The organism is Sinorhizobium sp. CB7 (genome assembly GCF_041357635.1).
Lineage (GTDB): Bacteria > Pseudomonadota > Alphaproteobacteria > Rhizobiales > Rhizobiaceae > Rhizobium.
In genome coordinates this window covers 227,537-271,809 of record NZ_JAULLL010000012.1, presented here as the reverse complement: position 1 = coordinate 271,809, position 44,273 = coordinate 227,537, and the positions used below count along the sequence as shown (strand labels likewise).

Below are 44,273 nucleotides of genomic sequence, written 5' to 3'. Positions count from 1 at the left end.
CCGCCGCCCTCGTCAGTGATGGCGCTTATAATCCTACCCCTCAGACCAAGTCAACTCCACCACAACAAACTTTTTTGACAATTTTGTAACAGGCTGATTTTATTGATGTATTTCGACTCTTTGGCTTAGTCGGCCAAATTTCGCCTACAAATGGCGGGCATGAACGAATTCTTTTCCGCCAATCTCGTCCCGGGCGCCGAATTCATTAGATAAACAATATATAGGAAGCGTTTCCATGCAATTCCAGAGTGGCTTGCGCGGTGGCTTCCTTTCGCTAGTTTGGCACATGACCGATCGATAACGGAGTGTGAGATGCTTGTCCTGAATGAGGAGCAAACGCAAACGGCGCTTGCCTGGCCGGAGCTTATCGACGCAATCGCGGCGATGTTCCGTGAGGGCTGCGTTATGCCGGTGCGGCACCATCACGATATCGCGGTTCCGGGCGAAGAAAATGCGACGCTACTATTGATGCCGGCGTGGATGCCTGGACGGTATTCGGGCGTAAAGATGGTCTCCGTTTTTCCGGGAAACGTCCGACGGTCTCTGCCCGCGATCTTTGGCACCTATCTTCTTTCGTCAGGGGCTACAGGCGAGATGCTTGCCGCCATCGACGGCGGCGAACTGACGGCGCGGCGCACGGCGGCGACGTCAGCGCTTGCCGCCCGATATCTGGCGCGACCGGATGCGGAGGAGTTGCTCGTCTGCGGCACGGGGCGCCTGGCGCTCAATCTGATGCAGGCGCATGCGGTGACGCGGCCGATCAAGCGCTTCAGGGTCTGGGGTCGCACGCTCACCAAGGCCGAGGACGTCGCGGACAGCGCACGCAGCCTGGGATTGGCGGCCGAGGCGGTTGCGGATATCGAAGCGGCGGCCCGCAGCGCGGACATCATTTCCTGCGCGACGCTTTCAAACCATCCTCTGATCTGCGGCGATTGGCTGAAGCCCGGCGCGCATCTCGACCTCATTGGCGGCTTCAAGCCGGACATGCGCGAGGCTGACGACACCGCTATTCGTCGCTCGGCGGTCTTCGTCGATACGCGCGCCGGGGCGATGAGCGAGGCCGGCGACATTGTCCAGCCGATGAAACGCGGTTTGCTCAAAGAAGGCGACATCCGGGCCGAGCTTGCCGAACTGGTCCGCGGCTTGCGGCCCGGACGGTCGAAAGACGGCGAGATCACGCTGTTCAAATCCGTCGGTGCCGCGCTTGAAGATCTGGCAGGCGCCGTCCTTGCCTACGAGACCTGGACCCGCAGGACGTGAAGGCAATGGGCACTATCCTGCCGGAGCTTCCGGTTTCCCATGTCCTGCAGGATATCGGCAAGGCGCTTGCCGCTGAAAAGCGTGCCATTCTTTCGGCGCCGCCCGGTGCTGGCAAGACGACGCTCGTTCCCCTTCATCTTCTGAACGAGCCTTGGCGCGGCGACGGCAGGATCATTCTCCTGGAGCCACGGCGACTGGCTGCGCGGGCGGCTGCGGCGCGCATGGCCTCCCTTCTCGGCGAGACGGTCGGTGAAACCGTCGGCTATCGGATGCGCCTCGACAACAGGATATCCGCGAAAACGCGGATAGAAGTGGTGACGGAAGGCGTGTTCACACGCATGATCCTCGACGATCCGGAGCTCTCCGGTATTTCGGCCGTTCTTTTCGACGAGTTTCACGAGCGATCGCTGGATGCCGATTTCGGACTGGCGCTGGCCCTGGATGTGCAGTCGGCCCTCAGAGAGGATCTGCGCATTCTCGTCATGTCGGCAACCCTCGACATCGAGCGCATCGCGACGCTGCTCGGTGAGCCTCCGGTGATCAAGAGCATGGGTCGCAGCTTTCCGATCGATATCCGCTATCGCGACCGGTCAGCCGGCGACCGCATTGAGGATGCAATGACACGGGCGATTCTCGATGCCCACGCAAATGAGGAAGGCTCGATCCTCGCCTTCCTGCCGGGCCAGGCGGAGATCATCCGCGTAGCGGAACGGCTGAACGCCAGGATGGGTGACGAAACGCTGGTCGTACCGCTCTATGGCAATCTCGGCCAGAAGGAACAGGATGCGGCCATCCGGCCGGCGCCGAAGGGAACGAGGAAGATCGTTCTTTCGACGTCGATCGCGGAAACCTCCATCACCATCGACGGTGTCCGCCTCGTCATCGACAGCGGGCTACAGCGGCTGCCGGTGTTCGAGGCCTCGACCGGGATCACGCGGCTGGAAACCGTGCGTGTCTCCCGCGCTTCGGCCGATCAGCGCGCCGGGCGCGCCGGACGTACCGAGCCGGGCATCGCCATCCGCCTCTGGCACCAGGGACAGACGGCAGCGCTTCCCGCCTTCACGCCGCCGCAGATTCTCGCAAGCGATCTTGCCGGCCTCGTTCTCGATCTCGCCCATTGGGGCGTTCAGGACGCACGTTCCCTCGCGTTCCTCGACCCGCCGCCCGAAACCACCTTCAACGAAGCGCGCAATCTTCTGCGACAGCTCGGCGCATTGGAAGAGGGCGGCGCGTTGACAGCGCGCGGCAAGCTGATGCGCAATCTGGCGCTGCCACCGCGGCTGGCATCGATGGTCGTTTCGGCGCATGAGGACGGTCATGCGCTGGAAGCGGCGATGCTTGCGGTTCTCCTGACGGAACAGGGCCTCGGTGGGACAAGTATCGATATCGAGGATCGGTTGCGCCGATTTGCCTCGGAACGGGGTGAGCGGGCGGATGCATCCCGCAAGCTCGCCGGGCGCCTGGCATCGGCTGTCGGCGGAAAGCCGGGCGCTTCCTCAGGTCCTGTGCTTGCCGGGCAGCTGCTGCTTCACGCCTTCCCTGACCGAATCGCGTTGCAGCGCGGCGGGCGCGGGCGCTATGTGATGGCCAATGGACGAGGCGCGGAGCTGCCGGAAGCCGAGCGACTTGCCGGTTCCCGCATGCTTGTAGTCGCCGATCTGACTGGCAGGGCCGCCCAGGGGCGTATACTCGCCGCCGCGGAAATCTCTCGCGTGGATGTCGAGGCGCATCTGCCGGGAGAGATCAAAAGCGAGGATCAATGCGTGTTCGACCCCGCCAGCGGCCAGGTTCGCGCCCGTCGGGTCACGAGGCTCGGTGCCATTATTTTCGAGGAAAGCCCTCTGCCTCGACCGAGCGGCGAACAGGCGGTAAAGGCATTGGCCGGCGGTGTCGCGCAATTGGGTCTCAAGAACCTGCCTTTTTCCAAGGAGGCGATGCAATTGCGCGAACGGATCGGCTTTCTGCATCGAACCATCGGCAGTCCCTGGGCTGATGTCAGCGACGAGGCCTTGCTCGCACGGCTGGATGAATGGTTCACCCCGTTCCAGACGAATGCGCGCGGGCTCGCGGATATCTCTGCAAGCGGCCTTTCCGAGGGGTTGCTATCGCTGGTGCCGCACGAGTTGCAGCGGGACCTCAACCGACTGGCGCCGACGCATTTCGAAGCGCCGACCGGCCAACGCCATCCGATCCGCTATGATGGCGAAGAACCGGCCCTTACGATCCGCGTCCAGGAACTCTTCGGGCTGAAACAACATCCGGCGATCGGCGGCGGAAGGCTGCCGCTTCTGCTCGAATTGACCTCGCCGGCCCACCGGCCGATCCAGACTACCCGCGATCTACCCGGCTTCTGGGCCGGCTCGTGGAGGGACGTCCGTGCCGATATGCGCGGCCGCTACCCGAAGCATCCATGGCCGGAGAATCCGCAGGACGCGGCGCCGACGACAAGAGCCAAGCCCCGTGGTACATGATCCTAGAGCGGATGCCGAAAAGTGCGCGCGGTTTTCGGCTGAAGTTCCGCTCTAGCTACTTGATGCAGATCAGGATTCAGACTTTCAGGCCGTTTCGGCCTGAAATCATCCCGATCTAGCGGGCATGGAGAATAACCAAATGGTCGATCACGTCGAAGCTTCGCAGGACGGCCACCACACCAGCCGCCGATTGCGGCTGCAGACCTTGGTGCGCCTGCGTTGGCTTGCCGTCGGCGGTCAAACCGTAACGGTGATGATCGTCGCTTTCTGGCTGAAATTTCCCCTCCCGCTGCTTGCCTCCTGCGTCCTCATCGCATGTCTCGCCTGGGTCAACTTCTTTCTCACGCTGCGCTATCCTCCGACGCATCGGCTGGAGCCGCCCGCGGCCTTTGCGCTTCTCGGCCTGGATCTCCTGCAGCTCTGCGGATTGCTTTTCATCACCGGGGGGCTTGCCAATCCGTTTTCGGTGCTCGTTTGCGTTCCGGTCATCATTTCCTTCGCATCGCAGCCGATCCGCTACAGCATGGCGTTGCTCGTCCTCGCCATGATCTGCATCACCATTCTCGCCTTTTCACCGTTTCGGCTGCCCTGGTACAGCGGGGTCGCTATCAACGTCCATAATGTCATGCAGCTCGGTGTCTGGTGCGCGATTGCCTCGACCATGGCTTTTGCGGCCTTCTACGCCTACCGGGTCTCCATGGAAGCAAGCCAGCTTGCCGATGCCCTCGCTGCTACCGAACTCGTCCTGCAACGGGAAAAACATCTCTCGCAGCTCGATGGTCTCGCTGCGGCGGCAGCCCACGAACTTGGCACGCCGCTTGCCACGATCAGCGTCGTCGCTAAGGAGATGGAGCGCGAGCTGATCCACGACGATCGCTTTCGCGAGGACGTGCAACTGCTTCGCAGCCAGAGCGAGCGTTGCCGGGACATCCTGCGCCGGTTGACGACGCTGTCCTCCGCGGACGAGGCGCATATGCGGCGGCTGCCGCTTTCCTCGATGATCGAAGAGGTGGTGGCTCCGCATCGCGAATTCGGCATTCAGCTGGAACTCGTCGAAAAGAGCCCGCGAAAGGGCGAGCCGGTCACCGATCGCAATGCGGGAATTATGTACGGGCTCGGCAACCTGGTCGAAAATGCTGTGGACTACGCCCGCAAGAAGGTCACGGTCACTGTCGAGCATGATGCCGAAAAGGTCGTGATCATCATAGAGGATGACGGGAGTGGTTATTCAGCGGATATTCTGACCCGTATCGGCGAGCCCTACGTCACTAAACGACAGCGGGACGATACCGCCGGCGGACTTGGGCTTGGCCTTTTCATCGCCAAAACACTGCTCGAACGCTCGGGCGCCACTCTCCTCTTCGAAAACCGCGATCCGGAAACGCCCGGCGCGCGGATCCAGATTGAATGGCCAAGAATGCTGCTCGACACAAATTCGACAAAGTGACTTTACGCGCATATGTAGACATGATCAGTATGCGTAACATGCAGGCGGTCAACCGCCGGGAATGACATCATGACGGATAAGAACGAAGCGACCAGCGCAATCGAAACGGGCAACAGCGCCTCCGACCATATTGGTCCAGATGCGTCTCTTCTAATCGTTGACGATGACGGGCCGTTTCTCCGACGCTTGGCGCGAGCGATGGAAACGCGCGGCTTTGCTGTCGATACCGCCGAGTCAGTCGCCGAGGGCGTCGCCAAATCGAAGGCCAATCCTCCGAAATATGCCGTGGTTGACCTTCGGCTGGGCGACGGCAACGGTCTCGACGTCATCGAGGCAATCCGCCAGCGGCGCGACGACACACGCATCGTTGTGCTGACCGGTTATGGCAACATCGCCACGGCAGTAACCGCCGTCAAGCTGGGTGCATTGGACTATCTGGCAAAGCCCGCTGATGCGGACGACGTATTTTCCGCGCTGACTCAACGACCGGGCGAGAAGGCGGAAGTCCCGGAAAATCCGATGTCGGCTGATCGCGTCCGCTGGGAACACATCCAGCGCGTCTATGAAATGTGCGAACGCAATGTCTCGGAGACGGCGCGCCGGCTCAACATGCATCGGCGCACACTGCAGCGCATCCTGGCAAAGCGCGCGCCTAAATAATTTTCCTCAAAGGTCGAGAGGTTTGCCGTTCGCCCATTCGGCCAGCATGAGCCGTTGAGCGGCAGCTCGGGAGAAATCCAGCGTGACGGATTTGCGTGTGGCCGGCGGCAGCCGGTGATGCGGAGCCTCCCTTAGCATGTGCGCACCATAGCCATCGGAAAGAAAGAGCCCGCAATCTTCCGGAAAGATGTCGAGGGGCACATCCTTGTGGGTCGCGAAGAAAAGCCGGTCGCAATGGAGGCGATAGTCCGGCCATTTTCGATCCACCTTGAAGTCCTCGATCGACGTCTTAATCTCGATGATCCAGATCTCGCCCTTTTCCGAAAGGGCGACCAGATCCGCACGCCGCCCGCTTGAGAGTACGAGTTCCGGCAGAACGGCGTGACGCATTTCATGCAGCAAGATCTGCATGCCTCTGCGTACCATCATCGCCCTGTCGGACTGTCGGCCGTCTATTAACGGATTGTTATTATAAAGGCTCAAAATCGTCATGGATTGCCACTGGATTACAGGGAGTGTTGTTGCAAAAAAGCCATCAGCTTTTAATTTGCGCTGCAGATGAATTTTGTCGCGCCGCAGCAGCTTGCAAAGACAAATTTAATCGAAAATAAAACATAATCAAAGATGGTCAAACCCACCTGTATTTTCCTGTCAGACTTCAAGAGACTTCCATGCGCACGCCCTCTGCAATGATTGTATTTGGCCTCGTGGCAACGCTTGCCTCGGTCGGCTATTCCACAGTTTCACAAAGTGCCCCGATCGACCGCACCACGACCGCGTCCACCACGGCATCGACCACTCAGGCCATCGAGCTTTTCGATGACGCCTACGGGGTTACGAATGATGCGGGTTACTCCCTTCCCGCCATCCCGATCCAGAAGGTGAAGCCGCAGTTTCACCGGCAGGTCGTCAGCTATCAAACGACGGAACGTCCGGGCACGATTGTCGTCAATACCCGCGAACGCTTTCTCTACTATATCCTTTCGGGCGACACGGCGATGCGCTACGGTATCGGCGTCGGCAAACAGGGTTTCGCCTGGGCCGGTACCGCCTATGTAGCCTGGAAGCAGGAATGGCCGACCTGGCATCCGCCGAAGGAAATGGCAGAGCGCAAGCCGGAAGTCGCCAAATATGTCGAAGGCGGCATGGGTCCGGGTATCAACAACCCGCTGGGGGCGCGCGCCATGTACCTCTACAACGAAAAGGGCCAGGACACGCTCTTCCGCCTGCACGGCACACCGGAATGGGCGTCGATCGGCACGGCTGCTTCCTCCGGATGCATCCGTTTGATGAACCAGGACGTGATCGACCTCTATAAGCGCGTCCGTCCGGGCCGCAGCACCAAAGTGATCGTGATCCAGTAACATCAAGAGAATCGTAATCAGAAAGGCCGCCGGAAAATCCTCCGGCGGCCTTTCTCATTTCTTGAAGTTCAGCCTGAACGCTTTGCCTTCAACTCGCGCCGGCGGCGATGCAGCACCGGCTCGGTGTAGCCGTTCGGCTGCTCCCTGCCCTTCAGCACGAGGTCGAGCGCCGCCTGGAAGGCGACTGATCCGTCGAAATCCGTCGCCATGGGATGGTAATTCGGATCCGACACATTCTGCCGGTCGACGACCGTGGCCATTCGCTTCATCGTCTCGATGATCTGCTCCTCGGTGACGACCTTGTGGTAAAGCCAGTTGGCCATATGCTGAGCGGAGATGCGCAGCGTCGCGCGGTCCTCCATCAGGCCGACATTGTTGATATCAGGTACTTTCGAGCAGCCGACGCCCTGATCCACCCAGCGCACGACATAGCCGAGAATGCCCTGGGCATTGTTGTCGAGCTCGCGCTGGATCTCCTCAGGCGTCCAATTGGGCCGGCTCGCGACCGGCACCGACAGGATATCGGAAAGCTTCGCCCGGGCGCGGTCCTTGAGCCCCTGCTGGACACGGGCGACGTTGACGTGGTGGTAATGGGTGGCATGCAGCGTCGCGGCGGTCGGCGAGGGGACCCAGGCGGTATTCGCCCCGGCTCTCGGATGCGCGATCTTCTGTTCCAGCATCGCCGCCATCATGTCAGGCATTGCCCACATGCCCTTTCCGATCTGGGCATGACCGGAGAGGCCACATTCGAGACCGATATCGACATTCCAATTTTCATAAGCCGAAATCCAGGCGGCCTGCTTCATATGGCCCTTGCGAATCATCGGTCCGGCTTCCATCGAGGTATGAATTTCATCGCCGGTGCGATCGAGGAAGCCGGTGTTGATGAATACGACACGCTCGCGGGCGGCGCGGATGCACTCCTTGAGATTGACCGTCGTGCGGCGCTCCTCGTCCATGATGCCCATCTTTAGGGTATTGCGCGGTAGTCCAACGGCATCCTCGACTTTTGAGAATATCTCCACGGCGAAGGCGACCTCGTCCGGTCCGTGCATCTTCGGCTTGACAATGTACATGGAGCCGGTGCGGGAATTCTGTCGCCTGCCGTTCGGGCCGATATCGTATCGCGCTATCAGCGCCGTGATCATCGCGTCCATGATCCCTTCCGGAATCTCGTTGCCGTCGCGGTCAAGGATTGCGGGATTCGTCATCAGGTGCCCGACATTGCGCACCAGCATCAGGGAGCGTCGATGCAGATCGAAGCTCGAACCATCGGGCGACTTATATTCGGTGTCCGGATTGAGCTTGCGGATAAAGGTCGCCCCACCTTTCGAGACATCTTCCTGCAGATCGCCCTTCATCAGGCCGAGCCAGTTGCGATAGACGACGACCTTATCTTCGGCGTCGACGGCAGCAATCGAATCCTCGCAATCCATGATCGTCGTGATGGCCGATTCGAGCCAAATGTCCGAGATATGGGCGGTGTCGGACTTACCGATGGCGGTTTCGGGATCGATCCGGATTTCGATATGGATGCCGTTGTTCTTCAATAGGATATGAGAGGGCTCAGCCGCATCTCCGAGATAGCCGACGAATTGTCCGGCATCCTTGAGCAAAACCTGCTCACCATCCAGCGCGGTTATCGACAATCCGCCGTTCACGACGGCGAATGACTCGACATCCTTCCAGCTCGAATCGGCAAGCGGCACCGAATCATCGAGGAACTGGCGAGCCCAGGCGATGACTTTTTCACCGCGTTTTGGATTGTAGGACTTGCCCTTTTCGGCGCCCTCCGTCTCAGGGATACCATCGGTGCCGTAGAGCGCATCATAAAGCGAACCCCAGCGCGCGTTTGCGGCATTCAGGGAATAGCGCGCGTTCATCACCGGGACAACAAGCTGCGGGCCGGCTATCGAGGCGATCTCAGGATCGACATTGGCTGTGGATACGGAGAAATCCGACCCCTCCGGCAAGAGGTAACCGATCTCGTGAAGAAAATTCTGATAGGCGTCCATGTCCGTTGGGGCGCCGTGCTGGCGATACCAGCCATCGAGGGCCGTCTGCAGCTCATCGCGCTTTGCGAGCAATGCGCGGTTGCGCGGCGCCAGATCGTGGACGATCGCGGAAAATTCCGCGAAGAATTTTTCGGAATCGATACCGGAACCCGGCAGCACCTCGTTCTGGAGGAAATCATACAATACGGCTTCGATGGCAAGCCCGTTCTTCTCGATGCGACTCATGCAAATCTCTCCTCACGCCGCCCGCAATCCATGCCGGCATGCTGCCAGTTTGCGCGGCTTTCATTCATAGTCAATTCAGCAATAGTTCTAAAGATTTATGCTGAAATGGAACAAGTCAGTCGACCGCAATCCTCGGCCGACCCGACGCGACCGCAATGAATCGCGCTTCGAGGAGCCGGCGGCTGCCCTCGATTTCCGGCGCATCGACCTGCTCGTCCATGGTCAAGACCGGGTCATCGGCGCCATTCAGCCGCGCCTGCGAGAGGGCGGAGGTGACCGCCCGTTCGCGCGCCAGCTCCAAAGCCTCTCTTTCATCCGTAAGACGCAGGGTCTCGCCGGCGCCGTTGAGGACGAAGATACCCTCCTCCGGCATGGTGACGAAGGTTGCGGCGCTGGCGCGCACCTGACCGACGACCGCGCCGATGGCGTTTGCCACATCGGAATCGTCAGGGATTGCGCTGTCGCTCGCAAGCATCTCAGCGATCGCGGGATAATAGACGGGTGCCGAAGCGCCAAGGCCGATTAAGGGTCGATCGAGCGACAGGCTGAACCGGACGATGCCCGACGAACGGTGCAATGCCCGCGTGACCGATGTTGCCTTCGCCGGGTCGATATCAGCGACACCATCCTCCGCCAAGCAGGCGGCCAGGATCACATCGGCGGATTGGCGCGTAAGCCGGTCGACAATCTTTTGCGCCAGATCTTCGACCGAGGAAGCGATCGGGCGGGCGGAGCCGTCCTTGATGCGTGTGGCGAGCGCCAGTCCCAGCCTGGCGCCCTCGCTGTTCCACTGGTTTTGCCGTCCGAGGGCATGCATGGCGTCAGAGGGCGTCAGGCCGCAGAGATGGACGAGACCACGAGCAACGAGCCGGTCGAGCACAGCCTTTTGCGACGTCGACATCAGAAGCTGGTCGAGGGCCACGGGAACATCGCCGATCCGTTCGAACAGCGCCTGTTCCTGTGGCTGGAGCCCGCTTGCCAGATGATCCGGAATGCCGGTCCTCACGGCAAAACGCCCGTCATGGCGTCCAAGATGCGGCGCACGCATCTGCCGCTCCAGTGCTCCGATGACTGCTTCGGCATGAAGGCTCGCAGCGAGGCTCAGCGGCAGAAGCCGCCGCGGCCCAAGTTCAAGCGTTGCGGACAAGCCTCGTTCATTGATGCGCACCTCCGAATCGCCGCCGAGACCATAGGTCCGCATGGCGACGGCCTCGACCATGGTGCGATGGCCGCCGACGACAGCGCCATCGGCATCGAGACGCGGACGCCCGCTCTCCATGACCGCAATGTCTGTCGTCGTGCCGCCGATGTCGGAGACAACGGCATTATCGAGTCCTGTCAGGTACCGGGCACCGACGAGGCTTGCTGCCGGACCGGAAAGAATCGTTTCGATCGGCCGGAGCCTCGCCCGCGATGCCGAGATGAGGGCTCCATCACCGCGCACCACCATCATTGGTGCGGAAATGCCCCGCGCATGCAAAAAGGTTTCGCAGGCTCCGACGAGCCGGTCGATCATCGAAACAAGGCGAGCATTGAGCAAGGTTGTCAGTGCCCGCCGCGGCCCGCCCAGACGTGAGGAGAGTTCGTGGCTGCAAGTGACCGGCAGATGGGAGATCTCCCGGATACGGTCGCGGACACAGATTTCATGGGCCGGATTGCGGACTGCGAAATAGCCGGCAACTGCAAAGGAGGAAACAACTTTCGAAAGCTGAGGCAAGGCGGCATCCAAGGGCGCCAGATCCAGCGGCGTCTCGTTTCCGTGGACGTTATGACCGCCGGGCAGAAAGATGACCGGATCCGATCCGAGCGCCTCGACAAGCCCATCCCTCTTCAGTTCGCCCGGCCCAAAGCCGATCATTACCAGACCGGCGCGACCGCCCTGCCCCTCGACGAGCGCATTGGTGGCGAGCGTCGTCGACAACGATACAAGACGGATGGCAGAAACGGGGATCCGTGTCTGATCGAGGACGGCTTCAACGGCGCCGGCGATACCGATCGCAAGATCATGGCGGGTGGTCAGCGATTTTGCCTTGGCAATGACACCATCGGTTTCATGGAAAAGGACGGCATCCGTATAGGTTCCACCCGTATCGATGCCGAGCAGGAAATGGGAAATCACGCTTTAATCCTTGGCTGCGGACGTGGCAAAGCAGAAAGCTTCGAAATGATATTGTGGAGCTTATCGCATTCTTGCATGTTGTACTGCTAGCCGCTGGGCGGCAAAATCCGCCGCTTCAAACCTTGTCCCGATCATTTGCGTGCGGTTACGCGCATGGGCAAGCCGTTCAGCGGCTGCGTCGTCAATTTCTGTACCGGCCAGGGATTGGTTTCGGCAGTCGTGTCGAAACGATAGCGGTGCATCAGCACGGCTAGCGCAATGACCGCTTCCTGGAGGGCGAATGTCGAGCCGATGCAGACACGCGGACCGGCCCCGAAGGGCAGGTACTGGAAGCGATTGATCTTTCCGCGATTTTCCGGAAGGAAGCGCTCGGGCATGAAGGCGCGGGGGTTTTCCCAGTAAAGCTCATGCCTGTGCAGCGTCCACGGCATCATCAGCACGGTAATGCCCGCCGGAATTTCGACCAGTTCGCCCTGCGGGCTGACCCATTCGTCATCCGCTATCGCAGCACGATTGATCGACGGCGCCGGCGGATAGAGCCGCATTCCCTCCTCGAAGGCGGCCCGCACATGCGGCATGAGATCGAGCCACTCGACGGGCTCGGCACCGGTTGCAAGCACGCGGTCGATCTCCTCCTCCATCCCGTTGCGGACATGAGGGCAGTTGGCCACGCAATAGAGCGTCCAGGCGAGTGCCCGGGCCGTCGTCTCGTGACCGGCGCCGATGAAGGTAAGGATATTGTCCTCGATCTCCTCCATGGTCAGGCCGCCGGGTCCCGCTTGTTCCAACAGCAATGTCAGGAAATCATCGGGCGCGGAACCGCGATCCGCCTTCATCTTGGCAAGCCGCATGTCCATCGTGTCGCGAACGATGCCCCGGAATGTGTCGAGCACCTTCTGTCCGCCTATACGCGTTACACGTGGAACCCAGGAGGGTGCACGCAAGAGATCCATAGGGTCGACACGACCCATACGATGAAGAAGTTGGTTGACGTCATCGGCAAAATGGCCGGTCGAGGAGACGATCTCACCCGAAAAGAGCGTGTCGGAAAGGACGGCGAAGGTCAGCTCCGTCATATCGACGGAAATATTGAAAACGTCGCCCCCGGCGCCCGCTTTCTCATATTTTTGTGCGTATTCCTCGCTCTGGCGCAGCATCTGTCCCGCAAAACCCCTGGCGTGGCGCGGCGTGAAGACAGGCGCCACGGCCCTGCGGGAACGCTTCCAGACATTGCCTTCCGCGGTGAGCAGACCATCGCGCAGAATCGGCCGCAGGACGAGCTGGCGGATATCCGACATGCGATAGTTCGAGGCATTGTCGACGAGCACGTGCTTAATGAGGCCGGGGTCGTTGACGATCAGCGTCTGTTCCCGGAAGAACTTCGTGAAAATCCACGGCAGCGTATAGGAAGGCTCGCCCCAGAGCTCGAGCGGATTGCGCAGGATAGTGCGAATGGTTTGCAGCCACGTCGGCGGCACGGTGCGCGGCATCGGCGCGGGCGGCATGAAGGGTTCCGGGCTCATATCCATCAGATCACGATCACCTTACTCGAAGATCTGGATCTTCCCGCCACAGAGAAATTTTAGAGCAGGGATTCGAGCTCGTCCAGTTTGTCGTTGATGAGCCAGCCGTAGTAATTCTCTTCCGGCCACACCATAGCGCCGCCCGATGTCCTGTTCCTCGCCGCCAACACTGCCGCCCGCTGCCGGGAATTGCCGACGTTGTAGAGTGTTGCGGTGATGCCCGGGTTGTGGGAGATGTCCATGCCCGCGATCGATCTGTAATCGTCGATCGACTTGCGGATGGAAGCGGCAACATAAGCCAGCGAAATGTCCGGATCCATAATGGCGCGATAGACGGCACCTGCGTTTTTCTCATCCAGCTTGTCATAGCCGGAAACTTTGCTGACAAGGTCGGACAGCATGAGGGCCGTCAGAGGGTTGATCTGTCCGAGACCGAAGGTCTGGCCCGCATAGAAAGGCTGGAAGAAGACCGCACTGAACCGATTGTTGGGAAATGACTTGCCCTCGACCGTCCGGCCACGGAACTCGTTGTCCCAGACGTCCTCGCGGCAGGACCAGAGGGTGTAGGAATCGATCTCGTTAGCGCATTTCGCAAATTGCGGCCGAGAAACGAAATCATCGACGCTTTCACCCTCATAGGCAAAGCGGAAGCTCTCGCCGGCATAGGATGCCGCCTTTACATAATAGGACTGCAGCCGATCATAGGCGTCGACATTATAGGTATGCTCGCCGACGATGGCGCCGACGATGTGGATCGGGTCGATGCCGTAAGCGCGGGCAACGGACTTGATCTTGGAGACAAGCTGCTTGTCCGTCGCCAGAAGGTCGCGGACCTTCTCGTATTTTCGATCAAAGGTCGTCTTCGTTCCCTTTGTACGCCGCACCGACGCCCCGGGGACGTCCGGCTGTTCAACATGGCGATTGCCCGGCGGCACCAGGAGAACATCTGCAAAGGCAGGCATCCAGGAAAGGCTGGCAATGACGATAATAAGAGACTTCAGAAGGCGTCGCACGATCAGCTGTTCCTGTCGGGGCTCGGTCGAATTCCTGCGGATGCGGCTGACTGTAGCAGAATCTTGGCCGAATGATGTATCAGTCAGAAAAACAGAACGGGCCTTCACTAAAAAGTTAAAGGCCCGTTGTCGAGAGGTCACGCGTGAGAAGATCGGCGCGAAACGCCGCATCTACAGCGCCGTGCGTCTTATCAGACGCACAAAGGTCGCTGTAGCACTTTGAAGCTGCATGTTTTTATCCTTAAATCGGCTCCGATTTAAGGAAACATGCAGTAGTCAATCCATTACAAGATATAGCGCGAGAGGTCCGTGTTGGCTGCAAGATCGCCAACATGCTCACGTACATAGGCCGAGTCGATCATGATGGCCGCCCCGGCCTTGTCTGGCGCGTTGAAGGATATCTCGTCCAGGACACGCTCCATCACCGTCTGCAGCCGGCGGGCACCGATATTCTCAACGGAGGAATTGAGGTGCACGGCGACATCGGCCAGGGCGTCGATCGCGTCATCGGTGAAATCGAGGTTGAGGTTTTCGGTTTCCATCAGTGCGCGATACTGGCGGATCAGGCTTGCCTCCGTTTCCGTCAGGATACGGCGGAAGTCTTCCTTGGTCAGCGGCTTCAGCTCGACTCGGATCGGCAGTCGGCCCTGCAGCTCCGGCAGAAGATCCGACGGCTTCGAAACATGGAAGGCGCCCGATGCAATGAAGAGAATGTGATCCGTCTTTACCGGACCATATTTCGTCGAAACCGTCGTGCCTTCAACCAACGGCAGCAGGTCACGCTGCACGCCTTCACGCGAGACGCCGGCACCGAGGCCGCCGTCGCGCGCGGCGATCTTGTCGATTTCGTCCAGGAAGACGATACCGTCATTTTCGGTGGCACGCACAGCCTCGCGCTGGATCAGTTCGTTATCGATCAGCTTGTCGGATTCGTCGCGGATCAGCTCGGAATAGGAATCCTTGACGGTCGTGCGAACCTTCTTCGTCCGGCCGCCCAGGGCCTTGCCGAACATCTCCGACAGATTCAGCACGCCGATATTGGCGCCGGGCATGCCCGGAATCTCAAAGCCCGGCATGCCAGTGCCGCTATCGGCGACCTCGATATCGATCTCCTTGTCATCGAGCTCGCCGTTGCGGAGCTTCTTGCGGAAGCTGTCACGCGTCGCCGGCGAGGCGGTGGATCCCACCAGCGCATCCAAGACGCGCTCTTCCGCGCTCATATGCGCCTTGGCCTGCACTTCGGCGCGCTTCTTCTCGCGCGCCAGACCAATGCCGACTTCGACCAGGTCGCGAATGATCTGTTCGACGTCACGGCCGACATAGCCGACCTCGGTGAATTTCGTTGCCTCCACCTTGATGAAGGGCGCACCGGCGAGCTTCGCCAGACGACGGGAAATTTCCGTCTTGCCCACGCCAGTCGGACCGATCATCAGAATGTTCTTCGGCATGACTTCATCGCGCAGGCTCGGATCGAGCTGCTGGCGGCGCCAACGGTTGCGCAAGGCGATTGCAACGGCGCGCTTGGCCTCATGCTGGCCGATAATGTAACGGTCGAGTTCGGAAACGATCTCGCGGGGGGAAAAGGTGGTCATTGTTTGTCACATCTCCTGATGGTCCAGAGCCATCAACAGCTCCCGACCATAACTCGTTATTGTTTCTTCAAGCCTTGTAAAAAGCTTTCCTGAATAGGTCCCCGCCGACCGAGCGGCCGAAAACCTAAAGGATCAGCCTTCGACATCCAATGTTTCCACCACCGTATTCTGGTTCGTGTAGACGCAGATATCGGCGGCGATTTCCATGGCGCGGCGGGCGACCTCTTCTGCAGACTTGTCGGTATCCATCAGCGCGCGGGCGGCCGCGAGCGCATAATTACCGCCGGAACCGATCGCCATCGTGCCGTGTTCAGGCTCGAGAACATCGCCATTGCCCGTGATCGCCAATGTGATCGACTTGTCCGCGACAAGCATCATGGCTTCAAGATTGCGCAGATATTTATCGGTCCGCCAATCCTTGGCGAGCTCGACGGCAGCGCGCATGAGCTGCCCCGGATACTGCTCAAGCTTCTTTTCGAGCCGCTCAAGCAGGGTAAAGGCATCGGCGGTCGCGCCGGCGAAGCCTGCGATAACGTCACCCTTGCCGATGCGGCGCACCTTGCGGGCGTTACCCTTCATGACGGTCTGGCCGAGGCTGACCTGGCCATCGCCCGCCATCACCACCTTGCCGCCCTTTCGAACTGTAATAATCGTTGTCATCAAACACCTGTCTGCCCGATTTGCCGGGTCGTTAGTCTGTAGCCGCATGAGGCCCTGTTGAGCCCTATGTAAGAGGGGTTTGGCCGATTGCAATCGCCGCTCGCCTCCGTTGCGCCCTATCTCGACGCATAGCCGAATTAAAGCGTCTGTAACTTCTGGATATTTGCATATGCGCCTGATATGGAACGGCCTTATTCCCTGATGGAGCAGGCATATGGCAGAGACCGCAGCAAGCCGCACGGCCAGCGTTTCCCGCAAGACCAGCGAGACATCGGTTTCCGTGTCCGTCAATCTCGACGGTACCGGCAAATCGAAGATTTCGACCAGTGTCGGCTTCTTCGACCATATGCTCGACCAGCTCTCGAGGCATTCGCTCATCGATATGGAGATCGAGACCAAGGGGGATCTGCATGTCGACGATCACCACACCGTCGAAGACACCGGCATTGCGATCGGACAGGCGATTTCCAAGGCGCTCGGCGACCGGCGCGGCATCACACGCTATGCCTCCATCGATCTTGCCATGGATGAAACCATGACGAAGGCCGCCGTCGACCTTTCCGGTCGTCCGTTCCTCGTCTGGAACGTCAGCTTCAGCGCGCCGAAGATCGGCACCTTCGATACGGAGCTTGTCCGCGAATTCTTCCAGGCTCTGGCGCAGAATGCCGGCATCACGCTGCATATCCTCAACCATTACGGCGCAAACAATCACCATATAGCGGAGACATGCTTCAAGGCCGTTGCCCGCGCATTGCGCACGGCGACGGAGATCGACCCTAGACAGGCAGGCCGCGTTCCCTCGACCAAGGGGACGCTTGCCTAAGTTCCTTTTCAAGGAGCAAAGCACGTGACCGCAAGCTATCTCATTCTGACGCCTCCCGATGGACCGGATAGGAACCACGACACGACGCGGTGCATCCGGGATGGGTTTTCGTGGCTGGCCTTCATTTTTCCCGTCCTCTGGCTTCTTGGCCATCGGCTCTGGCTGGCTGCCTTGACCGCATTCCTGCTGCAGGGGCTCGGCGGACGGCTTCTGGAAGCAAATGGCGGCTGGCCGGCCGGAATCGCGGTGCTGTTCGGAATCAGTATTCTAACGGCGCTGGAGGGCCGCAATCTCCATATCAGCAATCTCGTCTCCAAGGGATGGACGCTCGAAGCCGTGGTTTCGGCCGATTCCATCGACGCGGCGGAGGAGATCTATTTTTCAAGTATCGAGACCTCCGTGAAAGAAAACGAGATGCCGAGGCCGCAATGGGATCGCGATCCTGGGAAAGGCTCCTCAGGCGGCGGTTTCACGGCTATGGGTCTCTTTGGTTTTGACGGAGGACGCTGATGCGCGTCGCAATTATCGACTATGGTTCGGGCAACTTGCGCTCGGCAACGAAGGCCTTCGAGCGCGCCGCGCGCGAGGCGGGCATCGAGGCTCGTATCGACCTCACCGACAAGCCCGATAATGTCGCCAGCGCCGACCGCATCGTACTGCCCGGCGTCGGCGCTTATGCCGATTGCCGTCGTGGGCTCGATGCCGTTTCCGGAATGGGTGAAGCGCTCATTCAGGCCATCGAAAGGAAGGGCAGACCGTTCCTTGGTATCTGCGTCGGCATGCAGCTGATGTCGTCGCGCGGCCTTGAAAAGACGATTACTGAGGGCTTCGGCTGGATTCCGGGCGATGTCGTCGAGATGACGCCGAATGATCCCGCTCTGAAAATTCCACAGATCGGCTGGAACACGCTCGACCTGACGCGCGCCCATCCACTATTTGACGGCATTCCGACGGGACCGGATGGGCTGCATGCCTATTTCGTACATTCCTATCATCTGGCGGTAGAAAATCCGGACGACGTTGTCGCGACGACCAGCTATGGCGGACCGATGACGGCATTCGTAGGCCGTGACAACATGGCCGGAGCGCAATTCCATCCGGAGAAAAGTCAGAAGCTTGGCCTCGCCCTGCTCGCTAATTTCCTACGCTGGAGGCCTTGAGCCGCGGCTTTAATACGGCCGCATTAATTGGCCTGTATGAAATCTCTGATTGGAGAGCTCGATGAAGGTTTCTCAAAGATCGGGTAAGATCTTCTATGCGCTGAGACCTTCAAAAGAGGGCCGGCCGCCATTTTCCGATGTTAAGCTCCCCGGAGGATTGGTGATACGCCGCGTCGATGAGGCTGTTCACAAGCTGGCCCTTTCGAATGCCCGCAAAATGCTGAAAAAGGCTGAACCTCGATGAACGAATCTTTTCCGGCTCCCGAAGCGTCGATGGCGCGGCAGAACAAAACCAGCCTCGCGGACATAGCCGAGGCCGTGATCGAATTCTACGTCGAGGGCGAAGACGACCTGATCGGCCTTCTCGCCTATGCGCTCTACGAGCGGCAGAAGCGCGACTGGATCGTCAGCCATCGAAAGCGCAACTCTGGGCGGGATCCAAGTGAATCAGAACTGGCCGCGGTCACAAGCAATTATCTTTCGAATGATCTGCGCAATACGTTGCGAGACCGCGCCTCCCAAATTTTGAGTAGCTATGCGGAGACCTATGTCGAGGCGGTGGAGCCGCAGATCCAGCTCACGGCAGTCAATAGCGACGCGCTGCGGCAGGTCCGCAAGATAGAAAAATCGATGACGAAGCGGGTCGGCTTCTGGCGCCAGGTGCGGGTCGGTTTCACCGTCACGCTGCTTCTCATCATCCTTTTTGGCGCGCTTGCAGTTGCGGCTGTCTTTTTCCGTTCGAATATCGTAGAGGCTTGGAATGCGCTGACAGCGCCCAGTCTACGTACCTAGGAAGATATGATCCTCTTTCCTGCCATCGATCTCAAGGACGGTCAGTGCGTTCGCCTGAAACACGGCCACATGGACCAGGCCACCGTCTACAATACAGACCCGGCCGCCCAGGCGAAGGCTTTTGAAGACCAGGGCTTCGGATGGCTGCACGTCGTGGACCTGAACGGCGCCTTTGCGGGGACGAGTGTTAACGGCAGCGCCGTCGACGCCATCCTGAAGGCGACGAAGAACCCGGTCCAACTCGGCGGCGGTATCCGCACGCTGGACCACATCGAGAACTGGTTATCGCGGGGGCTCGCCCGCGTCATTCTCGGCACCGTTGCGGTGCGCGATCCCGCGCTCGTCATCGAAGCCTGCCGGAAATTTCCCGGCAAGGTCGCCGTCGGGATTGATGCCAAGGGCGGCAAGGTCGCCGTCGAGGGCTGGGCGGAAGCCTCCGAGCTTGGCGTCATCGAACTGGCGAAAAAATTCGAGGGCGCCGGCGTCGCCGCGATCATCTATACCGACATCGACCGCGACGGTGTTCTGACGGGCATCAACTGGGCCTCCACCCTCGAACTCGCCGATGCCGTCACCATTCCCGTCATCGCCTCCGGCGGGCTTGCCTCGCTCGACGACATCCGCCGCATGCTCGAACCCGATGCCCGCAAGCTGGAAGGTGCGATTTCCGGCCGCGCGCTCTATGATGGCCGTATAGACCCGCAGGAGGCGCTGATGCTGATCAAAGCGGCGCGCGCCAAGGAGAATTCATGACGCTCAAAGCCCGCATCATTCCGTGCCTCGACGTCAAGGACGGCCGAGTCGTCAAGGGCGTCAATTTCGTCAATCTCGTCGATGCCGGCGATCCGGTCGAGGCGGCCAAGGCCTATGATGCCGCCGGCGCCGACGAACTTTGCTTCCTCGATATCACGGCATCATCGGATAATCGTGAAACCATTTTCGACGTCGTTGCCCGCACGGCTGAGCAATGCTTCATGCCGGTGACCGTCGGAGGTGGTGTCAGGAGCGTCGCCGATATCCGCAAACTGCTGCTTTGCGGCGCCGACAAGGTTTCGATCAATTCGGCGGCGGTGAAGGATCCGGATTTCGTCGCCGAGGCAGCGGACAAGTTCGGCAATCAATGCATCGTGGTCTCCATCGACGCCAGGAAGGTTTCGGCGGAAGGCGAGAGAGATCGCTGGGAAATCTTCACACATGGCGGTCGACAGCCGACCGGTATCGATGCGGTCGAGTTTGCCGGAAAGATGGTCGAACGCGGCGCGGGAGAACTGCTCGTCACCTCGATGGATCGCGACGGGACAAAGAGTGGCTATGACCTCAAGCTCACCCGCGCGATCGCCGATCAGGTACGCGTGCCGGTCATTGCTTCCGGCGGCGTCGGAACGCTCGACGATCTCGTAGCCGGTGTTAAGGAGGGACATGCGACGGCGGTGCTCGCGGCCTCGATCTTCCACTTCGGTACCTATTCCGTCAGCGAAGCGAAGCACTATATGTCCGATCACGGTATTGCCATGCGGCTCGACTGAGCCTCGGAAGACATGAGATGAGCGAATTTTCCCTTTCCGATCTCGAAAAGATCATCGCAGAACGGGCCAAGGCATCTCCCGATGAATCCTGGACGGCGAAACTTGTTGCGGCCGGCCAGCCGAAAGCGGCAAAGAAGCTTGGCGAGGAAGCGGTTGAAGCCGTCATGGCCGCGGTCATGAACGACCGGGATAACCTGATTTACGAAGCTGCCGACCTCCTTTATCACCTGATTGTCGTATTGAAGATTGCGGGCGTGCCGTTGCACAATGTCATGGACGAGCTTGAACGCCGCACTGCGCAATCAGGCCTCAAAGAAAAGGCCAGCCGGCAGAGTTGATGACCATAGCGACGCAAACCCTTGGCGCTTCCGAAGCGCTTGATCACATCCAGGCGAATGCCTATTCGCCATATCACTTCTTTACTTCCGAGGAATGGGCGAAATTCCGCGCCGACACGCCGCTGACGCTGACGGCCGACGAGGTGACGAGATTGCGCTCCATGGGCGATCCGATCGATCTCAACGAGGTCCGGCGCATTTATCTTTCGCTGTCGCGCCTGCTTTCCTCGCATGTGGAATCCTCGCAGATCCTTTTCGAGCAACGCAATCGCTTCCTCAGCCTCTCCGATGTCGCCAAGACCCCTTTCGTGATAGGCATTGCGGGCTCGGTCGCCGTGGGCAAGTCCACCACAGCGCGTATTTTGAAGGAACTGCTGGGGCGCTGGCCGTCGAGCCCGAAAGTGGACCTGATCACCACCGACGGCTTCCTTTACCCGAATGCCGAGCTGCAGCGCCGCAATCTGATGCAGCGCAAGGGCTTTCCGGAGAGCTATGACACCGCAGCCCTTTTGCGCTTTCTATCTGCGATCAAGGCGGGCCAGCCAAACGTCAAGGCGCCATGCTATTCGCACCTCGTCTACGACGTGCTTCCGAACGAGTACCGAATCGTCGACCGGCCGGACATCCTGATCTTCGAGGGCATCAACGTTCTGCAGTCGCGCCACCTTCCGGCGGACGGGAAAATCGTGCCGATGGTATCCGATTTCTTCGATTTCTCGATCTATATCGATGCCGACGAGCATCTGATCCACAACTGGTATGTGGGACGCTTCATGAAGCTGCGGGAGACCGCCTTCCGTGATCCCAACTCCTATTTCCACCGTTACGCCTCGATCACCGAGGACGAAGCGCTGGCGACAGCCGAAGGCCTGTGGAAGAATATCAACCTCAAGAACCTGCGCCAAAACATCCTGCCGACCCGGCCGCGCGCCGATCTCATCCTGCAGAAGGGCAAGCAGCACCTCATCGAGCAGGTCGCTCTTAGAAAACTATAGCGCGCTATTGTTTTTTCATTTCGAAACGCGCCTAAGCGTCAGATTGATGCGGCCTCCCTTTCTGAGAAGAGTAGAGGTCGCCGGATAAATGCGGTCGACGCCGTGAAAGCAGAGCCTGCCTTCAGCACCGAGGATGACAAGATCGCCGCTCGAAAGCTTGAAGGATAGCGTGCGATCGTTTCGGCTCTCGCCGCCGACACGAAAGAGGCAGCTGTTGCCGAGCGAGATCGAAACCACCGGCGCATCGAAATCCTGTTCATCGCGATCCTGATGCAGGCTCATGCGGGCATCGTCGGCATAGAAGTTGACGAGGCAGGCTTCGGGAGGCTTGCCGTATCTCGACACCTCATCCCAGATATCCAGAAGCGCTTGCGGCATTCTCGGCCATGGCCTGCCGCTAACGGGATGAGTCGGCTGATATCGATAGCCGCGCTCCTTGTCGGTCACCCAGCCGAGCGGGCCGCAATTCGTCATGCGCACCGACATGGGTTTGCCGGTGCGCGGCATGGCCGGCGTGAAGAGCGGCGCTTCCGCCACGATAGCGCGTACCGATTCGATCAGGCTTTCCTGCTGCTGACGGTCAAGAAAGCCGGGAAGATGTTTTACCCCGTTCGGTAGTGTTGCCACTTAGGACATTCGCTCCTGTCGCCTAAAGCCTGTCGAGCGAAAAGAGATTCACGCGACAGGCTTTAGTTTGTTTCATGCATGTCGTTCCGCAAAACCGCCGCACACTTTTGCGCGACATGCAGTAGGCGCGAGACCGGAATGCCCGGATCGGATCAAGCCTGATCCAGCGGCGGAATCCTCAGAACCTGCCCCGGATAGATCTTGTCCGGATGGGTGAGCATCGGCTTGTTGGCCTCGAAAATCACCGTGTTTTTCGCGCCTTTGCCTTTACCATACTGCGCCTCGGCAATCTTCCAGAGATTATCGCCTTTCTTCACGGTATAGAAGACGGGGTCCTTTGCGGGGGCTGCGGCAACCTTCAATTCACCGGCTTCGACCTTGGCTATCCCAAGGGTGTTGCCGACAGCGACAACGGCCTTTTCGAAGGCTGCCTGGTCCTTGACCTCTCCCTTCAGCACTACCTTGTCACCCGCGACCTCGACATTCACCTTGTCGGTGCCGAGCGCATGCGAATCGAGTTCGTTCTTGACGGATTCGGCGTCGGGTTGATCATTACCACCGATGCCAAGCTTTTTTCCGGCTTCCTTGATGAAGCTGAACAGTCCCATGATCCTCTCCCTTGCGATGACTCTCCAAGGCTAAAGGAGTGCGCGAAGGCGAAAAAGCAAGATGTAGGCGGCGAAAATTACACGCTAGGGGCGGAGCCGGATGTCACCCGAAAACCCCACACTTTCCGGTATCCCGCTAGCCTTTTATTCTTACGCAATTCCGAACGGAAAACCGCTTCGCACTTTTCCTGGAATTGCTAGGCGTTTTGCGGGCGAGCGCGCATCTTCTTGACTTCCGACCGGCCGGATTTCTCCTTGAGACGGCGTTCGATCGATCCTTTTGTGGGTTTCGTCTTGCGGCGCGGCGGCGGAGGCGGCTCGGCGGCCTTGAGGATGAGTTCCTTCAGCCGCTCCCGGGCGTCCTCTCGATTTCGATCCTGGCTGCGAAAGCGATTGGCCTCGATCATCAGCACGCCGTCCTTGGAGACACGCCGGCCAGCGAGCCTCATAGCGTTACCCTTCACGCGCTCGTCCAATGACGGCGAGTTCAGAATATTGAAGAAGAGCTGGACCGCCGTCGAAACCTTGTTGACGTTCTGCCCGCCGGGACCTCCGGCCAAGACGAATTGCTCCGTCAGTTCCCATCCGGCAATAGTGATCCGATCATTGATGATAAGAGCGTCGCTTGGCATGTGGCGTTCTATCTCACATAGCCGGGTCCAAGAAAATATCGGCCGTTTAAAAAGTGAAACCGGGCGGATGGCTCCGCCCGGTTTCACGTGAATCGTCGGGGACGTTCGCTTATTCGGCGGCGACGCGTCCACCGGGCGCAGCATCAAGCACACCGCCGTCGACATGGTCTTCGAACTTGGCGAAATTGCCGATGAACATTGATACCAGCTTTTTCGCCTGCGCATCATAGGCAGGGCCGTCCGCCCAGGTCGAACGCGGATCGAGAATGCGCGTGTCGATACCTTCGACAGCCACCGGGACCGCAAAGCCGAAATTCGGATCTGTGCGGAATTCCGCCTTGGTCAATTCTCCCTTGAGAGCCGCCGTGAGCAGTGCCCGCGTCACCTTGATCGGCATGCGGTGGCCGGTGCCGTAAGCGCCTCCAGTCCAGCCGGTGTTGACCAGCCAGCACTCGACACCATGACGTGCAATCAGGTCCTTCAGCAGATTGCCATATTCGGTCGGGTGACGCGGCATGAAGGGAGCCCCGAAGCAGGTCGAGAAGGTTGCTTCCGGTTCGGTCACGCCTTTTTCCGTGCCGGCGACCTTTGCGGTGTAGCCCGAGAGGAAATGATACATTGCCTGCTCCGGCGTCAGACGGGCGATCGGCGGCATGACGCCGAAGGCATCGGCCGTCAGCATGATGATCGTGTTCGGATGGCCAGCGAGACCACTTTCAGACGCATTCGGGATGAAGTGCAGCGGATAGGCGCAACGGGTGTTTTCGGTCAGCGACCCGTCGTCGAAGTCGGGTTCGCGATGCTCATCAAGCACCACATTTTCCAGGACCGTGCCAAAGCGCTGCGTCGTCGCATAGATTTCGGGCTCGGCCTCGGCCGACAGGCGGATGGTCTTGGCATAGCAACCACCTTCGAAATTGAAGATGCCGTTTTCTCCCCAGCCGTGTTCGTCATCGCCAATCAGCGTGCGGGCGGGATCGGCCGACAGGGTGGTCTTGCCGGTGCCCGAGAGGCCGAAGAAGATCGCCGCATCACCTGCCGGACCGACATTGGCCGAGCAGTGCATCGGCATGACACCTTTTGCCGGCAGCAGGTAATTTAGCACGGTGAAGACAGATTTCTTCATCTCGCCGGCATAGGACGTGCCGCCGATCAGCACGAGCCCCTTGGTGAGGTCGCAGGCGATCACTGTTTCGGTCCGGCAGCCATGTCGATCGGGATCGGCGCGGAAGCTCGGCAGGTCGATGATGGTCAGCTTCGGAGCGAAGGTGGCGAGCTCGGAATGCTCAGGACGGATGAGCAGGTTCCGAATGAAGAGCGAGTGCCATGCATATTCGGTCACAACACGCGTCGGCAGCTCGTATTCGAGATCCGCGCCGCCGATCAGATCCTGGACAAAGAGCGACATGCCTTTCGCATGGGCCAACATGTCCTCATGCAGAATGGCGAAATGTTCCGGCGACATCGGCTTGTTGTTGTCCCACCAGATTTCGGGATCGGTATTTTCGTCGCGGACGACGAACTTGTCCCTGGGAGAACGACCCGTATGCTGGCCGGTCAGGGCCCGCAGGGCGCCATGGGCGGTCAGTTCCGCTTCTTGCCGGCGAATCGCTTCTTCATAAAGCCGGGCCTCGGAAAAGTTATAAAAAACGCTCTGCGCTCCATCCAATCCGATCATCGCCAGCCCAATGGCCGGGTTATGGACTCCGAACTCCTGCATGGGTTTACTTCCTTCGCTGGGCGTATTGCCGGGTTAAACTAGCCAAGAAATTAGAGGCAGGTTTTTAAAAAGACAAGTATCCCTATGGCGAAAATATAATGATATCAATTAATTAATCGATTTAAATCTTTTTCGCTCTTTTTAAATCGTTTGAACCGTTGCGTTCTGTTCAAAATGTCGCACAACTAAAAGTTATATCTTTCAGCTTGCGGCAATCGGCCCCTTTATCTTTGCCACAATTTGTTCCACCTTTATCCCGATAAGCGCGCTTGGCTATCGCCGACCGATTTGGGCTGGATTCCATTTCCGGGAGATGCGCATTGATGACGGAGACGAACATGCTGACAATCGCGCTCGTTGACGACGACCGCAATATCCTCACTTCCGTGTCGATTGCTCTGGAAGCAGAAGGATATAAAGTCGAAACCTACACGGATGGTGCATCAGCGCTCGACGGTTTGCTGGCCCGTCCGCCACAGCTTGCGATATTTGATATCAAGATGCCGCGGATGGATGGAATGGAGCTTCTGCGCCGCCTCAGGCAGAAATCGGATCTTCCGGTCATCTTCCTGACGTCGAAGGACGAGGAAATCGACGAGCTCTTCGGCCTGAAAATGGGCGCCGACGATTTTATCACCAAGCCTTTCTCGCAACGGCTGCTGGTCGAGCGTGTGAAGGCCGTGCTGCGGCGGGCGTCGAGCCGCGAGCCCGGTGCGGTCGTGGGTGCTGTCGGACAGAAACCTGGAGCCGCGCAACAGGCCCGCTCCCTCGAGCGCGGCCAGCTCGTCATGGACCAGGAGCGGCATACCTGCACATGGAAGGGCGAGCCGGTGACGCTGACGGTTACCGAGTTCCTCATTCTTCATTCGCTTGCCCAACGTCCTGGCGTCGTCAAAAGCCGCGACGCATTGATGGATGCGGCCTATGACGAACAGGTCTATGTCGACGATCGTACCATCGACAGCCACATCAAACGGCTGCGCAAGAAATTCAAAATGGTCGACACCGACTTTGATATGATTGAAACGCTCTACGGAGTGGGCTACCGCTTCCGCGAGGCAGCTTGACCAAACGCCAGACCACTGCATGTTTCCTTAAATCGGAGCTGATTTAAGGGTAAAAACCATGCAGCGATTCAAAGCGTTACAGCGACCTTTGTGCGTCTACAAGACGCATGGCGCTGCAGGCGGCACAAGCAGAAAGATTGAGGGCATTTCGACGGGATCCGTTGGCTTGCCCTCCGAAAGGGCCGACAATTGGCACAATTGGTGCAGGAACGGGATATAGAGGAGACGGAAGGCCAAAGTGGCCGTCGCGTCGCCAGGAGACGCTGGTCCCATCCTTTCACCCTCATCCGCCGAATATTTGGCAATGCCGTCTTTTCGAGCCTGACGCGGCGCATTCTCTTTTTCAATCTTGCCGCGCTGGTCGTGCTCGTCGGAGGCATCCTCTATCTCAATCAGTTTCGCGAAGGTCTGATCGACGCGCGCGTCGAAAGCCTTCTGACCCAGGGTGAGATCATCGCTGGTGCGGTTTCGGCTTCGGCCTCCGTCGATACCAATTCCATCACGATCGATCCGCAGAAACTGCTCGAGCTTCAAGCGGGCCAAAGCATCACGCCTGTTCCGAACGACGAAGACCTCGAATTTCCGATCGATCCGGAAAAGGTGGCCCCGGTCCTCAGGCGCCTGATATCGCCGACGCGAACGCGCGCACGCATCTTCGATGCCGATGCCAATCTATTGCTCGATTCTCGCCATCTCTATTCGCGCGGCCAAGTCCTGCGGTTCGACCTGCCCCCGGTCGAGAATGCGAGCGAAAGCTGGAGCGACTGGTTCACCACTCTGTTCAACAAGATGCTCCAGCCCGGCAATCTACCGGTCTACAAGGAAGCGCCAGGCGGGGACGGCTCCATCTATCCGGAAGTGATGAACGCATTGACAGGCGTGCGCGGCGCCGTCGTGCGGACGACGGAACGAGGCGAGCTGATCGTCTCAGTGGCCGTGCCGATCCAGCGCTTCCGCGCCGTGCTCGGCGTGCTTCTCCTTTCCACTCAGGCAGGCGACATCGACAAGATCGTTCATGCCGAGCGCCTTGCCATCATGCGGGTCTTCGGCGTCGCCACCCTCGTCAATGTCGTGCTTTCGCTGCTTCTGTCGTCGACGATCGCCAATCCGCTACGGCGGCTCTCGGCGGCCGCCATCCGTGTTCGCCGCGGCGCCAAGGAGCGCGAGGAGATCCCGGACTTTTCCTATCGCCAGGATGAGATCGGCAATCTTTCCATCGCGCTTCGCGAGATGACGACGGCGCTCTACGACCGTATTGACGCAATCGAGAGCTTCGCCGCCGATGTCAGCCATGAGCTGAAGAACCCGTTGACTTCGCTGCGCAGCGCCGTCGAGACGCTGCCGCTTGCCAAGACGGACGATTCCAAGAAGCGGCTGATGGATGTCATCCAGCATGACGTACGCCGCCTCGACCGGCTGATCAGCGATATTTCAGACGCCTCGCGGCTCGATGCCGAGCTTGCCCGTTCCGATGCCAGACCAGTCGACCTTGAGATATTCCTGCGCGATCTCATCGACGTCTCGCGGCAGATCCGCAACAAGAAGAAGCAGGTGGAGATCGATTACGTTGTGGATCGCAAGCCGGGCATCAAGACGAGGTTCGTGGTCAATGGTCACGACCTGCGCATCGGCCAGATCGTTGCCAATCTGATCGAGAATGCACGCTCCTTCGTGCCCGAGGAGAGCGGCAGGATCACGGTCAGGCTGGTGCGGACGCGGACACGCTGCGTCGCCTATGTGGAAGACAATGGGCCGGGCATCCAGGCAGAAAATATCGACCGCATCTTCGAACGCTTTTATACCGACCGGCCCGAAGCGGAGGGTTTCGGGCAGAATTCCGGCCTTGGCCTCTCAATCAGCCGCCAGATAGCCGAAGCCCATGGCGGTTCGCTGCGGGCCGAGAATATTGTCGACATCGAAAGCGGCGCGGTAAAGGGCGCACGTTTCATCCTGTCCCTTCCTGCCGAAGTCATCGCATGACGGCCGGCGCCCACAATGTCCATGGGACGGCGATCGTCGTCGGCACGACAGGATTGCTTTTCGTCGGGGCCTCCGGAACGGGAAAATCATCGCTCGCCTACTCTTGCATCACCGACGCGCAGACGCAGGGCCTGTTTTCGGCGCTCGTCGCCGACGACCAGGTGTTTCTCTCCCTTGCTAGCGGCCGGGTGATTGCAGAATGTCCGCCGGCAATTGCCGGCATGCTCGAGCTGCGCGGCACCGGCATCGTCAGACTTGCACATATCTCGCCCGCGCTCATGCATTTTGCCGTCATGAACGCCGACCTTTCCGGGGCTGGACGTCTTCCTCCCGAGGAGGATCAGATTGACCTTTCGCCCGGGATTTCCCTGCCTGTGATCCGGGTGCCGGCAACGGCGTCGAATGCGTTCGCCTTAATAAGGGCGAAAATTGATCTGAAATGAAATCTATTCAACCTCCGGCCCCGCAGACGCTCGGTTTGCACATTTTTGTCTTGCACTTCGCCTTTTCATCGCCAAGATGTCCCCCCACCGGTGGACGCGATTGCTGCATTGCGATAAGGGGCCACCTGTTTGCGTATGCGATGGGAGCAATAAAATCATGATCGGACTTGTGCTTGTCACTCATGGCAAGCTGGCTGAAGAGTTTCGTCATGCGGTGGAACACGTCGTTGGGCCTCAGAAATACATCGAAACGGTATCCATCGGCCCGGAAGATGACATGGATCAGCGGCGCCAGGACATCCTGGAAGCGGTATCCGGGGCGGACGATGGTCACGGTGTGATCATTCTCACGGATATGTTCGGCGGAACACCATCCAATCTGGCCATATCGGTCATGAACAGCGGTCATACGGAAGTCATAGCCGGCGTCAATCTCCCGATGCTGATCAAACTTGCCGGGGTTCGCGGCGAGAACAATATGGAAAAGGCGCTGGTCGAGGCTTCCGAAGCCGGGCGGAAATACATCAACGTGGCCAGCCGCGTCCTGAGCGGCAAATGATGAGACTGGCATCCCGCCCATGACATCGCTTTCCCGGGAACTTTTGATTATCAACAAGCGCGGCCTCCATGCTCGCGCCTCGGCAAAATTCGTGCAGATGGTCGAGACCTTCGATGCCACTGTCACGGTTTCCAAGGATGGCATGACCGTTGGCGGAAATTCCATCATGGGTCTCATGATGCTTGCCGCCAGCCCCGGCTGCACGGTCCTCGTCACGGCAAGCGGCAATCAGGCCGCAGATGCGCTGAATGCGCTGGACAGACTGGTTCAGGACAAATTCGGCGAAGAGATGTGACTGCAGGTCATATAAACATATAAAGACTTCTTTATATCCTTATTGCTTTCCACGCTGAAGCCTGCTACACGGCATCATCGCGTCCGTGCCTCCGCGCGGAATTCCCTGCTGCACACCGGAGGCGGCGCCTGCCACCGGGACTGCAGTGCCTGCCAGCCTGGAGACTCTCATGAGCACTGAAAAGGACTACGTCGTCGCCGACATCGGTCTTGCGGATTTTGGCCGCAAGGAAATTTCGATCGCCGAAACCGAAATGCCGGGCCTTATGGCCTGCCGTGCCGAATTCGGCGAACGGCAGCCGCTCAAGGGTGCGCGCATCACCGGCTCGCTTCACATGACTATTCAGACTGCTGTGCTGATCGAAACGCTGGTTGCGCTCGGTGCACAGGTTCGTTGGGCATCCTGCAACATCTTTTCGACGCAGGACCATGCTGCCGCCGCGATCGCCGCTTCGGGCGTTCCGGTCTTTGCGGTCAAGGGCGAGAGCCTGGACGACTATTGGGCTTATACGGACAAGATCTTCCAGTGGGCCGATGGCGGTTTCTCGAACATGATCCTCGATGACGGCGGTGATGCCACCATGTACATCCTGCTCGGCGCTCGTGCCGAAGCCGGCGAGGACGTGCTCTCCAACCCGCACTCGGAAGAGGAGGAAATCCTCTTCGCGCAAATCAAGAAGCGCCTCAAGGCATCTCCGGGCTGGTTCACCAAGCAGCGCGAGGCAATCAAGGGCGTCACTGAAGAAACCACGACAGGCGTCAATCGCCTCTATCAGCTCAGCCAGAAGGGTCTGCTGCCCTTCCCCGCCATCAACGTCAATGATTCCGTCACCAAGTCTAAGTTCGACAACAAGTACGGCTGCAAGGAGTCGCTGGTCGACGGCATCCGACGCGCGACCGACGTGATGATGGCCGGCAAGGTCGCGGTCGTCTGCGGCTATGGCGACGTCGGCAAGGGTTCGTCCGCATCGCTGCGCGGCGCTGGCGCCCGCGTCAAGGTCACCGAGGTCGACCCGATCTGCGCACTTCAGGCGGCCATGGACGGTTACGAGGTCGTGCAGCTCGAAGACGTCGTCTCTTCCGCCGATATCTTCATCACCACGACCGGAAACAAGGACGTCATCCGCATCGACCATATGCGCGAGATGAAGGATATGGCGATCGTCGGCAACATCGGCCACTTCGACAATGAAATCCAGGTCGCCGCCCTGCGCAATCTCAAGTGGACGAACATCAAGCCGCAGGTCGACATGGTCGAGTTCGCCAAGGGCAACCGCATCATCCTGCTGTCGGAAGGTCGCCTTCTGAACCTCGGCAACGCGACCGGCCACCCCTCCTTCGTGATGTCGGCCTCCTTCACCAACCAGGTTCTCGCCCAGATCGAGCTTTTCACCAAGCCCGAGGCCTACAAGAACCAGGTTTACGTGCTGCCGAAGCACCTCGACGAGAAGGTCGCCCGTCTGCATCTCGACAAGCTCGGTGTGAAGCTTACGGAACTTTCGGAGGAACAGGCTTCCTATATCGGTGTAACTCCGCGCGGTCCGTTCAAGTCAGACCACTACAGGTACTAATTCTACCTTCTATATCCACAATATCTTGTGGCCGCGACATTGACAAATGTCGCGGCTTATTTTTTGGCCGCCTCCCTTCCCGGCGATTCCCTTAGGCAGTATTGTTTTAAGACTTGATTCGTGGCGCACGGCTGGCCCGGAGCCATCGAAAATGGGATGTCTTGTCGAGATGCGGCACATAAGGACGGAGACAGACCGCGTATGTCGGAAATGAAGGACAGCCCGGCCGAGCAGGTGGGAGCGCCCTCATGCGCTTTCGCTATGTCTCGGCGGGGCCGGAAAAGCAGAGACCTTTTGCGGTGGACGTCGCGCAGCAACGCCCGCAAGGCACGGCCCTTGGCCCGCCTGCTGCAGCTATGCGCAGCCGGGACGGCCATTGGCGCAATAGCGCCTTCTGCTTTCGCGCAGTCGCAACTTCCGGGATCGACGGCCGCGCAACTTTTCACGTCTTCCGGCATGATTGCCTCCGCCGCCGTTGTCGGTGTGATTTCCGCGGCTCTGCTCTCAACCATCTGGTTGATCCGCCAGCGCGGCAATCTCGAAACTGAAAGCAGGGAAATCCGCAGCGCCCTTTCGGACGCCAACCAGCGCATTTCGCAATATCAGGCGTTGATCGCGGACAAGAACCGCAGGATCGTCGTCTGGGACGGACCCAATGCGAAAGCGGAGCTGCTTGGCCAGCTTCCCGTCGAAACCGGTGCTCCGCAAAACAATGACTTCCTAGCCTTCGGCCGATGGCTGAAACCTTGGGCCGCCTCCGAACTGGAAAAGGCGATCGATCAGTTGCGGTCCAACGCTCAGAGTTTCGACATGGTGATCGAAACCGATCGTGAAGAGATTGTGGAGGCACAAGGGCGTGTTTCCGGCGGGCGAGCCTTCGTCCGTTTCGTCGCGCTCAACAATCTGAGGGCCGAACTTGCCGAATTGAAGATCGAACGCGACCGGCTGATGACGACGATATCGGCTTTCCAAAGTCTGCTCGACGCTATCGACCTTCCGGTCTGGCAACGCGATCCAAGCGGCAAGCTTAGCTGGGTCAATCACGCCTTCAGCGAGGCCGTGGAATCTGTTTCTTCGGAGCAGGCCGTGCGGGAGGGACGGGAATTCCTGACGACGGTCGCACGTGAACGCATCCGCGCCACGGCAACACCTGAATCGCCATTCCATGACAAGATATCGACCGTCGTCCACGGCAACAGGATTTTCTTCGATGTGGTTGATGTGAAGGTTCCGAGCGGATCGGCCGGCATCGCGATCGACATTTCGGAAGTCGAAGCCGTTCGCGCCGAACTCGAACGTACGCTCAAGAGCCACGCCGAAACGCTGGATCACCTGGCCACGCCTGTCGCCATTTTCGATGGCGATCGCCGGCTCCAATTCTACAATCAGGCCTTTGTCGCTCTCTGGCAGTTCGACATCGGCTTTCTCGAGAGCAAGCCCGACAACAGCGAGCTGCTCGATCGCCTGCGCGCCGCCAATAAGCTTCCAGAACAGCTCAACTGGAAGTCCTGGAAGGAAAATGCGCTATCGGTCTATCGCTCGCTGGATACCCAATCCGACCTCTGGCACCTGCCGAACGGGCAGACCCTGCGCGTCTTCGCAACAGCGCATCCGCAGGGAGGCGCCACATGGGTTTTCGAGAACCTGACCGAACAGGTCGATCTCGAAACGCGCTACAATACCTTGGTGAGGGTTCAGGGAGAGACCATCGATCATCTTTCGGAAGGCGTTGCCGTCTTCGGTCCCGATGGCCGTATTCGCCTCTCCAATCCGGCGTTCCGTGCATTGTGGGCCATTACCGAAGCGCAGGCAAAACCTGGCACGCATATCCGAACGCTTGCCGAGGCCTGCGCACAATCCTACGACCGGCCAGACGGCTGGAAGCGTTTCGCCGAGCAGATCACGAGTTTCGACGATGAGCGCCCCTCCTCACAGGGTACGCTCGAACTTCTCTCCGGCCTTGTGCTCGACTATGCCGTCATCCCGCTACCGAACGCACAGACTATGCTGACATTCGTCAACATAACGGATAGCGTCCGTGCCGAGCGGGCGCTGACGGAAAAGAACGAGGCGCTGCGCAAGGCGGACGAGCTCAAGAACGACTTCGTCCAGCATGTCTCCTACGAACTGCGCTCCCCGTTGACGAACATCATCGGTTTCGCCGATCTCCTGAAGACGCCCAGCGTTGGTCCCCTGAACGAGCGCCAGGCGGAATATCTGGACCACATCTCCACCTCCTCCTCGGTGCTGCTCACCCTCGTCAACGACATCCTCGACCTTGCGACCGTCGATGCCGGTATCATGCGGCTCAACTATTCCGAAATTGCGCTCGACGATCTTCTCGATGACGTAGCGATGCAGATCGCGGACAGGCTGCAGGAAAGCGGCGTTACATTGGAGATCGTCGCGCCGGCAAATCTCGGCGTTATCATTGCGGACCAGCAGCGTCTAAAGCAGATTCTCCTGAAACTGCTTGCAAATGCCGCCAATTTCGCACCGGAAGGTTCCGTGATTTCGCTGAAGTGCCATCGCCAAGACACCGATTTCGTCTTCACCGTCGCCGACAGGGGACCGGGCATCCCGGAAGAGATCATCAAGACGGTATTCAACCGCTTCGCCTCCAGCGGCAAAGGTGGTAAGCGCAGCGGTGCCGGGCTCGGTCTTTCGATTGTCGAAAGCTTCGTCAGCCTGCATAACGGCCAGGTTTCGATCGACAGTCAGCCCGGCAGGGGAACGACAGTCACGTGCAGAATACCTTCCATTCATCTGCCGCAATCCGTCGCAGCCGAATGACTGCAGGCGATACCATTTCGCTTTTCCTGGAGGACGACGCGGCCACAATCAAACTCGGCGAGGATCTCGCGCTGGCGCTGAAGGCGGGGGATTGTCTCGCACTTTCGGGCGATCTCGGTGCCGGCAAATCGTCGTTCGCGCGCGCATTCCTGCGGGCCATGGCCGATGACGACAATCTCGAGGTTCCGAGTCCCACCTTCACACTCGTCCAATCCTATGATCTGCGCATTCCTGTTTCGCATTTCGATCTCTATCGTCTTGCCGACGCCAGCGAACTGACGGAACTGGGATTTGAAGAGGCGCTTCAAACGGGCATCTGCCTCGTCGAATGGCCGGAAATGGCGGACGAAGAACTTCCGACCGACCGCGTCACCCTGCGGCTGGAGCACGAGGGCGACGGCCGCCGTGCGACAATCACAGTGCCCTCCAAGAGGACCGAGCGGATCGACCGCGTGCTATCGATCCGGACCTTCCTGGAAGAACGCGGCTATCGAGATGCAAAACGGCGGTACCTGACCGGCGACGCGTCGTTGCGCGCCTATGAAGCCATTTATCCCCATGGGAGCAACGATCGCGTCATTCTGATGGACTGGCCGCGACGACCGGACGGACCGCCGGTGCTGGACGGCAAGCCCTATCCCAAGGTCGCCCACCTCGCTGAGAATGCCTATCCTTTCGTGGCGCTTGCCACAGTGCTTCGCGAAAACGGGTTTGCCACTCCAGAAATTTATCACGTCGACTACGATCAGGGTCTTCTGCTGATCGAAGATCTTGGAACAGAGGGCATACTCGACGCTCGCGGCCTTCCGATCCGCGAACGTTACGTCGAGAGCGTCACCTGCCTCGCCCATCTCCATTCCCTATCGATTCCCCGCGAGATTCCGGTTGCGGGGGGTCATATCCACTCCATTCCGGATTTCGATCGTACGGCGATGAAGATGGAGGCGCGCCTCCTGCTCGACTGGCATTTGCCCTGGAAGCGAGGCGAGGCAACCGACGCGGAACGAGAGGAATATCTCGCGATCTGGGACGGCCTGATCGACCAGCTCGAAGCCGCCGAAAAGAACCTGCTGCTGCGCGACTTCCATTCGCCGAACATCATCTGGCGCGAGCGCGAAACGGGCATACGCCGGGTCGGCATGATCGATTTCCAGGACGCGATGATCGGGCCTACGGCGTATGACCTTGCCTGCATCGTTCAGGATGCCCGGCTTACCATCGAGCGCGATCTCTTCGATCGGCTGATGGACCACTATCTTTCGCTCCGGCACGCGCAGGGTAGCTTCGACGACGAAAGCTTCCTGAAAAGCTGGGCAATCATGTCGGCGCAACGCAACTGCAAGCTTGCGGGCCTCTGGGTGCGCCTGCTGCGGCGCGACGGAAAGCCCGATTACATGAAGCACATGCCGAGGACCTTGTCCTACCTGCAGGTTGCCTTGGAGCACGAGACGCTTGCCCCCTTGCGCGATTGGTGCACAAGAGCTGGAATAGGTTTCAGCGAATCATAAGTTCTGGGATCACATGACCATCAGACAAGCCATGGTATTGGCCGCAGGCCTCGGAATCCGCATGCGCCCCATAACGGATACGATCCCGAAACCGCTGGTAAAGATCGCCGGCAAGGCGATGATAGACTATGCTCTCGATTCGCTTGCGGATGCAGGCGTGAGGAAAGCAGCCGTGAATGTTCATCACCTTGCGGATCAGATGATCGATCACCTTGGATCCTACGGCCGCATGGAAATCGTCATTTCCGACGAGCGCGACGCATTGATGAATTCCGGCGGCGGCCTCGCAAAGGGGCTGAAACTGCTCGACCGGGACGTCATCTTCGTCATGAATGCCGATCTCTTCTGGATTGGCGAACGGCCTGACAGGCCGACCAATCTTCAACGCTTAGCCGGATTCTTCGATTCCGACTTCATGGACATGGCGTTGCTCTGCGTCAAGCTGGAGGACACCACAGGCCACAATGGCAAGAAGGACTTCAGCCTTGCGCAGGATGGGCGCCTGACGCGCTATCGCGATGGCGATCCCAATCCCGTCGTATATGCCGGGGCGATCGTCATGAAGCCGTCGCTGCTTGATGACGCTCCTTTGGACGCATTCAACCTCAATATCTATTTTGACAAAGCGATTGCACGAGGAAGGCTCTACGGCCTGATGCTCGAAGGTCAATGGCTGACCGTGGGCACGCCCGAGGCGATCGGCGAGGCAGAGGAGACGATCCGGACGTTCCAGACGTTTGTCTAAGTCATGGCGCAGCAGCATCGACCACGTATTCTCACGATTCCGACGGGTCTCCCCTTTCTGAAGACGCTGGCCAAGACGCTTTGCGACGGACGTCTGACAGATCAGTTCCGCCATGATCCAACCGACCCGCTATCGCTTGCCAAGATCACCATCTTCCTGCCGACACGCCGTTCTGCCCGTGTGCTGCGCTCGGAATTCGTCGACCTGCTTGGCGGCCGAGCCGCCATCCTTCCAGTCATTCGCCCGCTTGGCGAGACCGATGACGACAGCGGTTATTTCGAGGAAACCGTTCCGGCAGCCCTGGATCTTGCCCAACCGCTTTCCAACACGGCGCGGCTGGTGGAACTGGCGCGGCTCATCCTTGCATGGCGCAACAGGCTGCCCCAGATCGTCCGCGACATTCACTCCGATTCTCCGCTTGTGGCACCGGCAAGTCCCGCTGACGCCATCTGGCTTGCCCGCAATTTGGCCGAACTGATCGATTCGATCGAAACGGAAGACCGCGACTGGTCGGAGCTTGCCAAGCTTGATGCACAGGATCACGCCCTCTGGTGGCAGCTGACGGCCGATTTCCTCCGGATCGCAAGTGCCTTCTGGCCGGAGAGGCTGAACGAGCTCGGCCGATCCTCGCCGGCGCGCCATCGCAATGCGATCCTGCGTGCCGAGGCGAACCGCCTGTCGGCGGCAAAGCATTCCGGTCCCATCATCATAGCGGGCTCGACCGGTTCGGTACCAGCAACCGCCGATCTGATCGCGGCCGTTGCCAACCTGCCGCAGGGCATCATCGTGCTCCCTGGTCTCGATCTTTCGATGTCGGATGCGGACTGGCAGCAAGTCGCGCCCGGAATTGCGGCTGGCAAGCGCGCCGACCCCGCAACCCGCAGCCATCCGCAATACGGCCTTTTCCAGTTGCTGAATCGTCTCAAGCAAAGGCGGGAGGACGTCGAGGTGCTCGGCGAAGCCGAACCGGACATGAGTCTTCGCGCGAGCATCCTCTCGCATGCCCTTGCGCCTGCCGAGGTGACCGGCGACTGGGGCCACTGGAAAGCTACCCTGCCGCCCGATGCGCTGCATGACGCGTTCGCAGACGTTTCGCTGATCGAAGCCGCCAACGAACGGGAAGAAGCAACGGCGATCGCGATCGCATTGCGGCTGGCGTTAGAGCGCCCCGGCCAGAATGGTGAAAGCCAGGCGGCACTGATTACACCGGATCGCAATCTTGCCCGTCGCGTCATGGCGGAGCTCGCTCGTTTCGGCATCCTGGCTGACGATTCGGCCGGTTCACCGTTCTCCGCAACACAGCAGGGAACGGTGGTTCAGCTGTTGCTCGAAGCAACCCTGCGGCCGGCAGATCCAGTCGCTCTCGTCGCGCTGCTCAAGCACCCGCTGGCCCGATTCGGCCTTGCCAAGGACATGCTCGAATCCTCGGCCGCCGCCCTCGAGCTGCTCGCGCTACGCGGCGGCGTCGCGGAGATTGACGTCCGGAAATTGGAACCGCTCCTTGAGCATCAGCTCGCCGAACAGGCGAGGGACGGTCACGCGCCGCAATGGCGGAAATCGCTTTCCACCGAGGCTGTGGAAAAGGCGCGCGATCTTGCCCGACGGATCGGCGCAGCAGCCGAACCCTTGACCTCCGTGCTCAGCCAAGAGAGATCGGCAGATCAAGGATCTGCGACCATGATCACGATTGCGGAATGGGCAGAGCGTACGGGGCGGGCGCTCGAGATGGTTGCTGCAGACGAGCGCGGCAATCTTGCCGGTCTCTGGTCGGGCGAGGCCGGCGATGCCCTGGCAAGCCTGCTCGGCGAGGTCATGCAGATAGACGGACAGATGGAAGCGGACGGGCCTCAATGGATCGACATCATGGCCGCAATGACCGCCGGGCTGGCAGTGAAGCCCCGCGCCCTCAACCATCCTCGCCTCTTCATCTTCGGTACGCTCGAAGCGCGTCTGCAGAGCGTCGATACCTTGATCCTCGGTGGCCTGAACGAAGGTTCCTGGCCGGGCCAAACCGCCAACAATCCGTTCATTTCCCGCATGATGAAGACGGAAATCGGCCTGGAGCCGCCGGAGCGGCGCATCGGTCAGCTCGCGCACGACTTCGAGATGGCGAACGGCACCCGCCACCTGGTTTATTCCCGCGCACTCAGGCAGGGTGCAACGCCAACCGTCGCCTCCCGTTGGCTGCAGCGCCTGCTGGCGCTCGGCGGGGGCGCTTTCGAAACCGAGCTGAAAAAGCGCGGCAATCGTTTTATTCACTGGGCCGGTCTGATCGATGCCGGCGACAACCAGCCACAGGCGCAACGCCCGTCGCCGCAACCTCCGGCAGAACTGCAACCGAAGAGCTATTCCTTCAGCGAAGTCAGCCGCCTGCGGCGCGATCCCTATGCCATCTACGCTCGGCGTATCCTGAAGCTCGATCCGGTCGCCCCGTTCAATCGCGAGCCGGGCGCTGCCGAACGCGGAACTCTCTATCACAAGATCATCGACCGCTTTACCCGGGAAGGGCATGTGCCGGGAACAACGAGAGCAACGGAGGCGATGGAGCGGATTCTGAACGAGCTTTTCGATGCCGAGAAGCTCCCGCCGCATATCGACCGCGTCTGGCGACCGCGCTTTCGCGAAGTCGCCCGCGCCTTCCTGAAATGGGAAAGGGAGCGTCACCCGGAAATCCGCAAGACGCTTACGGAGGTACGTGGGGGCGCCGATATTGACGCAATCGGAATAAGGCTTACCGGCGTCGCCGACAGGATCGACATCAAGAGCTCCGGCGCGGCGGACATCATCGATTACAAAACCGGCCACAATCCATCGCGAGCGCAGGCGCTCTCGCTTCTTGATCCGCAACTCGCGCTCGAAGCGGCGGCACTTAGGGCAGGCGCCTTTCGTGACATCGGACATCTTGTTCCCGAAAATCTTCTTTATGTAAGGCTGCGCCCGCGCGATCGCTTCAAGGTCGATCAGGTCAATAGCGAATCCTCCAGCCGCGGCGGCGACAGAAACAAAACAAAGTCGGCTATGGACCTGGCGGAAGAGTCGCTCGATCAACTCGTCAAGTTTGTTTCACTGCTGCAATCCGGCGAGAAAGGCTTCACGTCACGGCTGATTCCCGCGCAGCAATACGACTATGGCGGCGATTACGATCACCTTGCGCGTGTTTCGGAATGGTCGACGGCGGAAGCCGACGAGGGAGCGGGCGATGATTAAATCAATACCGCTTCCAGAAGCCGATGATCCGGGCACATGGATCAGCTGGACGACGGTTCAGCAATCGATCGCCTCCGATCCCTCCCGTTCGGCTTGGGTCTCTGCCAATGCCGGCTCGGGAAAAACGCACGTGCTGACGCAACGCGTCATTCGGCTGCTGCTGGCCGGCGCACGGCCTTCCGCCATCCTCTGCCTGACCTATACCAAGGCGGCGGCCTCGGAAATGTCGAACCGCGTCTTCGCCCGGCTGTCGGAATGGGCAACCTTGCCGGACAATGCCCTCAGAACGAGAATTGCCGACATCGAGGGCGCCGAGCCGGATATGTTCAAGCTTGCGGAGGCGCGCCGGCTCTTTGCCAAGGCGCTGGAGACGCCGGGTGGACTGAAGATCCAGACGATCCACGCCTTCTGTGAAGCGCTGCTTCATCAATTTCCGCTGGAGGCGAATGTCGCCGGCCACTTTTCCGTTCTGGACGACCGTGCGGCCGCGACCTTGCTCACCGATGCCCGTCGCAACCTGCTGACCAAGACGGCGCCTGAGGAGGATGCCGATCTCGCCGAAGCCTTTGCTCATGTGCTCGATCTTGGCGACGAATCCGGCCTCGACGCGCTTCTCGGCGAAATCGTCGCCAATCGCAATGCGATACGGCAATTTACGCTCGCGGCGGAGCAAGCGGGTGGCATCGAGAAGGTACTGCGCGCGCGTCTCGGTCTTTCGCGCAAAGACACCGAGACCGGCATTGCCGAGAAATACTGGCCCCTTCCCGGGCTCTCCGGCCCTACACTCGATCTCTATCTCTCGCTCGCCGACCAGAAGGGCGGCCAGAAGGCTCAGGAGATCGCCTATGGCCTGCGGCTTGCCGCAAAGGAGGGCGATCCCGCGGCACGCGCGGAGACCCTTGAAAAGCTGCTCCTGAAGAAGGACGGCGAGCCCAAGGCGGATTCGCAGTTCTATTCCAAGGCAATGCTTGCTGAGGCGCCGGAACTTGCCGATGCCGTGGTGGCGGCGCGAACGCATGTGCTTGCCTGCCGCGACCGATTGAAGCTGATGCGCACCTATCGCGCCACCCATGCGGCACTCATCCTGGCCGATCGCCTCAATCGCGATTATGAGGAGCTGAAGAATCAACGCAGCCAGCTCGATTTCGAGGATCTGATCACCCGCAGCGCCGAACTTCTGACGAAGAACGGCGTCGGCCCCTGGGTCCACTACAAGCTCGACCAGGGCATCGACCACATTCTTGTCGATGAGGCGCAGGATACGAGTCCTGTTCAATGGAGCGTCATCCAATCTCTCGCCGAGGATTTCTTTTCCGGGGAAAGCGCGCGTTCCGACGTTCGCACGATCTTCGCCGTCGGCGACGAGAAGCAATCGATCTATTCCTTCCAGGGCGCACGCCCGGAGCGCTTCTCGGAGGAAAGCGAACGAACCCGCCGTCGCGTAACCGCAAGCGGCCAGATGTTCTCGCCTATCCGTCTGCCGCTGTCCTTCCGATCAACGTCCGACGTGCTTGCCGCCGTCGACCAGATATTTGCTGTGCCGGATCATGCACGGGGATTGAGCGCTCGGGGTGATCCGGTCGTGCATCGCTCAAGCCGTATCGGTCATCCCGGCTCGGTTGAGCTTTGGGAAATGATTGCGCCGGAACAGAGCGTGAAGGAAGAGGACTGGACCGCACCATTCGACGCAACACCCGAGAGTGCTCCGGCAGCGATCCTGGCGCGGCGCATCGCCCATGTAATCGGCAACCTCATCGGACGCGCAACGATCATCGAGAAGGGCAAGGAACGTTTCCTCGACGCGGGCGATATTCTAGTGCTGGTGCGCAAGCGGGATGCCTTCGTCAATGCGCTGACCCGTGCACTCAAGAGACGGGGGAATGTCCCCGTCGCCGGTGCCGACCGGCTTGTCCTGACGAGCCATATCGCCGTGCAGGACCTGTTGGCGCTCGGCCGTTTTCTGCTGCTTCAGGAAGACGACCTCTCGCTTGCGGCATTGCTCAAGAGTCCCCTCTTCGATCTCACCGAGGACGATATCTTTGCCATTGCCGCTCTCCGCCCGGAGGGTGAAAGCGTCTGGAGCCATCTTCATGCATTTGCGGCGGATGGCCATGATCGCTTCGCCTCCGTCGTCACAGAACTTAAGGTGTTTCTTGAGGAATCGAGAGGCCTTTCGGTCCATGATTTCTATGCGCGAGTGCTTGGAAGTCACGGCGGCCGGCGAAAGTTCCTGGCACGGCTCGGCACCGAAGTCAGCGACATCCTCGATGAATTCCTGACCTTCACGCTCGACCACGAAACTTCCGGGCGTCCGGGGCTGCAATCCTTTATCTCGACGCTGGAGCTCGAAGCGCCCGAGGTCAAGCGCGAGCAGGACAAGGGACGTAACGAAGTCCGAATCATGACCGTGCATGCGTCGAAAGGGCTGGAGGCGCCGATCGTCTTCCTTGTCGACGGCGGTTCCAAAGCCTTCACGCATACACATCTTCCGAAGCTTCGGCTGATCCGGACGCGCGACGGCGAGCCTCCGATGCCGGTCTGGGTGCCCGTCGGTCATCTCGCCAATACGTTGACGCGGGCGGATGCAGCCAGGATCCAGGTCTTGGCGGAAGAGGAGTATCGCCGACTGCTCTATGTCGGAATGACGCGGGCGGCGGATCGCCTGATCGTCTGTGGTTATCGCGGCGTCCGACCCGAGGTGAACACATGGCATGCGATGATTTCCGCGGCCATGCAGGAAGATCATCCGCATGTGACAACGGCGACGTTCTCCGGCCCCGATGGAGAATGGCAGGGGGTCAGATGGCGCGTGCCGCAGGTCGACCGCTCGTTCGAACGCGCAACTCGAACTGAGGAACAAAAAGATCAGGCGACGCTGCCGCCTGGGCTTAACCGACCATTGCCGCCGCAAAGACATCTGCCGCGGCCCTTAAGCCCGTCGGGTGCGGGCACGATCATCGACGAGGAAGCTGGCGACGTCCTCGTGATTTCACCGCTCTTCGGCAGCAAGGGCAAGTCCAACCGGTCGCTGGAAAAAGGGCGTTTCATTCACCGCATGCTGCAGGCATTGCCGGATACAGTGCCGGCGGAACGGGCCGATGCCGCCTGGCGCTACATGGAACGGGCGGCGCGCTTCTGGCCCGAGACTGAACGCCAGCATCTTGTCGACGCGGTGGTTGCGCTCATGGCGCATGACGGGCTGCAGGACGTCTTCAGCGGCCATGCGCAAGCTGAAGTCTCGATCATGGGCACGCTTTCGCTGAACGACAGGCAGTATGCAGTTTCAGGGCGGATCGACCGGCTCGCGGTCCTTCACGACCGCGTGGTCATTCTGGACTACAAGACCAATCGCGTTCCCCCGGAACGCGATTGCGACATTCCCTTCGCGCATCGGGCCCAGCTTGCCATTTATCGCGAGATTCTGGCGCCGCTCTATCCCGGCAAAAGCATCGATTGCGTCCTGGTCTATACCGAAAATGCCTCGATATTCACGCTTGCCCCCGAGATCCTTGCATTGGCCCTTGCAGAGCTCAAAACAAAGTGAAATATCGGACATTGAAATTTCGGCACCGCACCATCACATCTGCTTCAACAGCAAATACGGTAAAGGAGCATTTTATGGCTACCGTGAAAGTCGATACTTCCAACTTCAAGTCCGAAGTTCTGGAATCCGCAGAGCCCGTCGTTGTCGATTTCTGGGCTGAATGGTGCGGGCCCTGCAAGATGATCGCTCCGAGCCTCGAAGAAATCGCTGTCGAACTCCAGGGCAAGGTCAAGGTTGCGAAGCTCAATATCGACGAGAATCCCGAGCTTGCCGCTCAGTTCGGCGTGCGCTCCATTCCGACGCTTGCCATCTTCAAGGGCGGTGAGGTTGCCGATATCGCCGTTGGGGCGCGTCCGAAGACCGCTCTTGCGAGCTGGATTTCAAGCGCGGCTTAATCGCTGAAATGAAATAGCAAGGTAATGACGAGCCCGGCGAAAGCCGGGCTTTTTTCATTGGGGAGGCGTGCCATTTTCGGCGAGCACTTCGCCGACGAGGTAGAGAGATCCGCCGATCAGAATTCGCGGCGGCGCCTTTCCCGGCACAAGCATATGACCGACCGCCTCGAGAGCCTCTGCGACCGAGGACATCGGCTCCGCGACGAGGCCGGCATCATAGGCGGCATTAGCGAGAATGACGGGATCGGTCATGGCATCGCTACCGCGGATCGGGACACTGAAGACCTTCTCCGCAAGCCCGGCGAAAGCCTTGAAATAGCCAACCGGATCCTTGGTGTTGAGCATGCCGGTGATGAGGAACAGCGGACGGGCCTGGCGCTCCTCAAAATTCGCCATCGCCTCGGCGATAACTTCACCAGCACCGGGATTGTGACCGCCATCCACCCAGATCTCGGTGCCCTCAGGCGCATGAGCCAACAGCTTTCCCTCTGTCAGCCGCTGCAGGCGGCCCGGCCAGTCAACGGAAACCATGGCTTTTTCCATCATCATTTCGGTAACGGTAAAGCCGGCGGCCTTGACGGCACGAATCGCCGCGGC

The 44,273-nt window shown here is 59.6% G+C and carries 37 protein-coding genes (1 of these 37 cut by a window edge); 25 read left to right on the top strand and 12 right to left on the bottom strand.

What is annotated here, in order from left to right:
• The first annotated feature begins 312 nt into the window (after positions 1–312).
• The 4 genes from AAE029_RS23335 to AAE029_RS23320 all read left to right on the top strand — a co-directional run bounded on the left by AAE029_RS23335 (position 313) and on the right by AAE029_RS23320 (position 5,838).
• Complete coding sequence (locus tag AAE029_RS23335; RefSeq protein WP_371075273.1) at positions 313–1,260, top strand: ornithine cyclodeaminase family protein; 948 nt, start codon at positions 313–315, stop codon at positions 1,258–1,260.
• 5 nt (positions 1,261–1,265) lie between these two features.
• Positions 1,266–3,731, top strand: coding sequence for an ATP-dependent helicase HrpB (gene hrpB / locus AAE029_RS23330; protein WP_371075272.1), 2,466 nt, complete (start codon positions 1,266–1,268; stop codon positions 3,729–3,731).
• Between the two features lie 139 nt (positions 3,732–3,870).
• Positions 3,871–5,178, top strand: a complete 1,308-nt coding sequence (locus tag AAE029_RS23325) for an ActS/PrrB/RegB family redox-sensitive histidine kinase (protein WP_371075271.1) — start codon at positions 3,871–3,873, stop codon at positions 5,176–5,178.
• A gap of 69 nt (positions 5,179–5,247) precedes the next feature.
• Entirely contained in the window at positions 5,248–5,838 is a 591-nt protein-coding gene (locus AAE029_RS23320) for an ActR/PrrA/RegA family redox response regulator transcription factor (protein WP_371075270.1), read from the top strand.
• A 6-nt stretch (positions 5,839–5,844) separates the two neighbouring features.
• Here the strand turns inward: AAE029_RS23320 and AAE029_RS23315 are convergent, their stop codons facing one another.
• On the bottom strand, positions 5,845–6,330 hold the full coding sequence (locus AAE029_RS23315; RefSeq protein WP_371075269.1) for an MmcB family DNA repair protein: 486 nt from the start codon (positions 6,328–6,330) through the stop codon (positions 5,845–5,847).
• A gap of 179 nt (positions 6,331–6,509) precedes the next feature.
• On the opposite strand from AAE029_RS23315, the gene AAE029_RS23310 reads away from it, so the two are divergent.
• A complete protein-coding gene (locus AAE029_RS23310) occupies positions 6,510–7,202 on the top strand; it encodes a L,D-transpeptidase (RefSeq protein ID WP_371075268.1) in 693 nt (230 codons plus the stop codon).
• Positions 7,203–7,270: 68 nt separating this feature from the next.
• Here the strand turns inward: AAE029_RS23310 and AAE029_RS23305 are convergent, their stop codons facing one another.
• The 6 genes from AAE029_RS23305 to hslV all read right to left on the bottom strand — a co-directional run bounded on the left by AAE029_RS23305 (position 7,271) and on the right by hslV (position 16,349).
• Positions 7,271–9,442 (bottom strand): malate synthase G, encoded by a 2,172-nt coding sequence (locus AAE029_RS23305; RefSeq protein ID WP_371075267.1) that lies wholly within the window; start codon positions 9,440–9,442, stop codon positions 7,271–7,273.
• Between the two features lie 115 nt (positions 9,443–9,557).
• The gene (locus AAE029_RS23300; RefSeq protein WP_371075266.1) at positions 9,558–11,561 is read right to left on the bottom strand and encodes a hydantoinase/oxoprolinase N-terminal domain-containing protein; all 2,004 of its coding nucleotides are present in this window, start codon (positions 11,559–11,561) and stop codon (positions 9,558–9,560) included.
• Between the two features lie 131 nt (positions 11,562–11,692).
• The gene (locus AAE029_RS23295) at positions 11,693–13,090 is read right to left on the bottom strand and encodes a cytochrome P450 (RefSeq protein WP_371075265.1); all 1,398 of its coding nucleotides are present in this window, start codon (positions 13,088–13,090) and stop codon (positions 11,693–11,695) included.
• Between the two features lie 53 nt (positions 13,091–13,143).
• Positions 13,144–14,097, bottom strand: coding sequence for a DUF1402 family protein (locus AAE029_RS23290; RefSeq protein ID WP_371075264.1), 954 nt, complete (start codon positions 14,095–14,097; stop codon positions 13,144–13,146).
• A gap of 284 nt (positions 14,098–14,381) precedes the next feature.
• Positions 14,382–15,689 carry an ATP-dependent protease ATPase subunit HslU gene (hslU, locus tag AAE029_RS23285; RefSeq protein WP_371075263.1) on the bottom strand — a complete coding sequence of 436 codons (1,308 nt, stop codon included), beginning with the start codon at positions 15,687–15,689 and terminating at the stop codon, positions 14,382–14,384.
• Between the two features lie 132 nt (positions 15,690–15,821).
• Positions 15,822–16,349 (bottom strand): ATP-dependent protease subunit HslV, encoded by a 528-nt coding sequence (gene hslV / locus AAE029_RS23280; RefSeq protein WP_371075262.1) that lies wholly within the window; start codon positions 16,347–16,349, stop codon positions 15,822–15,824.
• Between the two features lie 214 nt (positions 16,350–16,563).
• On the opposite strand from hslV, the gene hisB reads away from it, so the two are divergent.
• The 8 genes from hisB to coaA all read left to right on the top strand — a co-directional run bounded on the left by hisB (position 16,564) and on the right by coaA (position 21,983).
• The gene (gene hisB, locus AAE029_RS23275) at positions 16,564–17,172 is read left to right on the top strand and encodes an imidazoleglycerol-phosphate dehydratase HisB (protein ID WP_371075261.1); all 609 of its coding nucleotides are present in this window, start codon (positions 16,564–16,566) and stop codon (positions 17,170–17,172) included.
• Between the two features lie 24 nt (positions 17,173–17,196).
• Entirely contained in the window at positions 17,197–17,682 is a 486-nt protein-coding gene (locus AAE029_RS23270; RefSeq protein WP_371075260.1) for a DUF2628 domain-containing protein, read from the top strand.
• Complete coding sequence (hisH, locus tag AAE029_RS23265; protein ID WP_371075259.1) at positions 17,682–18,332, top strand: imidazole glycerol phosphate synthase subunit HisH; 651 nt, start codon at positions 17,682–17,684, stop codon at positions 18,330–18,332. The genes AAE029_RS23270 and hisH overlap by 1 nt, the downstream gene beginning before the upstream one ends.
• Before the next feature lie 273 nt (positions 18,333–18,605).
• Entirely contained in the window at positions 18,606–19,124 is a 519-nt protein-coding gene (locus AAE029_RS23260; RefSeq protein ID WP_371075287.1) for a hypothetical protein, read from the top strand.
• Between the two features lie 6 nt (positions 19,125–19,130).
• Complete coding sequence (gene hisA, locus AAE029_RS23255; RefSeq protein ID WP_371075258.1) at positions 19,131–19,877, top strand: 1-(5-phosphoribosyl)-5-[(5-phosphoribosylamino)methylideneamino]imidazole-4-carboxamide isomerase; 747 nt, start codon at positions 19,131–19,133, stop codon at positions 19,875–19,877.
• Complete coding sequence (gene hisF / locus AAE029_RS23250; RefSeq protein ID WP_371075257.1) at positions 19,874–20,650, top strand: imidazole glycerol phosphate synthase subunit HisF; 777 nt, start codon at positions 19,874–19,876, stop codon at positions 20,648–20,650. The genes hisA and hisF overlap by 4 nt, the downstream gene beginning before the upstream one ends.
• 17 nt (positions 20,651–20,667) lie before the next feature.
• On the top strand, positions 20,668–20,988 hold the full coding sequence (locus tag AAE029_RS23245; RefSeq protein ID WP_371075256.1) for a phosphoribosyl-ATP diphosphatase: 321 nt from the start codon (positions 20,668–20,670) through the stop codon (positions 20,986–20,988).
• Positions 20,988–21,983 carry a type I pantothenate kinase gene (gene coaA, locus AAE029_RS23240; RefSeq protein ID WP_371075255.1) on the top strand — a complete coding sequence of 332 codons (996 nt, stop codon included), beginning with the start codon at positions 20,988–20,990 and terminating at the stop codon, positions 21,981–21,983. The genes AAE029_RS23245 and coaA overlap by 1 nt, the downstream gene beginning before the upstream one ends.
• A 15-nt stretch (positions 21,984–21,998) precedes the next feature.
• Here coaA and AAE029_RS23235 read toward each other — a convergent pair whose 3' ends face one another.
• The 4 genes from AAE029_RS23235 to AAE029_RS23220 form a co-directional block, all read right to left on the bottom strand.
• Positions 21,999–22,610: an alpha-ketoglutarate-dependent dioxygenase AlkB gene (locus AAE029_RS23235; protein ID WP_371075254.1), complete on the bottom strand. Its 612-nt coding sequence runs from the start codon at positions 22,608–22,610 to the stop codon at positions 21,999–22,001.
• A gap of 152 nt (positions 22,611–22,762) precedes the next feature.
• Positions 22,763–23,218 (bottom strand): peptidoglycan-binding protein LysM, encoded by a 456-nt coding sequence (lysM, locus tag AAE029_RS23230; protein WP_371075253.1) that lies wholly within the window; start codon positions 23,216–23,218, stop codon positions 22,763–22,765.
• Between the two features lie 197 nt (positions 23,219–23,415).
• On the bottom strand, positions 23,416–23,850 hold the full coding sequence (arfB, locus tag AAE029_RS23225) for an alternative ribosome rescue aminoacyl-tRNA hydrolase ArfB (protein ID WP_371075252.1): 435 nt from the start codon (positions 23,848–23,850) through the stop codon (positions 23,416–23,418).
• A gap of 109 nt (positions 23,851–23,959) precedes the next feature.
• Positions 23,960–25,570 (bottom strand): phosphoenolpyruvate carboxykinase, encoded by a 1,611-nt coding sequence (locus AAE029_RS23220; RefSeq protein WP_371075251.1) that lies wholly within the window; start codon positions 25,568–25,570, stop codon positions 23,960–23,962.
• Positions 25,571–25,908: 338 nt separating this feature from the next.
• Between AAE029_RS23220 and AAE029_RS23215 the strand changes: the two genes are divergently transcribed.
• From AAE029_RS23215 to trxA, 12 genes are all read left to right on the top strand, one after another.
• Positions 25,909–26,637, top strand: a complete 729-nt coding sequence (locus AAE029_RS23215) for a response regulator transcription factor (RefSeq protein ID WP_371075286.1) — start codon at positions 25,909–25,911, stop codon at positions 26,635–26,637.
• Positions 26,638–26,835: 198 nt separating this feature from the next.
• Positions 26,836–28,617 (top strand): stimulus-sensing domain-containing protein, encoded by a 1,782-nt coding sequence (locus tag AAE029_RS23210; protein WP_371075285.1) that lies wholly within the window; start codon positions 26,836–26,838, stop codon positions 28,615–28,617.
• A complete protein-coding gene (locus tag AAE029_RS23205; RefSeq protein ID WP_371075250.1) occupies positions 28,614–29,060 on the top strand; it encodes an HPr kinase/phosphorylase in 447 nt (148 codons plus the stop codon). The genes AAE029_RS23210 and AAE029_RS23205 overlap by 4 nt, the downstream gene beginning before the upstream one ends.
• Positions 29,061–29,217: 157 nt before the next feature.
• A complete protein-coding gene (locus AAE029_RS23200) occupies positions 29,218–29,619 on the top strand; it encodes a PTS sugar transporter subunit IIA (RefSeq protein WP_371075249.1) in 402 nt (133 codons plus the stop codon).
• A 19-nt stretch (positions 29,620–29,638) separates the two neighbouring features.
• Positions 29,639–29,914 carry an HPr family phosphocarrier protein gene (locus tag AAE029_RS23195; RefSeq protein WP_371075248.1) on the top strand — a complete coding sequence of 92 codons (276 nt, stop codon included), beginning with the start codon at positions 29,639–29,641 and terminating at the stop codon, positions 29,912–29,914.
• 169 nt (positions 29,915–30,083) lie between these two features.
• Positions 30,084–31,484, top strand: a complete 1,401-nt coding sequence (gene ahcY / locus AAE029_RS23190) for an adenosylhomocysteinase (protein WP_371075247.1) — start codon at positions 30,084–30,086, stop codon at positions 31,482–31,484.
• A gap of 156 nt (positions 31,485–31,640) precedes the next feature.
• Complete coding sequence (locus tag AAE029_RS23185; protein ID WP_371075246.1) at positions 31,641–34,277, top strand: ATP-binding protein; 2,637 nt, start codon at positions 31,641–31,643, stop codon at positions 34,275–34,277.
• Positions 34,274–35,785 carry a tRNA (adenosine(37)-N6)-threonylcarbamoyltransferase complex ATPase subunit type 1 TsaE gene (gene tsaE, locus AAE029_RS23180; protein WP_371075245.1) on the top strand — a complete coding sequence of 504 codons (1,512 nt, stop codon included), beginning with the start codon at positions 34,274–34,276 and terminating at the stop codon, positions 35,783–35,785. The genes AAE029_RS23185 and tsaE overlap by 4 nt, the downstream gene beginning before the upstream one ends.
• Positions 35,786–35,798: 13 nt before the next feature.
• Positions 35,799–36,530: a nucleotidyltransferase family protein gene (locus AAE029_RS23175; RefSeq protein ID WP_371075244.1), complete on the top strand. Its 732-nt coding sequence runs from the start codon at positions 35,799–35,801 to the stop codon at positions 36,528–36,530.
• A 3-nt stretch (positions 36,531–36,533) separates the two neighbouring features.
• Entirely contained in the window at positions 36,534–39,737 is a 3,204-nt protein-coding gene (addB, locus tag AAE029_RS23170) for a double-strand break repair protein AddB (protein ID WP_371075243.1), read from the top strand.
• On the top strand, positions 39,730–43,281 hold the full coding sequence (gene addA / locus AAE029_RS23165; RefSeq protein ID WP_371075242.1) for a double-strand break repair helicase AddA: 3,552 nt from the start codon (positions 39,730–39,732) through the stop codon (positions 43,279–43,281). The genes addB and addA overlap by 8 nt, the downstream gene beginning before the upstream one ends.
• A 74-nt stretch (positions 43,282–43,355) precedes the next feature.
• On the top strand, positions 43,356–43,676 hold the full coding sequence (trxA, locus tag AAE029_RS23160) for a thioredoxin (protein WP_371075241.1): 321 nt from the start codon (positions 43,356–43,358) through the stop codon (positions 43,674–43,676).
• A gap of 54 nt (positions 43,677–43,730) precedes the next feature.
• Here the strand turns inward: trxA and AAE029_RS23155 are convergent, their stop codons facing one another.
• On the bottom strand, positions 43,731–44,273 hold the end of the coding sequence (locus tag AAE029_RS23155) for a folylpolyglutamate synthase/dihydrofolate synthase family protein (protein WP_371075240.1). 810 nt of this gene lie beyond the right edge of the window; the window shows 543 of its 1,353 coding nt (coding positions 811–1,353); its start codon lies off the right edge, out of view — the gene reads right to left on this strand; the stop codon is at positions 43,731–43,733.

What these genes read in the sequence shown, in the direction of transcription:
- AAE029_RS23335 (WP_371075273.1), top strand. Translation starts at nt 313, where the DNA reads ATGCTTGTCCTGAATGAGGAGCAAACGCAAACGGCGCTTGCCTGGCCG.
- hrpB (WP_371075272.1), top strand. Translation starts at nt 1,266, where the DNA reads ATGGGCACTATCCTGCCGGAGCTTCCGGTTTCCCATGTCCTGCAGGAT.
- AAE029_RS23325 (WP_371075271.1), top strand. Translation starts at nt 3,871, where the DNA reads ATGGTCGATCACGTCGAAGCTTCGCAGGACGGCCACCACACCAGCCGC.
- AAE029_RS23320 (WP_371075270.1), top strand. Translation starts at nt 5,248, where the DNA reads ATGACGGATAAGAACGAAGCGACCAGCGCAATCGAAACGGGCAACAGC.
- AAE029_RS23315 (WP_371075269.1), bottom strand. Translation starts at nt 6,330, where the DNA reads ATGACGATTTTGAGCCTTTATAATAACAATCCGTTAATAGACGGCCGA.
- AAE029_RS23310 (WP_371075268.1), top strand. Translation starts at nt 6,510, where the DNA reads ATGCGCACGCCCTCTGCAATGATTGTATTTGGCCTCGTGGCAACGCTT.
- AAE029_RS23305 (WP_371075267.1), bottom strand. Translation starts at nt 9,442, where the DNA reads ATGAGTCGCATCGAGAAGAACGGGCTTGCCATCGAAGCCGTATTGTAT.
- AAE029_RS23295 (WP_371075265.1), bottom strand. Translation starts at nt 13,090, where the DNA reads ATGGATATGAGCCCGGAACCCTTCATGCCGCCCGCGCCGATGCCGCGC.
- hslU (WP_371075263.1), bottom strand. Translation starts at nt 15,689, where the DNA reads ATGACCACCTTTTCCCCCCGCGAGATCGTTTCCGAACTCGACCGTTAC.
- hslV (WP_371075262.1), bottom strand. Translation starts at nt 16,349, where the DNA reads ATGACAACGATTATTACAGTTCGAAAGGGCGGCAAGGTGGTGATGGCG.
- hisB (WP_371075261.1), top strand. Translation starts at nt 16,564, where the DNA reads ATGGCAGAGACCGCAGCAAGCCGCACGGCCAGCGTTTCCCGCAAGACC.
- hisH (WP_371075259.1), top strand. Translation starts at nt 17,682, where the DNA reads ATGCGCGTCGCAATTATCGACTATGGTTCGGGCAACTTGCGCTCGGCA.
- AAE029_RS23260 (WP_371075287.1), top strand. Translation starts at nt 18,606, where the DNA reads ATGGCGCGGCAGAACAAAACCAGCCTCGCGGACATAGCCGAGGCCGTG.
- hisA (WP_371075258.1), top strand. Translation starts at nt 19,131, where the DNA reads ATGATCCTCTTTCCTGCCATCGATCTCAAGGACGGTCAGTGCGTTCGC.
- hisF (WP_371075257.1), top strand. Translation starts at nt 19,874, where the DNA reads ATGACGCTCAAAGCCCGCATCATTCCGTGCCTCGACGTCAAGGACGGC.
- AAE029_RS23245 (WP_371075256.1), top strand. Translation starts at nt 20,668, where the DNA reads ATGAGCGAATTTTCCCTTTCCGATCTCGAAAAGATCATCGCAGAACGG.
- coaA (WP_371075255.1), top strand. Translation starts at nt 20,988, where the DNA reads ATGACCATAGCGACGCAAACCCTTGGCGCTTCCGAAGCGCTTGATCAC.
- lysM (WP_371075253.1), bottom strand. Translation starts at nt 23,218, where the DNA reads ATGGGACTGTTCAGCTTCATCAAGGAAGCCGGAAAAAAGCTTGGCATC.
- arfB (WP_371075252.1), bottom strand. Translation starts at nt 23,850, where the DNA reads ATGCCAAGCGACGCTCTTATCATCAATGATCGGATCACTATTGCCGGA.
- AAE029_RS23220 (WP_371075251.1), bottom strand. Translation starts at nt 25,570, where the DNA reads ATGCAGGAGTTCGGAGTCCATAACCCGGCCATTGGGCTGGCGATGATC.
- AAE029_RS23215 (WP_371075286.1), top strand. Translation starts at nt 25,909, where the DNA reads ATGCTGACAATCGCGCTCGTTGACGACGACCGCAATATCCTCACTTCC.
- AAE029_RS23205 (WP_371075250.1), top strand. Translation starts at nt 28,614, where the DNA reads ATGACGGCCGGCGCCCACAATGTCCATGGGACGGCGATCGTCGTCGGC.
- AAE029_RS23200 (WP_371075249.1), top strand. Translation starts at nt 29,218, where the DNA reads ATGATCGGACTTGTGCTTGTCACTCATGGCAAGCTGGCTGAAGAGTTT.
- AAE029_RS23195 (WP_371075248.1), top strand. Translation starts at nt 29,639, where the DNA reads ATGACATCGCTTTCCCGGGAACTTTTGATTATCAACAAGCGCGGCCTC.
- ahcY (WP_371075247.1), top strand. Translation starts at nt 30,084, where the DNA reads ATGAGCACTGAAAAGGACTACGTCGTCGCCGACATCGGTCTTGCGGAT.
- AAE029_RS23185 (WP_371075246.1), top strand. Translation starts at nt 31,641, where the DNA reads ATGTCTTGTCGAGATGCGGCACATAAGGACGGAGACAGACCGCGTATG.
- tsaE (WP_371075245.1), top strand. Translation starts at nt 34,274, where the DNA reads ATGACTGCAGGCGATACCATTTCGCTTTTCCTGGAGGACGACGCGGCC.
- AAE029_RS23175 (WP_371075244.1), top strand. Translation starts at nt 35,799, where the DNA reads ATGACCATCAGACAAGCCATGGTATTGGCCGCAGGCCTCGGAATCCGC.
- addB (WP_371075243.1), top strand. Translation starts at nt 36,534, where the DNA reads ATGGCGCAGCAGCATCGACCACGTATTCTCACGATTCCGACGGGTCTC.
- addA (WP_371075242.1), top strand. Translation starts at nt 39,730, where the DNA reads ATGATTAAATCAATACCGCTTCCAGAAGCCGATGATCCGGGCACATGG.
- trxA (WP_371075241.1), top strand. Translation starts at nt 43,356, where the DNA reads ATGGCTACCGTGAAAGTCGATACTTCCAACTTCAAGTCCGAAGTTCTG.